Genomic DNA, 57,671 nt, shown 5'->3' on the forward strand with positions numbered 1-57,671 from the left:
TGCAACCACCAACACCCTGCTAGGGCTGCTGGTGCTGAGCCTGCTCGGCTCGGGCTTGTGGTGGGTTGCGCATCGGCCGATGTTCACGCTCAAGACGATTCATGTCGAAGGTGTCGGCGAAACGCAGCTGCGGCACGTTAATGCCTCCACGGTGCGCACCGCCGCGGTGCCGCGCATCAAGGGCAACTTCTTCACCACCGACCTCGATGCGGTGCGGCAGGCGTTCGAAGCGGTGCCCTGGGTGCGAAAGGCGGCGGTCCGCCGCGAATGGCCGAACAAGCTGATCGTGCAGGTGGAGGAGCATCGGCCGCTCGCCACCTGGGGCGATGAAGGCAAGCTGGTCTCGGTCAAGGGCGACATTTTCACCGCCAACCTGGACGAGGCGGAAGAAGACGGCGCGCTGCCCGAGTTCGCCGGACCGGACGGCAGCGAGAAGGAGATCGTCGCGCGCTACCGCGAACTGACCGAATGGTTCAAGCCGGTCAGCCTGGTGCCCGAGAGCCTGAACCTGTCGAGCCGCTATGCATGGACGGTGAAGCTGAACAACGGCATGACGGTCGAGCTCGGCCGCGAACAGAGCAAGGCGACCTTGAAGGAGCGGGTCGACCGGCTGATCGGGGTCTACCCGCAGCTCGTCAGCCGCCTGCAGGACAAGATTGAAAGTGTGGATATGCGGTACCCGAATGGTTTGGCGTTGAAAGCGCCGGGCATCAAGTTCGCGCAGGACAGCAAAAAAGCAAAGCGATAAACATGACAAAAGACGCAAAAAACCTGATCGTCGGCCTCGACATCGGCACCTCGAAAGTGGTGGCGGTGGTGGCCGAGGTAATGCCTAACGGGAGGCATGAGGTCATCGGGCTCGGGCAGCACGAGTCCAAGGGACTGAAAAAGGGAGTGGTGGTCAACATCGAGGCGACGGTCGAGTCGATCCAGCGTGCGCTGGAGGAAGCCGAGCTGATGGCCGATTGCAAGATCAAGAACGTCTACACCGGCATCGCCGGCAGCCATATCCGCAGCTTCAATTCCAGCGGCATGGTCGCCATCAAGGACAAGGAAGTCACCTCCACCGACGTGGCGCGCGTCATCGAGACCGCGAAGGCGGTCAACATCCCGACCGACCAGCAGCTGCTGCACACGGTGCCGCAGGAATTCATCGTCGACAGCCAGGACGACGTGCGCGAGCCGATCGGCATGAGCGGCATCCGCCTCGAAGTGAAGGTGCATATCGTCACCGGCGCGGTGTCGGCGGTGCAGAACATCGTCAAGTGCGTGCGCCGCTGCGGCCTCGAAGTCTCCGACCTGATCCTGCAGCCGATGGCATCGGCCGACGCGGTGCTCACCCCCGACGAGAAGGAACTCGGCGTGGTGCTGATCGACATCGGCGGCGGCACCACAGACGTCGCCATCTTCACCGAAGGCGCGATCCGCCATACCGCCGTGATTCCGATCGCCGGCGACCAGATCACCAACGACATCGCGATGGCGCTGCGCACCCCGACCGCCGAGGCGGAGGAAATCAAGCTGCGCTTCGGCGTGGCCAAGCAGGTGCTGGCCGATCCGGGCGAGTCGCTGGAAGTGCCGGGCCTCGGCGACCGCGGTCCGCGCAGCCTGTCGCGCCAGGCGCTGGCGGCCGTGATCGAGCCGCGCGTCGAAGAATTGTTTGCCCTCGTGCACCAGGTGGTGCGCGAGTCCGGTTACGAAGAAGTTCTGTCGTCAGGCCTGGTCCTGACCGGCGGCTCGGCGATGATGCCGGGCATGGTCGAACTGGCAGAGGATATTTTCCTCAAGCCGGCGCGGCTTGGAGTGCCCGAGTACAGCGGTCAACTGGCGGACGTGGTGCGAAGCCCCCGCTATTCGACCGTGCTCGGTTTGTTGCTGGAAGCGAAGAAGCAGTACCTGCGCGGCCACATCGTTACCAGCCAGGACGGTTCGGTGAAGGCGGTCTGGCAGCGCATGAAAGAATGGTTTTTGGGTAATTTCTAACGTTTATTATTTTTGGAATCAACTGCAGTTTGCAGTGGCTAGTCGCCACACCGCGTGGTGATTATCGACTGAAAACTGCATCATCATCATCTAAGGGAGTCATCATGGAAATCGATATGATCGATAACGCAAACCTGGGCACGGTGATCAAGGTCGTCGGTGTCGGTGGCGCAGGCGGCAATGCAGTACAGCACATGATCAACAAGGGCGTGTCCGGCGTTGAATTCATCGCGGCCAACACCGATGCGCAGGCATTGGCGGAATCGAAGGCACACAACGTCATTCAGATCGGCGAAAGCGGTCTCGGCGCCGGCATGAAGCCGGAAGTCGGCCGCCAGCTGGCTGAAGAGTCCCGCGCGCGCATCCAGGACGCGCTGCGCGGCGCGCACATGGTCTTCATCGCCGCAGGCATGGGCGGCGGCACCGGCACCGGCGCGGCTCCGATCGTGGCCGAAGTCGCCAAGGAACTCGGCGCGCTGACCGTCGCCGTGGTCTCCAAGCCCTTCTCCTACGAAGGCGCCAAGTGCATGGAAATCGCCGACGAAGGCCTGGACGCGCTGTCCCAGCACGTCGACTCGCTGATCGTCATCCTCAACGAGAAGCTCGAGGAGATCTATGAAGACGACAGCATGATCGAGTGGCTGCAGCATGCCGACGACGTGCTCAACAACGCCGTTGCCGGTATCGCCGAGATCATCAATGTCCCGGGTCACATCAACGTCGACTTCAACGACGTCAAGACCATCATGGGCGAGCAGGGCAAGGCGATGATGGGTACCGCCACCGCCTCCGGCGTCGACCGTGCGCGCATCGCCGCCGAGCAGGCAGTCGCTTCGCCGCTGCTTGACGGCATCGACCTGTCCGGCGCGCGCGGCGTGCTGGTCAACGTCACTGCCAGCCGCGGCCTGAAGGGCAAGGAAATCAAGGAAGTCATGGCCACCGTGCGCGCATTCGCGGCGCCGGATGCGTCGATCGCGCAGGGCATCGCCTACGATGACAGCATGGGCGACGATATCCGCGTCACCGTGGTGGCCACCGGCCTGGGCCGCGCACGCAAGAACGTGCAGCTGGTGCAGACACCGGTCCTGCGCACCGGTACGCACAACGAGCCGATCATGCAGGGCGGCCTGATGGGCCAGGGCTCGGCACAGGGCGCCGGCGCGTTCCAGGGCTTGAACAAGCCTGCCGTCTGGCGTCGCGAGTCGGCTTCCGACACCGTGCGCGCTCTGGAGAAGAACGGCATGGAAACCTACGACATACCGGCTTTCCTGCGCAAGCAAGCCGACTAAGCTGTCTTCGGCCCGAACCTGCCTGTCCGGTGTCATGCAGGACAGGCAATAACAGGGCATACTGCGGTCTGGACGCCGCGCCCCTCGTGAAAACGGGCGGCGCGGCGTTTTCATTGGCGCTGCCGGATCACATGCCGGCGCGCCCGGGTAATCAATGCCCAAGCACCACCACAGACGCTATACAACACAAGACACATTACAAGAGGACACATCATGACCATCAAAGTTGGCGACCGCCTGCCTGAAGGCACTCTTTCGGAATTCATCGAAGTGGAATCGGAAGGCTGTTCGCTCGGCCCGAACACCTTCAACGTCGGCGAGCTGGCCAAGGGCAAGAAGATCGCGGTCTTCGGCCTGCCGGGCGCCTTTACCCCGACCTGCTCGGCCAAGCACGTACCGGGCTATATCGCCAATGCCGATCAGCTCAAGGCCAAGGGTGTCAATGAAATCTGGTGCATCTCGGTCAATGATCCCTTCGTGATGGGCGCATGGGGCCGCGAGCAGAAGGCTGTCGGCACCGTGCGCATGATGGCCGACGGCAATGCCGCCTTCACCAAGGCGCTGGGCCTGGATGCGGATTTCGCGAAGTTCGGCATGGGCACGCGCTCGCAGCGCTACTCGATGCTGGTCGAGGATGGCGTGGTCAAGCAGCTGAACCTGGAAGAGCCGGGCAAGTTCGAAGTCTCGAATGCGGAAACCCTGCTGAAGCAGCTGGCTTAAGTCTTCTGAAGTTGTAATTCGACGGGCCGGGGAGTGCAAGCTCTCCGGCCCTTGCTTTTTGCGTTATCAAAACCGCTTGGCTTCAGGCGGTCGGCGCCACCACCACTTTCACCTGCGCCTCCTTCAACACCTTCATCAGGGCTTCCGGCGGCTTCGCATCGGTAAACAGCATGTCCACCTGCGACAGGTGCGCCATCCGCACCAGCGCCTGCCGCCCGAACTTGTCGCGATCGGCGACCAGCCACACCTCGCGCGACTGTTCAATGATGGTCTGCGCCACCTTGACTTCCCGCGCGTCGAAATCGCGCAGCGTGCCGTCGTCCTCGATGCTGGAAATGCCGATGATGCCGATATCAACCCGGAACTGGCGGATGAAGTCGATGGTCGCTTCGCCGACGATGCCGCGGTCGCGCCCGCGCACCACGCCGCCGGCAATGATCACTTCGCATGCCGGGTTGTCGGCGAGGATGGCCGCCACGTTCAGGTTGTTGGTCACCACATGCAGGCCATGGTGATGCGACAGCGCGCGCGCCACTTCCTCGGTGGTGGTGCCGATGTTGATCAGCAGCGAGCAGCCGGGCGGCACCTGCTTGGCCACCGCTTCGGCGATGCGCCGCTTGGCGTCGATGTTCATCACCTGGCGCTGGCTGTAGTCGATGTTCTCCACCGATGAGGGCAGGCCCACGCCGCCGTGATACCGCGCCAGCAGCTTGGCTTCCTCCATCTGCTTGACGTCGCGGCGCACCGTCTGCGGCGTCACGTCCAGTTCCTGCGCCAGGTCTTCCACCGACATCGTTACACGCTGCCGCACCACTTCCAGCAAGCGCCTTTGACGTGGATTAAGCGTCATTCCATTTCTCCAGCTTCCTGTGTATTCCTCATTAAACTACTAAAACGAACAGAAACGAACAAATAAAAACAAAAATTTTGTTGATTTTGGTTCGGATGATGTCGTATCTTACGCGTTGTCATCTTACCGAGAAACCATTTCAAGGGCGAGAACGGATGGAAAACAGTCAGCACACTCTGGAGTGCGACCTGCTGGTGGTCGGCGGCGGCATCAATGGCGCGGGCATCGCGCGCGATGCCGCCGGTCGCGGCCTGTCCGTCATCCTGTGCGAAAAGGACGATCTCGCCGCGCACACCTCGTCCGCCTCGACCAAGCTGATCCACGGCGGCCTGCGCTACCTGGAACACTATGAGTTCAACCTCGTGCGCAAGGCGCTGATCGAACGGGAAGTGCTGCTGCGCTCGGCACCGCACATCATGTGGCCGCTGCGCTTCGTGATGCCGCATGACAAGGGGCAGCGGCCGGGCTGGATGATCCGCGCCGGACTGTTCCTCTACGACCGCCTCGCCCGACGCGAACTGCTGCCGGGGTCGCAAGGCGTCGACCTGCGAACGCATCCGGCGGGTGCGCCGCTCAAGCCCGAGTTCACGCGCGGCTTCGTCTATTCCGACGGCTGGGTCGACGATGCCCGCCTGGTCGTGCTCAATGCCATCGATGCCGCCGAGAGGGGCGCCAGGGTCTTTACCCGAACCGCCTGCGAATCGGCCAGCCGAGAGGACAGGGGCCAGCACTGGAACGCGAGGCTGCGCGCAGCAGGCGGGGCAGCCATCCATGTCAAGGCGCGCAGCCTGGTCAATGCCGCCGGACCCTGGACCGCGCATTTCCTGCAGAGCGCCGCGCAGCGACCGTCGGCCAAATCGCTGCGGCTGATCAAGGGCAGCCATATCGTCGTGCGCCGCCTGTTCGACCATCCCTATGCCTACATCTTTCAGCATCCGGACAGCCGCATCGTTTTCACCATTCCCTACGAGCAGGACTTCACGCTGGTCGGCACCACCGACATCGACTACCAGGGCGACGCCGGCAAGGTGGCGATCGACCGCCAGGAAATCGGCTACCTGTGCGAACTGGCGAACCGCTATTTCCGCAAGTCCATCACGCCGGACGACGTGGTCTGGAGCTATTCCGGCGTGCGGCCCCTGGTCGAGGACGAAGCCGCCAGCGCCTCCGCCGTGACGCGCGACTACCGGTTCGAATTCGACACCGACGGTGCGCCGCTGCTGTCGGTCTTCGGCGGCAAGATCACCACCTTCCGCAAGCTGGCCGAGGAAGCGGTCGACCTGCTGGCCGCGCGGCTCCCTGTACCGCAAGTGCGCAACGGCGCCTGGACCGAGCGGGCCTGCCTGCCGGGCGGCGATCTCTTCGGCGCGGTGCCGAGCAACCGTTCGGTCAGCGAGTTCGGCGGCTTCGTGCAGGACATGCAGCGCAAGTATGCCTGGCTGCCGCCGTCGCTGGTAATGCGCTATGCGCGCGCCTACGGCACCCGCATCCATGCGCTGCTGGAAGGACGCACCCGCATTGCCGACATGGGCGAAGAACTCGCCCCCGGCCTGTTCGCCGCCGAAGTGATTTACCTGATGCAAATCGAATGGGCGACGACCGCCGGCGACATCCTGTGGCGGCGCTCCAAGCTCGGTCTGCATGTGCCGGCCGGCACCGAAGCGAGGCTGGATGTGTGGATGCAGGCAAGCAGGGCGGCGGCATGAAGTAAGCCCGCGCAGGCGGTGCGGACAGCGCAGGCAAACACAAGCAAACACAAGAATCGACAAGAAAACAGCTAGGAGACAGACAGCGTGCACTTGGCATTGGAAAACGTCAGCAAGAAGCAGGGCGCGGAAGATCACATCTATCCGCTGTCGCTTGCGCTGGTACCCGGCACCATCAACGTGCTGCTGGGAACCACGCGCGCGGGCAAGACATCGCTGATGCGGCTCATGGCAGGACTCGACCGGCCGAGCGGCGGCCGCGTGCTGGCCGGCGGCAAGGATGTCACCGGAGTGCCGGTGCGCGAGCGCGACCTGGCCATGGTCTACCAGCAGTTCATCAACTATCCCTCGTTCACCGTGTTCGACAACATTGCCTCGCCGCTGCGCATCAAGCGCGTGCCGGAAGCGGAGGTGAAAAAGCGGGTGCATGACATGGCCGAGCGCCTGCACATCACGCCTTACCTGCAGCGTTCGCCGGCGGAACTGTCCGGCGGCCAGCAGCAGCGCACCGCGCTGGCGCGGGCGCTGATCAAGGAAGCCGGCCTGCTGCTGCTCGACGAGCCGCTGGTCAATCTCGATTACAAGCTGCGCGAGGAACTGCGCCGCGAACTGACCGAACTCTTTTCCGAAGGCAGGACCACGGTCGTCTATGCGACCACCGAGCCGCTGGAAGCGCTGCAGCTCGGCGGCCATGTCGCCGTCCTGCATGAAGGCCGGCTGCTGCAGCACGGCCCGACGGTCGATGTGTTCAACACGCCCAACTCCATCCAGGCGGCGCGCACCTTCAGCGATCCGCCGATCAACCTGATCCCGGCCAGCATCGACGCCGACGGCCGTGCGCGGCTGGGCAACGAATTGACACTACCCCTGAACGCCGCGCAGCTGCAGGCCGCCGCCAGGCATCCGCACCTGGTGGCCGGCATCCGCGCGCACAGCCTGCACCTGCATGCCAGCCATGCCGAAGATGTGGCCATCGAGGCGCAGGTCGAGCTGTCGGAAATCAGCGGCTCGGAAACCTATATTCACGTGCACCGCGGAAGCATCGGCCTGGTCGCGCAATTGCCCGGGGTGCACGACCTGGAAATCGGGTCGCGCTGCAGCCTGTATTGCCGGCCGGAGGACCTGTTCCTGTTCGCTCCCGATGGCACATTGCTGTTCGCACCTGCGCAGACAGGGACGGGAGCATAGCCATGGCCCGCATTGAACTCAGAGAATTGGCCCACGCCTACAAGCCCAATCCGAGCGGGCCGGCCGACTACGCGCTGCGCCCGATGGACATGCAATGGGACGACGGCGGCGCCTATGCGCTGCTCGGCCCGTCCGGCTGCGGCAAGACCACGCTGCTCAACATCATTTCCGGCCTGGTGCGACCCTCGCACGGAAGGGTGCTGTTCGACGGCAAGGATGTGACCGACCTGCCGCCGGAAGCGCGCAATATCGCACAGGTATTCCAGTTCCCGGTCATCTACGACACCATGACCGTATTCGACAACCTCGCCTTCCCGCTGCGCAACCGCGGCTGGAAGACGGCCGACATCAACCGCCGCGTGCAGCAGGTCGCCGAGATGCTGGAACTGACGCCGGACCTGAAGCATCGCGCCAGCGGCCTGTCGGTCGATGCGAAGCAAAAGATTTCCCTCGGGCGCGGACTGGTGCGGCCGGATGTCGCCGCCGTGCTGTTCGACGAACCGCTCACCGTGATCGATCCGCACCTGAAATGGCTGCTGCGCCGCAAGCTCAAGGAAATCCATCATGAGCTCAAGCTGTCGCTGATCTATGTGACGCATGACCAGGTCGAGGCACTGACCTTCGCCGACAAGGTGGTGGTGATGACCCAGGGCGAAGTGGTGCAGCAGGGCAGCGCGCAGGAACTGTTCGAGCAGCCGGCGCATACCTTCGTCGGCTACTTCATCGGCAATCCCGGCATGAACCTGCTGCCGTGCCTGGTGCGCGACGGCGTCGCGCATATCGACGGCGCCAGCATCCCGCTCGGAGCCGCCACCAACGCGGCGCTGCAGGGAGCGCAAGGCAAGATCACGCTCGGCATCCGGCCGGAGTTCATCGAATGCGAAGCGCTGCCGCAGCCCGGCACGATCGCCGCCACCGCCACCGCGGTACGCAACCTGGGCACGCATGTGCTCGCCGAGTTCCGGCTTGGGGATCATGTGATCGCCGCCAAGCTGCGGCGTCTCGACGCCAGGGCGGGCGACGCAGTGCATCTGCGCCTGCCGGCGGAACGCACACTGTATTACGTCAACGACAAGCGGGTGGCCTGACATGAAAACCCATAATAACCGCGCCTGGTTCCTCATTCTCCCGGTGATCCTCTGCGTCGCCTTCTCGGCCATCGTGCCGCTGATGACCATCGTCAACTATTCGGTGCAGGACATCCTCGGCCCGACCCAGCAGGTGTTCGTCGGCACCGAATGGTTCAAGATGGTGATGCGCGACAGCGAACTGCATGGCGCGCTGTACCGGCAGCTGCTGTTCTCGCTGTCGGTGCTCGCGATCCAGATCCCGCTCGGCATCCTGATCGCGCTGACCATGCCGGCGCAGGGCTGGAAAGCCTCTCTGTCGCTGGTGCTGATCGCCTTGCCGCTGCTCATCCCCTGGAACGTGGTCGGCACCATCTGGCAAATCTTCGGCCGCGGCGATATCGGCCTGCTCGGCTACGGCCTGAACAGCGTCGGCATGGACTACAACTACACCGGCGATTCGCTCGATGCCTGGATCACCGTGCTGGTGATGGATATCTGGCACTGGACGCCCCTCGTCGTGCTGCTCTGCTACGCCGGCCTGCGCGCCATTCCCGATGCCTATTACCAGGCGGCGCGCATCGACGGCGCCTCGCGCTGGGCGGTGTTCCGCTTCATCCAGCTGCCCAAGCTGCGCAATGTATTGATGATCGCGGTGCTGCTGCGTTTCATGGACAGTTTCATGATCTATACCGAACCTTTCGTATTGACCGGCGGCGGCCCCGGCAATGCCACCACCTTCCTGTCGCAATACCTGACGCAGAAGGCGGTCGGCCAGTTCGACCTGGGACCGGCGGCAGCCTTCTCGCTGATCTACTTCCTGATCATTCTGCTGTTCTGCTTTGTGCTCTACAACTGGATGCAGCGCGTCGGCACGGGAGACCAGAAATGATGACCAAACGCCTGACCTCGCCTATCCTGATCGTCTACCTGCTGCTGTCGCTGCTGCCGATCTACTGGATGCTCAACATGTCCCTCAAGACCAATGAGGAGATCACGGGCGCCCTGACGATGTGGCCTAGCAACCTGACCTTCGACAACTTCAAGACCATCTTCACCGATCCGTCCTGGTATGACGGCTACATCAATTCCATCATCTATGTCGCCATCAACATGGTGCTGTCGGTGGCAGTGGCCCTGCCGGCGGCCTATGCGTTCTCGCGCTACTCCTTCCTCGGCGACAAGCACCTGTTCTTCTGGCTGCTGACCAACCGCATGACGCCGCCTGCGGTGTTCCTGCTGCCGTTCTTCCAGCTGTATTCGACCGTCGGCCTGATGGACACCCACCTGGCGGTGGCGCTGGCGCACATGGTGTTCAACGTGCCGCTCGCGGTATGGATACTCGAAGGCTTCATGTCCGGCATTCCGAAGGAAATCGACGAAACCGCCTACATCGACGGCTACAGCTTCCCGAAATTCTTCATCCGCATTTTCCTGCCGATGATCAAGTCGGGGGTCGGCGTGACGATGTTCTTCTGCTTCATGTTCAGCTGGGTGGAATTGCTGCTGGCGCGCACGCTGACTTCGGTCAATGCCAAGCCGATCGCGGCGACCATGACGCGCACGGTATCGGCGGCCGGCATGGACTGGGGCGTGCTTGCCGCCGCCGGCGTGCTGACCATCGTGCCCGGCGCGCTGGTGATCTGGTTCGTGCGGCATTACATCGCCAAGGGCTTTGCGATGGGGAGGGTGTGACATGGAAAACATGCTTGCCTGGATGGCCTGGACGCCGCCGGTGGCGATCTTCTTCAGCGCGATCGTGCTGATGCTGATCGGCATGACGATCTGGGAACTGCGCGCGCCGAGCGTGGAGCGCAAGGGCTTTTTGCCGATCAGCACCACGCGCGGCGACCGCCTGTTCATCGGCCTGCTCACTGCCGCCTACGTCAACCTGGTGTGGGCCGGCATGACCGAGCTGCACCAGGCCATCGGTGCTGCAATCGGATTCGTGGTGTTGCTGGTTGTGATGCGCTGGGGTTGACCCGCGCCGCGGCACGGGCGGAAAACTTTCCCGCCGCCCCGTGTTTTCTGTCTACGGGAAGGTCACAAAAAGAGGTGGAGATATGAGAGTGAAACTGACAGCAATAGCGGCTGCGGCGATGCTGGCATCGGGCGCAAGCTGGGCCGACATGAAGGCTGCCGAGAAATGGGTGGACCAGGAATTCCAGCCGTCCACATTGAACAAGCAGCAGCAGCTTGAAGAGATGAAGTGGTTCATCGCCGCCGCGGAGAAACTCAAGGCAAAGGGCGTCAAGGAAATCAACGTGGTGTCGGAAACCATCGATACCCACGTCTATGAATCGAAGACGCTGGCCAAGGCCTTCACCGAAATCACCGGCATCACCGTCCGGCATGACCTAATCCAGGAAGGCGACGTCGTCGAGAAGCTGCAGACCTCGATGCAGTCGGGCAAGAGCATCTACGACGGCTGGATTTCCGACTCCGACCTGATCGGCACCCATTACCGCTACGGCGCCATCGAGCCGCTGTCCGACTACATGAGCGGCAAGGGCAAGGAATTCACCAATCCCGGCCTCGACCTCAAGGATTTCATCGGCACCAGCTTCACCACCGCGCCCGACGGCAAGCTGTACCAGCTGCCCGACCAGCAGTTCGCCAATCTCTACTGGTTCCGCGCCGACTGGTTCGAGCGCCAGGACCTGAAGGACAAGTTCAAGGCCAAGTATGGCTACGACCTCGGCGTGCCGGTCAACTGGTCGGCCTATGAAGACATCGCCAACTTCTTCACCAACGACATCAAGGAAATCGACGGCAAGAAGGTCTACGGCCACATGGACTACGGCAAGAAGGATCCGTCGCTGGGCTGGCGCTTCACCGATGCCTGGCTGTCGATGGCCGGCACCGCCGACAAGGGCATTCCGAATGGCCAGCCTGTCGACGAGTGGGGCATCCGCGTCGCCGACGACAAGTGCACCCCTGTCGGCGCTTCGGTCGCGCGTGGCGGCGCCACCAATTCGCCGGCGGCGGTGTATGCGCTGACCAAGTATGTCGACTGGATGAAGAAGTACGCGCCGCCGCAGGCCAATGGCATGACCTTCTCCGAAGCCGGCCCGGTGCCGGGGCAGGGCGAGATCGCGCAGCAGATCTTCTGGTACACCGCGTTCACAGCCCCGATGACCAAGGCCGCCGCCGTCATCAACCAGGACGGCACGCCGAAATGGCGCATGGCGCCCGGCCCGCACGGCCCGTACTGGAAGGAGGGCATGCAGAACGGCTACCAGGACGTCGGCTCCTGGACCTTCTTCAAGTCGACGCCGGATGACCGCAAGGCCGCCGCCTGGCTGTATGCGCAGTTCGTCAATGCCAAGACCACGTCGCTGAAGAAATCGATCGTCGGCGTCACCTTCGTGCGCGACTCCGACATCCGCCACGAGTACTTCACCAAGAACGCGGCCAAGTACGGCGGCCTGATCGAGTTCTACCGCAGCCCGGCGCGCGTGGCATGGACGCCGACCGGCACCAACGTGCCCGACTATCCGAAACTGGCCCAGCTGTGGTGGAAGAATGTCGCCACCGCGGTCACCGGCGAGAGGACTCCGCAGGCGGCGATGGATACCCTGGCCGAGGAAATGGACCAGGTGATGGCGCGGCTGCAGCGCGCTGGCATGAAGAACTGCGCGCCGAAGCTGAATGCGAAAGGCGATCCGAACAAATACCTGTCCGATACCGGCGCGCCGTGGAAGAAGCTGGCCAACGAAAAGCCGAAGGGCGAGACGATCGCCTACGACAAGCTGCTGCAGGCCTGGAAGGAAGGCCGCGTGAAGTAATATCATGCTGGCTTGAGTTCATGGAGGAAAGCGCGGCGCAAGCCGCGCTTTTCCATGGCGGAGTCGCAGGTGGCCGTTCTCAGTTTTAATATCAACTCGCGTCGGTTCGCTTTACATTTTAAATTTTGAAGTCGGCATCATCATGGAGTGTGTCCGGTGACTCAATACATCCTTGCCCTCGACCAGGGCACGACCAGTTCGCGCGCCATCCTGTTCGACCATGCCGGCCTTCCGCGCGGCGTCGCGCAGCGGGAGTTCCGCCAGATCTTTCCGCATTCCGGCTGGGTGGAGCACGATGCCGGCGAAATCTGGCAGAGCCAGCTGGCGGTGGCCCAGCAGGTGCTGAAGGAAAACGGCGTCAGTGCGAAGGACATCGCCGCCATCGGCATCACCAATCAGCGCGAGACCGTCGTGCTGTGGGACCGCAGCAGCGGCGAGCCGGTCGCCAATGCAATCGTCTGGCAAGACCACAGGACCGCCGGCCTGTGCGACGACTTGCGCGAGCAGGGCAAGGGCGAGATCTTCCAGAAGAAAACGGGGCTGGTGGTCGATGCCTATTTTTCAGGCACCAAGCTGAAATGGCTTCTCGACAATGTGCCTGGAGCCCGCGCGCGCGCAGAGCGCGGCGAACTCGCCTTCGGCACCGTCGATTCCTGGCTGATCTACAAGCTGTGCGGACGGCATGTCGCCGACACCAGCAATGCCTCGCGCACCCTGCTGTTCAATATCCACACCATGCAATGGGATGAAGAGTTGCTGGCACTGCTCGACGTGCCGGCCAGCCTGCTGCCGGAAGTGGTGCCCAGCAGCGGCATCGTCGGCAATTGCACTGCCGAGCTGTTCGGCGCCCCGATCCCGATTGCCGGCATCGCCGGAGACCAGCAGGCCGCGACTTTCGGCCAAGCCTGCCACCAGCCCGGCATGGCCAAGAATACTTACGGCACCGGCTGCTTCATGCTGCTCAACACCGGCAGGCAGGCCATCGCCTCTCGCAACAACCTGCTGACCACGGTGGGGTGGACGCTCAACGGCCAGTCGGATTACATGCTCGAGGGCAGCGTCTTCAATGCCGGCGCGGCGGTGCAATGGCTGCGCGACGGCCTCGGCATCATCAACACCTCGGCCGAGGTGGAAGCGCTCGCGCAGAGCGTGCCCGATACCGGCGGGGTTTTCTTCGTGCCCGCATTCGCCGGCCTCGGCGCGCCGTACTGGGATGCCTATGCGCGAGGCACCATCGTCGGGATCAGCCGCGGCACCACCAAGGCCCATATCGCGCGCGCCACGCTGGCGGGAATCGCGTACCAGAGCGCCGATGTGCTGGAGGCAATGCAGCGCGATGCGGCCATCGCCCTGACCGAACTGCGCGTCGACGGCGGCGCAGCGCGCAACGACCTGCTGATGCAGTTCCAAGCCGACGTGCTCGGCGTGCCGGTGGTTCGCCCCACGGTCACCGAAACCACCTCCCTCGGGGCGGCCTATCTCGCCGGGCTTGCAGTCGGCTACTGGCAGTCCCAGGAGGAAATCGCTGCGCAGTGGCAGGTGGAAAAACGCTTCGAACCGGTGATGTCGGGCGACGAAAGGAATGAAAGGCTTGCCCAGTGGAGACGGGCGGTGCAGCGCTCGCAGCAATGGCTTGAATGATGGCCAGATGAGCAATGGCAATGCTTTCCGTGTTCACCCGATAATACGCGCCAGGAAGTACTTAAGCGTGGTGTAAGCCCAACAAGGCTTACATCCCTTAACAACTGACCCATGGGTAAGTTGTTATACTTGCGCGATGCTCACACAAAGAACCGTCAAACAACTGGTCAAGACCACCGGCGTCGGACTGCATTCCGGCACCAAGGTCGAACTCACCCTGCGCCCAGCGGCGCCCGATACCGGCATCGTCTTCCGCCGTGTCGATCTGAATCCGCCCGTTGACCTGCCCGCGAGCGCCACCGGCGTCGGCGATACCCGCATGGCTTCGGTGCTGGACCGCGACGGTGCCAGGGTGTCGACGGTCGAGCATCTGATGTCTGCCTGCGCCGGGCTCGGCATCGACAACCTGTATGTCGATGTCACCGCCGAGGAAATTCCCATCATGGACGGATCGGCAGCGTCCTTCGTCTTCCTGTTGCAGCAGGCCGGATTGCAGGAACAGACCGTTCCCAAGAAATTCATCCGGGTGAAAAAGCCGGTGGAAGTTCGCGAAGGCAAGGGAGCTCAGGAAAAATGGGCGCGTCTCGAACCGTATGACGGTTTCCGCCTGAAGTTCTTCATCGAATTCAATCATCCGGCGGTCGACGTGACCGGCCAGTATGCGGAAGTCGATTTCGAAGCGGAATCCTATGTGAAGGAAATCGCCCGCGCCCGCACATTCGGCTTCATGCAGGATGTGGAAACCCTGCGTGGCATGGGACTCGCGCGCGGCGGCTCCCTGGAGAACGCGATCGTGATGGATGAATACCGCATCCTCAATGCCGACGGCCTGCGCTATGAGAATGAATTCGTGCGGCACAAGATTCTCGACGCCATCGGCGACCTGTACCTGATCGGCCATCCGCTGCTGGCCAGCTACACCGCGCACAAGTCGGGCCACACCCTCAACAATCTCTTGCTGCGCGAGCTGCTGGCGCATCCCGATGCCTACGAAATCGTGACCTTCTCCACGACTGAAGGCGCTCCCCGCGCCTATGCGCAGCAGACGGGCCAGGAATGGGCTTTCAATTGAATTGATGCGATAGCCGAGTAATCGGTAACTGAGCAGCGGGTTGCATGCGAAGCACTGTTTTTAAAACTTCGACGTGGACTCGTGCATGTGAGGCGCCTTCTCGATTGGTATTTTGCTCGATTCCAAGCAGATGAGGTAGATTCTGACCGACAGGCTCAGAACAAAGGGCGCGGTTCGAATACTTGCTCAATGCCTTGCCTACAATTAAGGCAGACCTTGGCGACTGCATATCCCTTTCTATTCTTAGTACGTTCCCGTATGCGGTTTGGTCCGTTCCACATCTATTACGTTTATAGATCCGGCCCGAGGATACGTTGGGCCGGATTTCTTCATCCCGGCCCTCTCCCAGAAGTAGAGAGTGAAGACCAGCAACGCGAAAAATGAACCATTTTTCGGGCCGAATCAATATTAAAGGTAATGCAATAATTGCAAATCATTCAATTTTATTTATTGCATGTGTTACTATTAATGCAACTTTATAGCTATTAATTTATTTAACTCCTCGACAGATTAATTTGGTTTCACGTTGCAGGAGCACAATACCGGCGGAGAATCCATGTCGCTCAAGCCATTCGATGACCCGCAACAGGACCCGCTCAACGAACTCGCGCCGTCCGCCTTGCCCGCATCGTCCCTGTCCTCGCTGACTGCACTTACCGTGAGCATCGGCAAGCTCAAGCCTAGTGTCGCCAAAGCCGCCAAGGCTGCCAGTCTCGCGCAGCAAGCCGCCGAAGTGCTGCACATCGCCAGCCATCCGCTGCACGGCCACGCCATCCGCGACTTCGCGACACCCGCCACGCCGTTCTTCCCCACCTTCGCCTCCACCGAACAGGCCGACGCCGCCGAGCAAAGCCTAGCAGCACTGGCCAACATCCCCCAGTTCGCCGACACCAACCGCCTGCTGCGCTTCTACTCCCCGCTGCCGCCCGACAAGACGCTCCTCATCGACACGCTCCATGCCCATGCGGCGCTGTCCGAAGCCTTCCACATCCGCCTGCAGCTGCTCTCCACCCATGCCGGCATCGAACTCAAGGAACTCATCGGCAAGAACGTCACCATCGGCATCGAGCAGGACGACGGCAGCGAACACTACCTCAACGGCTACATCCACCACTTCGCCTTCTCCCATGCCGACGGCGGCTTCGCCTGCTACCACGCCGAAGTCCTGCCCTGGATGTCGTTTCTCTCGCACCGCGTCAACTGCCGCATCTTCCAGGACCAGACCGTCGAGCAAGTGATCGACCGCATCCTGCGCGAGGACTACCAGGGCATCGCCGATGTCCAGTTCCGCCTCGGCGGAAAGTACGAGCCCGAGAACTACATCGTCCAGTACCACGAGTCCGACGCCCAGTTCCTCGCCCGCCTGCTGGAGCGGTACGGCCTGTTTTATTTCTACGAGCACCGCGCCGATGGTCATACCCTCGTCATTTGCGACGACTCCTGCAACGCCGCCTTCTGCCCGCCGCACGAGCACTATGCCAGCGTCGAGTTCAACGGCGGCCACCGCACCCACCAGCGCGGCGGCATCACCCACCTGTCGGCCCAGCGCAGCCTGCAGCCGGCCCGCGTGGCGCTCAACACCTTCGACTTCAAGGCGCCATCCGCGCCGCAGTATGTGGAGCAGCCGACGCTGGCCAGACAAGGCGACGTGCCGCGACTGGAAATCTTCGACGGCAACCCGGCCTTTGCCTACCGCAATGCGGGCGAAGGTGCGCGCGAAGCGAAGCAGCGGCTGGAAGTGCTGGAATGGCAGGCCAAGCTGTTCGGCGGCGCCTCGGACTGCCGCAGCTTGAGCCCGGGACGCAGCTTCAAGCTGAGCGAACATCACTGGTTCGATGCCCACGACGACACCGATGCCGACTTCCTGGTCGTGTCGGTGAGCATCGACGCCAGGAACAACTTCGCCGACCGCGGCAGCGCGCCGGTATATGCCAACAGCTTCAGCTGCATCCGCCGCAAGATCCCGTACCGCCCCCGGCGCCAGCAAAGGAAGCCGCGCATGCCGGGCCCGCAGACGGCCACGGTGGTCGGTCCGAAGGGGCAGGAAATCCATACCGATGCGTATGGCCGCATCAAGGTGCAGTTCCCCTGGGACAGGTATGGCCGGCATGACGAGCGCAGTTCGTGCTGGATCCGGGTGTCACAGCCATGGGCCGGTGCCGGCTGGGGGACGGTTGCGATACCACGCATCGGCCAGGAAGTGATCATCGATTACCTGGAAGGGGACCCGGACCGGCCGATCTGCACCGGACGGTTGTACAACAGCGCGCAGCCGCTGCCGTATGCATTGCCGGGCGCAGCGCACGTAATGGGCTTCAAGAGCCGCTCGACGCCTGGCGGAGGTGGCTATTGCGAGATGGTGATCCATGACAAAAAGGGTCAGGAGCTGATCAACATCCATTCGCAGAAGGACATGGTCACGACCGTGCAGCACACGCAGGCCACAGTGGTGAACGGGCCGCACCAGACCAATACGGTGACGAACGGCTTCCAGGTGACGAAGGTGAAGAAGCGCGTGGAGCTGGAGTCGCAGACGGAGTTCATCCAGTTGAAGGCGGCGACGGAGATCGTGCTGGAGGCGGGGGCGAGCCGGATACGGATGGAAGCGAACGGGAAGATCACGATACAGGGTTTGCATGTGGATGTGATCGGGGCCAGTCGGATTGATTTGAATACGAATGAGGCCACTCAGGAGCAAGGCGGTGCAGCACCAAGTCCTGCTCGTGCCGCAGGTTTCGTACTGCCCGAATCGACATCGGGGATGGCTGGCCTGATGCAAGGTTTGCGAGGCGAGACGTCGGTGATGGAGAAGTCGTCTGCTGCGCAGACGCTGGGCAAGCATATCCGTACAGGCGGTCAGACTCTTAACGAAATGTTCAATCCGAAGGAAGTGGCACGAAGCGCATGGGAGGCCATCGACAGCGGCAATCCGGGAGAGATCGTCATGGCGGCGACTGGGTTCTTGCCGATGGGTGCGGTGGGAAAAGTGCCTAAGGCAGCAGGAAGGGTATTGGCCGGCAATGGGACTAAACTCGCAAAAGGGTCAAATGCAGCAGAACTATTCCTCAATCAATTGCCGGATCGTTTATCCGCGGAGATGGCCACTGCTAGATCGCTAGGGGTCAGCCCTGTAAAGATTGGAAGCAAGGCCTTTGATGATGTTATCAATCAAGGGACCGTGAAGTTTGTAATCACAGAGTCAGGTGAAGTCTTGGTTGTACCAAAATATGCAGCTAATGGAACGGAGATTTCTCATGCTGTGCTGTCTGATGGGAGGCCGGTTTTATCTGCAGGCGAAGCGGAAATTTTTGGGGATGCGGCAAATGGTTATCTGGGTGGATTTATCGAACCCCATAGTGGACATTTCTTGAATGGTGCTACCGCAGCGCAAAGCGCATCGGCAGAAAAAATTGCCAGAGAAGCTTTCTCAAGATCTGGCATCAACTTTTGATATAGATTAGCAATGGATATGTTCAAACAAAATTGGTCAGACATCTCGAATGAACCGATTTCTGTAGAAGCTATTCGGGCTTTGTATGTGCCGTCAGAAGCATATAGGGTCTCCCCGAATAAATATGAAGCTGGAGTGCGCTGCACGTCGAGAGCAGGTCTACCGCATCTGGTGTATGTCTTGGATGGATGCTGTAAATATCAGTTAGGCGATCGCGAGCTAACACTGTGTGCTTCGGAGTTTACTTCTTTGGTAAAGGGAGAGTACTGGTTCGAGGTGATGGGCGACACCGAAGTGAAACTAGTTAGAGTCTTCCAGATACCGCGCATCATTCCAATAAGGTAGGACTAACAAGCGCTGGCGAGATGCTGAATAAATTGATGAGGTTGCTTTGCTGCCAGACATAGCACTGCTTTAACACTGGACTTGGACTTTTCAGTATTTCTATGTGCGAAGTTAGCTACATGCAATGGCGTTTCACGGCGCGACAAGCCGATCAGCGTTCGCCGCGGTGCCTTTTCACCATGGCTTCCAGCGCCGCCTTCAGCGCCTCGTTCTGTGGTGAGTCCTCCAGCGATTCCCTGAGGCTGGCCAGCGCCGACAGCGCTTGCGAAGGTAGCTTCAGCTGCTTCACCGGCCTTGGTCTTTCGACAAGCTTTCTTAGTTGCACTTTCAACCGTATTGCGCTAACCTGCCAGCCCCGCTGCAGCAGAGCTTCTTGCAACTTCGGCAATTGTTGCTTGAGCCTTGCGGCAAGCGCCGCATTCGGTATTGAAAAAACAAGTTGTCCGGCGTCGAACTGCACCACCGAACAGACGTCAAATACCGCGGGAAGTACTGCCCTGCAATCCTGTTGCAAGGCAGCCATCCGTTTCACCGCAGGCAACAGCGCCGCCATCTTGTCGTCGGCGCGCAAATAATCAGTTACGCCTTGAGCGGTCCGTTTAGCTGAACCGCGCGTCGTTCTTGTGCCTGGCTGAAAAGAGAGAAATGAGGGCGGGCGAGTCATGCCCGGAACCTTATCACACCTCATCCATGATGGACGAATCGCAGGAGTCGTAATGCAAATTATCCTGTTGCACCCACGCTTTAACGCCAAGTCTGTCACGCTTACCCATTGGCATCTGCTGTTCGCAGCACTGGCTTTCATCATTGCCGTGATCGCCTCCGCATCTCTTCTCTACTATTTCACCTTTCGCCACGCCACCGAACTCGATATCCCTCTCGTCAAGGAAGCCCTGGCATCGGCTACCCAGGATGACACCGACAAGAAGGACAGGTACGTCAGGGAAAACCTGACGGCCATGGCCATGAAGCTCGGCGAAATGCAGGCGCAGCTGATGCGCCTCGATGCATTGGGCGAGCGGGTGCAGGGACTGGCCGGCGTAAAGCCGCAGGAATTCAATTTCAAGGAATTGCCTGGACGCGGCGGCGCCGCACCCTCGGGCATCAAGGAAAAACCCCTGAGCATGAACGAATTCCAGCAGTTGCTGGAAACCACCGCAAAGGATGTAGAACACCGGGCCGATTACATGAACGTGGTGGAAACCACGCTGATGAGCCAGAAGATCCGGTCCAAGCTGCTGCCCACCACCCAACCGGTCAATGTCAGCTACAACGCATCCGGCTTCGGCTGGCGCCTTGATCCTTTCAACGGACGCAGCGCCTTTCATGAAGGCATCGATTTTGCCGCCGCGCCGGGCACGCCCATCGTGGCGGCCGCAGGCGGCGTGGTGATTGCCGCGGAATACCATCATCAGTTCGGCAACATGCTCGAGATCGACCATGGCAACGACATGGTTACGCGCTATGCTCATGCATCCCGCCTGCATGCGAAGCTCGGCGACATCGTCAAGCGCGGCCAGCATGTCGCCGACATCGGTTCGACCGGACGCTCGACCGGTGCCCACCTGCATTTCGAGGTGCTGGTCAAGGGTGTGCAGCAGGACCCTCACAAGTTTCTCGCCGCAGGCGCGGACCAGGCCAAGCTGGCCGCGCTTGCATCGAAGGATTGATGCAAGGAGCGGCGTCATGACAGATCCTTATCTGGAATAATGCCCATCGGGTATTGTTTCCTGTTCAGCAATCCCCATGTTTTCTCTTGTACATGCAGCTACCAGGTTTCCACCGGGAGCTGATTCCGGATCAAGCAGTGCTTGGCGGGCTGCATGATAGAATCCGCAATTTAGCCAAGGTTCGGACACTGCGGGCGTAATCCCGGGACCCGCGGGCCATTATCAGAATTCAAGCATGTCATTACTGACCCAGATTTTCGGCAGTCGCAACCAGCGACTGGTCAAGCAATACCAAAAGATCGTCCGCGAGATCAACGCGCTCGAGCCGGCCATGGAAAAGCTGTCGGATGCCGAGCTGCAGGCGAAGACGCCGGAGTTCAAGGATCGCATCGCCAAGGGCACATCCCTCGACGCCATCCTGCCGGAAGCCTTTGCGGTGTGCCGCGAGGCCAGCAAGCGCGTGCTCAAGATGCGCCATTTCGACGTGCAGCTGATCGGCGGCATGGTGCTCCATTACGGCAAGATCGCCGAGATGGGGACCGGCGAGGGCAAGACCCTGATGGCGACGCTGGCGGCCTATCTCAATGCACTGTCCGGCAAGGGCGTGCACGTGGTCACGGTCAACGACTACCTCGCCCAGCGCGATGCCGAATGGATGGGCAGGCTGTACGGCTGGCTCGGCCTGACCACCGGCATCAACCTGTCGCAGATGGCGCATGACGTCAAGCAGGCAGCCTATGCCGCCGACATCACCTACGGCACCAACAACGAATTCGGGTTCGACTACCTGCGCGACAACATGGTGTACGACACCGGCGATCGCGTTCAGCGCACTCTCAATTTCGCCATCGTCGATGAAGTCGATTCCATCCTGATCGATGAGGCGCGGACGCCGCTGATTATTTCCGGCCAGGCGGAAGACCATACCGACATGTACGTCAAGATGAATGACGTGCCGCCGCAGCTGACCCTGCAGGTCGGCGAGGAAACGCCGGACGGCAAGGGCAAGGTCGAAGTGCCCGGCGACTATACCAAGGACGAGAAATCCCACCAGGTGCTGCTGACCGAGGCCGGCCACGAGAAGGCCGAGCAGATCCTGACCCGCATGGGCCTGCTGCCGGAAGGCGCATCGCTGTATGATCCGGCCAACATCACCCTGATCCATCACCTGTATGCCGCGCTGCGCGCCCATACGCTGTACCACAAGGACCAGCATTACGTGGTGCAGAACGGCGAAGTCGTGATCGTCGACGAATTCACCGGCCGCCTGATGACGGGCCGCCGCTGGTCGGAAGGCCTGCACCAGGCGGTCGAGGCGAAGGAACGCGTCAAGATCCAGAACGAGAACCAGACGCTGGCCTCGATCACCTTCCAGAATTACTTCCGCATGTACGGCAAGCTGGCCGGCATGACCGGTACCGCCGACACCGAAGCCTACGAGTTCCAGGAAATCTACGGCCTCGAGACCGTGGTGATTCCGCCCAACCGTCCGAGCCAGCGCAAGGACCGCCAGGACCAGGTGTACAAAAGCTCGCAGGAAAAGTACAACGCGATGCTCGCCGACATCCAGGATTGCTATGAGCGCGGCCAGCCGGTACTGGTGGGCACCACCTCGATCGAGAACTCCGAGCTGCTGTCGGGCATCCTGACCAAGGCGAATCTGCCGCACAACGTGCTCAATGCGAAGCAGCATGCGCGCGAAGCGGAAATCGTCGCCCAGGCCGGACGTCCGAAGATGATCACCATCGCCACCAACATGGCGGGCCGCGGCACCGACATCGTCCTGGGCGGCAATGTCGAGAAGCAGATCCAGATCATCGAGAGCGATCCCAACCTGAGCGATGCCGACAAGGCCGCGCAGGCGCAGAAGCTGCGCGATGAATGGCAGTCGCTGCACGACCATGTCGTATCGGCCGGCGGCCTGCACATCATCGGCACCGAGCGCCATGAATCGCGGCGCGTCGACAACCAGCTGCGCGGCCGTTCCGGCCGCCAGGGCGATCCGGGCTCTTCCCGCTTCTACCTGTCGCTCGACGATCCGCTGCTGCGCATCTTCGCCGGCGACCGCGTGCGCGCCATCATGGATCGCCTGAAGATGCCGGAAGGCGAGCCGATCGAGGCCGGCATCGTGAGCCGCTCGATCGAATCCGCGCAGCGCAAGGTCGAGGCACGCAACTTCGATATCCGCAAGCAGCTGCTCGAATACGACGATGTCGCCAACGATCAGCGCAAGGTGATCTACCAGCAACGCAATGAACTGCTGGAAGCCAAGGAAGTCTCCGAGCTCATCGCGGCGCTGCGCCAGGGCATGTTCACCGATCTGTTCCGGGAACACGTCCCGGCCGACTCGATGGAAGAGCAATGGGACATCAAGGGCCTGGAAACCGCGCTGGCCGGCGAGTGGCAGCTCGAGGTGCCGCTGTCGACGATGCTGGAAACCGAACCCAACCTGACCGACGAGGACTTGCTGGAGCGTGTGCTGAAGGCGGCAGACGATGCCTACAACGCCAAGGTCGAGGTGATCGGCAAGGAAGCCTTCGGCGGCTTCGAGCGCAGCGTCATGCTGCAGAGCATCGATAGCCACTGGCGCGAGCACCTGGCGGCGCTGGATCACCTGCGCCAGGGCATCCACCTGCGCGGCTATGCACAAAAGAATCCGAAGCAGGAGTACAAGCGCGAAGCCTTCGAATTGTTCGGCCAGATGCTGGACCTGATCAAGAACGAAGTGGTGCGCATCGTGATGACGGTGCGCATCCAGTCGCGCGAGGAAATCGACGCCGTCGAACAGCAGCTGTCGCATTCGCAGGTGGAAAACATGCACTTCCAGCATGCGGACTTCAATCCGAATGCCGCGCCGGAGGAATTGCTGGCCCCCGTGGCGACCGCCGATGACGCGCAGCGGCAGGCGGAGGCCGCCAATCTGCCGAAGGTCGGGCGCAATGATCCCTGCCCCTGCGGAAGCGGCAAGAAGTACAAGCAGTGCCATGGCCGGCTGAGCTGATCGTCGATCGCTGCAGGCGTGCACCGGAAGAAGGGCAGGGGCGACCTGCACTTTTTCATTGCAGGGGCCGGCGCATCAGATGCATCTGACTCAATCAGCCTCATCAAGGCGGGCGCATCAAGCGCCCGATGCGTTTACAATAACGCTCTTGTCCAATTGCCCCACGAGCAACTCCGCCATGGCCGTCAACCTCCCGCTTCCCGTTCCTGCCAATCTGAAACCCGTCGCCGGCATCGAGCTCGGCCATGCCGAGGCCGGTGTCCGCAAGGCCAACCGCAAGGACCTGCTGGTGATGCGCCTGGCGCCGACCGCGACCGTTGCCGGGGTGTTCACCAAGAACCGTTTCAGCGCCGCACCGGTGCAGATCTGCAAGACCCACCTGGAAAAGCTGGCTTCGTCCTCGGCGCCCATCCGCGCGCTGCTGATCAATACCGGCAATGCCAACGCCGGCACCGGCGAGACCGGCCTGGCCAATGCCAATGCCACCTGCGCCGCGCTGGCGGAACTGCTCGGCTGCGATGCGTCGCAGATCCTGCCGTTCTCCACCGGCGTGATCCTGGAGCCGCTGCCGGTGGACCGCATCAAGGCCGGCATGCCGCAGGCGATCGCCAACCTCAAGACCGACAACTGGTACAACGCCGCCGAGTCCATCATGACCACCGACACGCAGCCGAAGGCGGCATCGCGCACGGTGACCATCGCCGGCAAGAGCGTGACCATGACCGGTATCAGCAAGGGCGCCGGCATGATCAAGCCCAATATGGCGACCATGCTCGGCTACCTCGCGATGGATGCGAAGGTGCCGCAGCCGCTGCTGGAACGCATGGTGAAGGAGGCGGCCGACCAGTCGTTCAACTGCATCACCATCGACGGCGACACCTCGACCAACGATTCCTTCATGCTGATCGCCACCGGCGCCGGCGAACTGGAAGTCAGCGATGCCGCATCGTCCGAATATGCCGAGCTGTCGGCCGCGGTCACCTCGATTTCGCAGGAACTGGCGCAGATGATCGTGCGCGACGGCGAGGGCGCGACCAAGTTCATGACCATCACGGTGGAAGAGGGCGCCAGCGCCGATGAATGCCGCCAGATCGCCTATTCGATCGGCCATTCGCCGCTGGTCAAGACGGCTTTCTACGCATCCGACCCCAACCTCGGCCGCATCCTCGCGGCAATCGGCTATGCCGGCATCGGCGATCTGGACGTCAGCAAGATCAACCTCTATCTCGACGATGTGTGGGTCGCCAAGAACGGCGGCCGCAATCCCGATTACAAGGAAGAAGACGGCCAGCGCGTAATGAAGCAGAGCGAGATCACGATCCGCGTGCGGCTCGCGCGCGGCAGCGCCGCGGCGACCATCTGGACCTGCGACCTGTCGCATGACTATGTCAGCATCAACGCCGACTACCGCTCCTGACCGCAGCGACCCCTTTCGATTGAACCCATGACGCAACTCGACCAGTTCCTGGCGCGCGCCGAAGCGCTGCTCGCCCGCATCGAAGCCTACCTTCCGCCGGCCACACCCGCGCCCGACTGGAATGCGGGCACCGCATTCCGCTGGCGCAAGCAGGGCGGCAAGGATGGACGCGGCTACCTGCAGCCGGTCGCGCATCCGGCCCGCATCGCACTGTCCGACCTGCACAACATCGAAGCGCAGAAGCAGCAGATCGAGCAGAACACCCGGCAATTCGTCGACGGTCGGCCGGCCAACAACGTGCTGCTGACCGGTGCGCGCGGCACCGGCAAATCCTCGCTGATCAAGGCTTGCCTGAACCAGTTCGCCGACCGCGGCCTGCGCCTGATCGAAGTCGACAAGGACGACCTCGGCGATCTGCCTGACATCGTCGACCTGGTAGCGGCTCGCCCGGAGCGCTTCGTCATCTTCTGCGACGACCTGTCCTTCGAGGAAGGCGAGAGCGGCTACAAGGCATTGAAGGTGGCGCTCGACGGCAGTATCGCCGCGCAGTCGGACAACGTGCTGATCTATGCCACCTCGAACCGCCGCCACCTGCTGCCGGAGCGCATGTCGGACAATGCAAGCTATACCCATACCGAGGATGGCGACCTGCATCCCGGCGAAACGGTCGAGGAAAAGATTTCGCTGTCCGAGCGTTTTGGCCTGTGGGTGTCGTTCTATCCGTTCAAGCAGGACGATTACCTGGATATCGTGGCCCACTGGCTGCGCCATTTCGGCTGCAATGCGCAGCAGATCGAAGAGTCCCGCGGCGACGCATTGCGCTGGGCGCTCCAGCGCGGTTCCCGTTCCGGCCGGGTAGCCTTTCAATTCGCCCGCGATCATGCAGGCAAGACTGCGGGCTGAACCTCTTATACCCTCATGACTGCCAATCCCGCCGCCCCCATCGATGTCGCTGTCGGCATCCTGATGAAACCCAACGGCGACGTGCTGCTCGGCCAGCGGCCGGAGGGCAAGCCTTACGCCGGCTATTGGGAATTCCCGGGCGGCAAGGTGGAGCGCGATGAATCGATTCTTGATGCTCTCAAAAGGGAGTTCGTCGAGGAACTCGGCATCGAGGTCGTCTCCGCCGAGCCTTGGTGCGGCGTCGAGCATGTCTATCCGCACGCTCATGTGCGCCTGCATTTCTACATCAGCCGCGATTGGAAGGGCGAGCCGCAAAGCCTGGAGGGACAGGCTTTCGCATGGCAAGGCACGCTCGGCGTCGAGCCGCTGCTTCCAGCAACAATCCCCCTGATCGAATGGCTGGACCGGGTGCGCTATTCCTAAATCCTGGCGTCCAGCGCCATCTGTATTGATTTCAATACGCTGTATGTAATTATGTACATCTTCGCAAGCGATTGATTTTATTGCGAAAATTTCTTGCAAGTTCTGCGCTGTATTGGATCGTGTACACCTCTCCCATCAGCTTTTTCTCAATGATTTGCTAAGTCCCTGAATCGGCGGGTGTTTTTGCATTGGCACACATGTTGCTGAAATACCTCCGACCGGCACGGTTTCGATCCGCCATGGCCGGCAAATCAAGGAGGCAGACACATGTCAGAGCGGGAAGCGCAAGCCGGCGCGGTCTTGACGATCGATCTCGGCGCGATCGCGGACAACTACCGGCGGCTGCAACGGCATGCGCCCAAGGCTGTGTGCGGTGCGGCGGTCAAGGCAGACGCCTACGGACTTGGCGCGGAGCAGGTTGCCGCGGCGCTGGCGAACGCAGGTTGCCGGCATTTCTTTGTCGCGCATCTTGAGGAGGGCATCAGGCTCCGGCCCCGGCTTCCCTCGGATGCCGAAATCTACATTCTGCACGGCCAGCCTCACCACATCGGCGCCGACATGGAATGCGTCCGCCACCGCCTGGTACCGGTCCTCAACAGCGCCGTCCAGATCGCAGGCTGGCGCGCACTGGCGCGCCGCCTGAACATCGCCTTGCCGGCCATCGTGCAGGTCGACAGCGGCATGTCCCGACTGGGCCTGTCCGCTTGCGAAACGACCGCGGTTCTCGACGATCCGGACGGGCTGCGCGGACTTGAACTGCGCTACCTGATGAGCCATCTCGCCTGCGCCGACCAGCAGGACCATCCGATGAACGAAGCGCAGCTCGCGGCGTTCGAAGCGATGCGCGCGCGCTTCCCTGCCTGCAAGGCCAGCCTTGCCAATTCTTCCGGCATCTTTCTTGGTCCCCGCTATCACTTCGACTTGCTGCGGCCCGGCGCCGCCTTGTATGGCATCGCGCCGGTCGCCGGCGCCGCCAATCCGATGAAGCCGGTGGTGAGCCTGCAAGCCCGCATCATCCAGACACGCTCGATCGAAGCCGGCGACGCGGTCGGCTATGGTGCGGCCTACCAGGCCGGATCGGCCCGGCGGCTCGCCACGCTCTCGGTAGGCTATGCGGACGGCTGGCTGCGTTCGCTTGGCAAACGCGGCGCGGTCATGGTGGGTAGGGTGCGCGCACCCATCGTCGGCAGGATTTCCATGGATACCTGCACCATCGACGTCACCGATGCCGACCCGGCGCATGTGCGGCCGGGTGCCCTGGTCGACCTGGTTTCACCCGCGCAGACCGTCGACGACGTTGCCGACGCCGCCGGCACGATCGCCTATGAAATCCTGACCAGCCTCGGCCAGCGCTATCACCGCCGCTATCTCGCCGCCGAGCCGCTACACACCAGGCGGCCTGCCGAGGCATCGCACGCCATCGAATTCAACGCATAACTCATCGGGAACAGCATCATGAAAATCATCGTACTCGGCAGCGGCGTGATCGGTACCGCCACCGCCTATTACCTGGCCCAGGCCGGGCATGAAGTCACCGTCGTCGACCGCCAGCCGGCGGCCGCGCTGGAGACCAGCTACGCCAATGCGGGCGAAGTCTCGCCCGGCTATTCCGCGCCATGGGCGGCGCCCGGCATTCCGGTCAAGGCACTGAAGTGGCTGCTGATGCGCCACAGCCCGCTGGTGATCCGTCCTGCGCTGGACCGCGACATGTGGCGCTGGGTGTTCCAGATGCTGCTCAACTGCACTACCGCCCGCTATGAAACCAACAAGGGCCGCATGGTGCGCCTAGCCGAGTACAGCCGCGACTGCCTGATCGAGCTGCGCGCCGCGACCGGCATCAGCTACGACGAACGCACCCAGGGCACGCTGCAGCTGTTCCGCACCCGGAACCAGCTCGACGCATCCGCCCAGGACATCGCCGTGCTGGAGCGCTACGGCGTGCCGTACGAGGTGCTCGATCCGCGCGGCTGCATCGCGGTCGAGCCGGCGCTGGCGCATGTGCAGGAAAAATTTGTCGGCGCATTGCGCCTGCCGAATGACGAGACCGGCGACTGCTTCAAGTTCACCCAGCGCCTAGCAGCGCTTGCCGAAGCGGCCGGCGTGAGCTTCCGCTACGGTGTCGCGATCGAGGGGCTGGTCGCGGATGGAGCGCGGATCACCGGAGTCAGGACTTCGCACGGCGAGCTGAAGGCAGACAGCTACGTAGTGGCGCTCGGCAGCTATTCCCCGCTGCTGCTGCGCGACATCGGCATCCGCATCCCGGTCTATCCGATCAAGGGCTATTCGATCACGGTGCCGATCCACGACGCCGCGCATGCCCCCGAATCCACCATCATGGATGAAACCTACAAGGTGGCGATCACCCGCCTCGGCAACCGCATCCGGGTCGGAGGCACCGCCGAAATCGCGGGCTACGACCTCAGCCTGCACAACTCGCGGCGCGAAACGCTGGAACATTCGGTGGTCGACCTGTTCCCGCTGGGCGGCGATGTGGCGCGGGCAGAATTCTGGTCCGGACTGCGGCCGATGACGCCGGACGGCACGCCGGTGGTCGGACCGACCCCTTACCGCAATCTGTTCCTCAATACCGGCCATGGCACGCTGGGCTGGACCATGGCCTGCGGATCGGGACGGCTGGTGGCCGACCTGGTCTCCGGCAGGCGGCCGGAAATCGATACCCAGGGCCTGTTCATGGACCGCTACGGTTCTTCCGGCGCCGCTGTTTCGCAACCCCAAGAGGCGCATGCATGAACGCCCGCGCCATGGAGCCCGCCATGCAGGAATTCATCCTTGGTGATCTGTTGTTGCATACCCGGTTTTCCATGGCGATCGAACTGCTCGCCAGGCTGGTGCTGGCAAGTCCGCGCACGCTGACCGCGGCGCAGCTGGCCGAAGCCTCGGGCCACTCGCCCCGCACCGTGCGCGCCTTGCTGGTCTCGCTGCGCGAAGCGGGCCTGGTCTTCACCGACACCAGGCACAAGGATGCCTGGAGCTGTCCCTGCGCGCCGGGCACCTTCACGCTGGCCGATGTCTTCCTGTGCGTGTCGACGGCGAAGTCCGAGCTGACAGCGTCAAAAAAACGTACTGATGCAGACGGCGCGTCTCCATCGGCGGCGCAGGCCGGCGTCGAACTGCTGCTGATGCAGGCCACCATGGCCGTCAATCAGCTGGTGTTGCAGCATCTGCAGTCGTTCGACCTGTCCCGCCTGAAAGCCATGTCGCCTGCCTCCGGCTGGCACGCAGGCCTGTCGGCGGCACGAGGCTACGAGGCGGAACCGGTGTAGCGCGGCCCGGACGCGCCGCTCCAGCAACGCGCGGCAGCTGAAAATGCGCTGAACTTGCCCTATGATGGCGGACACATGGCGGCGCCCTCAGGGCTACCGCTTACGAAGTCTCACAGCGCCAACCATCGGACACCATGCGGATAGATGTTCAGTTTGCCGACCGCGTCGGCATCGCCCACGAAATCTTGGCCGTGCTCGCCCGCCGCAACATGAACGTGGTGGCGGTCGAGGTCGATTCTTCCGATGTCTTCATCGACATTCCGCAGCTGACGCCGGAACTGCTTCCCTCACTGCGCCAGGATTTCCTCGGCATTTCGGGCGTGCTCAACGTGGTGGTGGTCGACGTTCTGCCGGGAGCGCGGCGGCGCCTCCATCTCGATACGCTGATGACCGTGATGGCCGACCCGGTCATGGCGGTCGACGCGGCGGGCCGCATCGTCGCGGCCAATGCCGCGGCCGCGGCCGTCACGCATCTGCGCGAAAGCGAGCTGGAGGGAAAAACGCTGGAGGAGCTGTTCGGCGAAGCGCCGCTGCAGGCAGAGCTGCTGGCTGGCAGATTTCTAGCCCCCGCGCGCGAAGTCCGTCTTCACGGCGAGCCCTTCCTGCTGGAAGTGACGCCGGTATCCGAAGCGCCCGATTCCGCGCTTGGCCAGACCATCGGCGGCGTTATCACGCTGCACGCGCCGCGCCGTCTCGGCGGCCGGCTGCATGCGCTGCAGCACGGCGGCGGCGGCTTCGATGCCATCATCGGCGACGCCGAGCCGATCCGGGCGCTCAAGGCCCGCGCCACGCGGGTGGCGGTGGTCGATGCGCCCCTGCTGATCGTCGGCGAAACCGGAACCGGCAAGGAGCTGGTGGCCCAGGCCTGCCATGCCGCCAGCCAGCGCGCCAATGCGCCTTTCCTGGCATTGAACTGCGCAGCCCTGCCGGAAAGTCTGGCGGAAAGCGAATTGTTCGGCTACATGCCGGGTTCCTTCAGCGGCGCCCAGCGCGGCGGCAAGCCGGGGCTGATCGAAATGGCCGACGGCGGCACTGTCTTTCTCGACGAGATCGGCGAGATGTCGCTCAACCTGCAGGCCAAGCTGCTGCGCTTCCTGAACGATGGAAAATTCCGCCGCATCGGCAGCGACCGGGAAATCAAGGTCAATGTCCGCATCATCAGCGCTACCCACCGCAACCTGCGCAAGATGGTGGCCGAGGGCGCATTCCGCGAAGACCTGTATTACCGGCTCAACGTGCTGCAGCTTGAAGTGCCGGCCCTGCGCGAACGGCCGGACGACATCCTGCCGCTCGCCCGCCACTTCATCGAGCGCGCCTGCGCCCAGGCGCAGAAGCCGATCTGCAGGCTCGGTCCGCAGGCCTGCGCGGCGCTGGTCGCCAATCACTGGCCCGGCAATGTGCGGCAGTTGCAGAACGTGGTGTTTCGCGCCATCACGATGACCGACAAGCGTCTGCTCGACGAAACCGATCTGGATCTGGCGGAAGGAGCGGCGCGCACGGTTGCCGGCATCGGGTCGGCAACGGCGGTGCAGTCGTCGGACGACTGGGACAACTCGGTGGCAAATTTCGAGCGCGCCCTGCTGGAGACGCTGTATCCGCAATATCCGTCAAGCCGCAAGCTGGCGCTGCGCCTGAAGACCTCGCATTCGATGATTGCCAACAAGCTGCGCAAGTATGGCATCCCGAAGGGTTCGGGAAACTAAGTCGAACCGAAACCGAACTGCACGAAGTATCAGCGTATCAGCGCGGCGTGCCGTCTTCGTCGGCATCCTGGGGCGGGGTCACGGCGGGAATGGAATATTTTTCCTCGGCCCAGGCGCCGAGATCGATCTGCTTGCAGCGATCGGAGCAGAAGGGGCGGTACTTGTTCGCTTCGGTCCATTCGACCTTTTTGCCGCATGTCGGGCAATCCACTACGGTCGGCATTGCACACCTCAAAAATTGCAAAGAGTCAGCTCGAAAGGAATATCGCTTTCGAACGGTTTTGGTTTCATGTCGCCATCCTGCAGGGTAAAGCGTACCCACAGCATGTACTTGTTGGCCGACATCTCGGGAATCGCGCCGAGCGATTCATCGATGGTCAGGCGCAGCATCTGGTAGACCTTGCCCTGCAACATCTGCTGGAAGCTGCCGGCCTGGGCGATCGTGGTGGTCGTCTTGCCGGACTCGCGCAGCAGGCGCAGCACCATGCCGATCGCATCGAACAGCGGCGCCAGCGGCGCGAACCAGCCGGAGATGTCGTCATAGCGCTGCTGCGGGCTGCGATGCTGCCAGGCGTAATAGGAAGGCAGGTCGAACTCGCATGCGCCGCCCGGGATGATGGTGCGCCCGCGTATGCTCATCAGCCATTCGTTGTCGCGCACGTTTTGTCCGGTCTTGCCCTGCGAGGCCATCAGCGCGGCGCTGCTGCGGTCGATTTCGGCCAGCACTTCATCGAGGCGCTCGGACAGCACGTTGGGGTTGGCCTTGAATCCGAGCAGCATCTGCTTCTGGCGTTCGAGTTCCTGCAGAAGATCGGATTTCAGGTCGGCGCGGCCGGCCACTTCCAGCATCTCGAAAATCGTCGACAGTGCGACATGGTGGTGCTGCGGATGTTCCTGGTGCAGGAAAAAAACGAACTTTTCGTACAGGTCTTCCAGCCGCAACAGTGTGCGAATACGCTCATTGAAAGGGTATTCGTAGGTGATCAAAATGGCTTCCCTTTGGGCAAGAGGTGGGCTGGAAATAATTACGTGATTCTGAACGAAGCCATGAAAAAATACAAATAGAGCGGATGCCGAAATTAGTAACGAAACATGTCCCCGGCGAGCGGCATGCCGCGTCATGCGCCCAAGGCTTACTGTTGGGTTGCCAGCTTACTATAGATGGCGTGCAGACGGTCGACCTGGGGCGCGAGCGCGGAGGAGTCGCCATCATTGTCGATGACATCGTCGGCCGCGGCGAGGCGCTGCGCGCGCGTCGCCTGCGCTGCCATGATGGCGCGCACCTGGGTTTCCGGCAGGCCGTTGCGGCTGATGACGCGCCGTACCTGGGTGTCTTCCGAGCAGTCGACCACCAGTACGCGCGAGACGCGCTGCTTCCAGCCTGCCGATTCCACCAGCAGGGGGACCACGAAGATCAGGTAGGCAGCTTGCTTTGCGCTGGCAGCGTCCGCGGCGCGTTCGGTCTCGATGCGGATCAGCGGATGAAGAATGGATTCCAGCCTGGACTTGGCCTGAGGATCGGAGAATACGTGCTGGCGCATGCGGCCGCGGTCCAGCGCCCCCTCGGCGGTCAGAAACGCGGCGCCGAACTGCGCATGGATGTCGGGGATGGCCCGGCCGCCGGGAGCGGTCAGCTGGTGGGCGATGAGGTCGGTGTCGATCAATGCGGCACCGCGCTCGGCGAACATGTCGGCCACGGTTGTCTTGCCGCTGCCGATGCCGCCGGTCAGGCCGATTGAAAACCTGCGTTTACCTTGTTCCATGGCCGCCATCTTAAACCGTTTGGCGGTTACACCGGGAAGCCGAGATAGGCTTGCGCCAGCGGTTTGCCGTAAAGCAGCGCGATCATGCCGGCAACGGCAAGATAGGGGCCGAAAGGAATCGGATTGTTGCGGCCGTGCTTTGCAAAGACGATCAGCGCGATCCCGACCGCCGCGCCGACCAGCGAGGACAGCAGGATGATGATCGGCAGCATTTTCCAGCCGAGCCAGGCGCCCAGCGCGGCGAGCAGCTTGAAATCGCCGTATCCCATGCCTTCCTTGCCGGTGGCAAGCTTGAACAGCCAATACACCGCCCAGAGCACGAGGTAACCGGCGGCGGCGCCGATCACGGCGTCGGACAGCGGCACGAAGGTGCCGTTGAGGTTGACCAGCAGCCCGCACCACAGCAGTGGCAGCGTCAGGTCGTCCGGCAGCAGCTGGGTATCGGCATCGATGAAGGTCATCGCGATCAGGAGGTACGCGAACAGCAGCGTGGCCAAGCCCGCGAGACCGCTGCCAAAGCGCCAGGCGAGAAACGCGGACAGCACACCGGTCAGCAATTCGACGGCAGGGTAGCGCGCCGAGATCGGCGCCTTGCATTCGACGCATTTGCCGCGCAGGGCCAGGTAGCTCAACACCGGTATGTTTTCCAGCGCCGTGATGCGGTGGCCGCAATGGGGGCATGCGGAGCGCGGCACCATCAGGTTGTAGCGGTCGGTATGCGGCAGCGGCTTGCCGCTTTCGTGGGCGACATAATTGTCCGACTCCCGTTGCATCATCTTCGGCACGCGATGGATCACCACGTTCAGGAAACTGCCGATCAGCAGGCCGAACACGCCGGCGAACACGGTGGGGATGAGGCTGGCCGGCGGGGCGAACAAGACCAGATCGAACATCAGACCACGGCTCCCAGTTTGAAGATGGGCAGGTACATCGCGATCACAAGACCGCCGATCAGCACGCCGAGAATCGCCATGATCAGCGGCTCCATGAGGCTCGACAGCGATTCGACGGCTTCATCGACTTCCGCTTCATAGAAGTCGGCCACCTTGCCCAGCATCTGGTCGAGCGCACCGGATTCCTCGCCGATGGCCACCATCTGCGTGACCATGTTGGGAAAGACATTGGCATTCTGCATCGCCGCGGTCAGGCTGGTACCGGTGCTGACTTCAGTCTGGATCTTCTTGGTCGCATCCATGTAGATGGCGTTGCCAGACGCGCCGCCGACCGAATCCAGCGATTCCACCAGCGGCACGCCGGCCGCGAACATGGTGGACAGCGTCCTGGTCCAGCGGGCGATGGTCGCCTTGCGGATCACCGCGCCGAAGATCGGCGCCTGCAACAGCACCTTGTCCATAAAACGCTGCACCTTGGGCGAGCGCTTCCATGACTGGAAGAACAGGTAGAGTCCGGCAAACAGGCCGCCGAAAATGATGTACCAGTTGGCGACGAAGAAATCCGAAATCGCCATCACGAACAATGTCGGCGCGGGCAGGTCGGCGCCGAAGCTTGCAAAGACATCCTTGAACGCCGGCACCACCCAGATCATGATCACCGACGTGACGACGAAGGCGACGACCAGGATGGAGATGGGATAGAACAGCGCCGACTTGATCTTGCCCTTGATGGCCTGGGTCTTTTCCTTGTAGACGGCGAGGCGGGTCAGCAGTTCTTCCAGGATGCCGGCCTGTTCGCCGGCGGCGACCAGGTTGCAGAACAGGCTGTCGAAATAGAGGGGAAATTTGCGAAACGCCTGGTTCAGGCTGCTGCCGGTCTCGATATCGGTGCGGATGTCGTGAATCAGCTTGGCGACCGAAGGATTGGCATGTCCCTTGGCCACGATGTCGAAGGATTGCAGCAGCGGCACGCCCGCCTTCATCATCGTTGCCAGCTGGCGGGTGAAGAGGGTGATGTCCTTGTCGGTGATTTTTTTGCCGCTCGAGAAGGTTTTCTTCTTGACCTTGGTGACCAGGATACCCTGGCGGCGCAGCGTCACGTTGACGATGGTTTCGCTGTTGGCGCGCAGTTCGCCCTTGACGATCTTGCCGGACTTGTCCTTGCCTTCCCAAAGATAGACCTGTTCCTTGACGCCGGGAGCGCCGGCGCTTCTGCTGGCCGTGATTGCCATGGTTTTCCCCTTGCTATTCGTTGGTGCAGCCGAGCACTTCTTCCAGGCTCGTCAATCCCTGTTTGACCTTGACCAGTCCGGATTCGCGCAGGGTTCTCACCCCGTCGCGCCGCGATTGCTCTTCGATTTCCATTGCGGTGCCATGCGCGAGAATGATGCGCTCGATATCTTCAGAGATCGGCATGATCTGGTAGATGCCGACGCGCCCCTTGTAGCCGCTGCCGCTGCAGCGTTCACAGCCCACCGGCTTGTAGGGCGTCCATGTGCCGTCCAGTTCGTCTTCCCTGTAACCCGCTTCCAGCAATGCCTCGTCGGGTATCACGACCGGCTGCTTGCAGGTGCACAGGCGGCGGGCAAGCCGCTGCGCGGTGATCATGATGACCGACGACGCGATGTTGAACGGGGCCACGCCCATGTTCATCAGGCGCGTCAGCGTCGACGGTGCGTCATTCGTATGCAGCGTGGAGAACACCATGTGACCCGTCTGGGCGGCCTTGATCGCGATATCCGCCGTTTCCAGATCGCGGATCTCGCCCACCATGATGATGTCCGGATCCTGCCGCAGGAATGCTTTGAGCGCGGCGGAGAAGGTGAGGCCGGCGCGATCGTTGACATTGACCTGGTTGACGCCGGGCAGGTTGATCTCTGCAGGATCTTCGGCCGTCGAGATATTGATGCCCGGCTTGTTCAGGATGTTCAGGCAGGTGTAGAGCGATACCGTCTTGCCCGAACCGGTGGGGCCGGTCACCAGCACCATCCCATAGGGGCGCTCGATCGCCTTGAGCAGCAATTCCTTCTGGTCCGGGTCGTAGCCCAGCGCATCGATGCCCAGCTGCGCCTGGCTCGGGTCCAGGATACGCATCACGATCTTTTCGCCGAATAGCGTCGGCAGCGTGCTCACCCGGAAATCGATTGCCTTGTTCTTGGACACCACCAGCTTCATGCGGCCGTCCTGGGGCACGCGCTTTTCGGAGATGTCCAGCTTGGAAATGACCTTGATGCGGGAAGCCAGCTTTTCCTTGATCGCCAGCGGAGGCTGGGCAATCTCGCGCAGGACGCCGTCGACCCGGAAGCGGATGCGATAGAACTTTTCGAAAGGCTCGAAGTGCAAGTCGGATGCGCCCATGTTGATCGCATCCAGCAGTATTTTTTGCAGAAACCGGACGACTGGGGCATCGTCGATATCGGCATTCAGCACCTCGGCCGCCGCGGGCGCGGCAGCTTCCATTTCGCTGAGATCGATATCGAGGTCGTCCCCGATCATTTCGTCGAGGTTTTCTTCGGCGGTCTTTCCCAGCTTTTCCAGCAGCTGTACCAGTACCGGATGCTCGACGATGATGGGTTCCACCATCAGTTCGGTCTGGAACTTGATCTGGTCGAGGATGTGGGTATTGGTCGGATCCGAAATGGCGACCGCCACCTTGTTGCCGCGCTTGGAAAGGGCGATGACGCGCTGCTTCTGCGCCAGCTTGATGTCGAGGATGTTCTGCGGCAGGTGGCCCACGTTGAAAGCGGTGAAATCCGCGATCGGATAGCCAAAAGTCTCGGAGCAGAACACCGCCAAGCCGCGGGCATCGATGCTGCCGCTTTGAAGAAGGACATCGATGAACGGCTGCTTTTCTGCAGCGGCCTGCTTGCCAAGCGCATCGGCTTGCTGCGCAGTTAGCTTGCCGGCTTGCACAAGCGCGCGCGCCAGGCCGGACATCACTGCATTTGCTGCCTGATTGGGGAGTACCGCCGCCATGTAGATAAGTGAGCCGGAATGAGGTCAGAGTCGTCCAAATTGCATTAGATAATGCCTATAGGCATCTGATTTGTAAAGTAATTGGACAAGCAGGCATCAATATCGCTCGTCATCTGTGACATTCGGGGAACGGATTGTTCTTGTGGTAATCGGCAAATGTCGCATCCGGTGCCGCGGCGTCTAGGTAGACGGTGGCAATAAGAAGGAGGGGGGAGGCCTGGTAACAGGTCTGCGAGCGGCAAACATCGGGCGGTTTTCCCGAAGAGCACTGCATTAAGATCGTGTGAGAAAAATCCCAGAACAGGGATTCAAGAGCCAAGGCATCATCGGGATGCTTCTTGTGAATTTTTTAAAACTTCATGCCAATCCAGGACAATGCAAGATTGGTCGGGGTGAGAGGATTCGAACCTCCGGCCTCTACGTCCCGAACGTAGCGCTCTACCAGGCTAAGCTACACCCCGCTTGCAGTCCACCAGATCACCGCATGTTTGCCAGTTCAAAAAACTGGCTAGTGATTTCGGTCGACTGCGAAAGCGCACAATTGTAGCAAAGAATCCTTGAATTGGCTATTTGCGAATGAGGCGATCGCATCCGCGGCGCGAGCGGCGGATTTCTCGGCTTCCTGCTTCGTATAGTCGAGCGCGCCGGACGTGGTGATGGCAGAAAGAATTTCATCGAAATGCTGTTCGTCACCGCTGGTAATGCAGGCGCGCACCAGTTCCCGCTGCTGCTCCGTGCCGTGCCGCATCAGGTAAATGAGCGGCAGGGTGGGCTTGCCTTCGCGCAGGTCGTCGCCGATGTTCTTGCCGATGTCGCTGGAGTTGCCTGAATAATCCAGGACATCGTCAATGAGCTGAAAGGCGGTGCCGAGCGAGCGGCCATATTCCGCAGCGGAGGCGATATCCGTTTCGGACGCGCCGGCGATCAATGCGCCCAGTTCGGCGGCGGCTTCGAACAGCTTGGCTGTCTTCGAGCGAATGACCTGCAGGTAGCGTTCCTCGGTAACATCCGGATCATGCATGTTGAGAAGCTGGAGCACCTCTCCTTCGGCGATCACATTCGTTGCATCCGCAAGAATCTGCATCACCCGCATATTCTGCACCGCCACCATGATCTGGAATGCGCGGGAATATACGAAGTCGCCCACCAGTACCGAAGCGGCGTTTCCAAACATCGCGTTCGCGGTTTCCCGCCCCCTGCGCATCGACGACTCGTCCACGACATCGTCATGCAGCAGCGTGGCCGTGTGAATGAACTCCACGACGGCCGCCAAGTCATGGTGGTGTGCGCCGCGATAGCCGAAGGCGTTGGCAGTGAGCAGTACAAGTATCGGGCGGATGCGTTTTCCGCCGGCGCCGATGATGTAATCCGCAATCTGGTTGACCAGCGGCACCGTCGAGTGGAGCTGCTGGCGAATGACAGTGTTGACGGCCTCCATGTCGGAGGCAATCGGCTGGATGACGCTGTTCTGGAAAGATGGCTGGGAGGGGGCAGACAAGATGAAACCTGCAAATTCATGAATTCCGGGAATTATACGACGACAAGCATGGCTCTCTGCCAACGCTTCCTTCGGAAGGGCCGGCGGTCGCCAGGCGGGCGGGCATCGGCAGTTAAAGCCTTTTGACGCTCATTCTAAGTCCATGTATAATCAGGGGTTTTCCCGATTGCGAATGTGCAATTTTCGCGCAGGTTTTCGAGGTCGGGGAAAAAGTTATTTAAACTATCTGATGAGGTTTCACATGTACGCGGTCATAAAAACCGGCGGCAAGCAATACAAAGTTGCTGCTGGCGAAAAACTTAAAGTAGAACAGATACCGGCAGACATTGGTTCCGAAATCACCCTTGATCAAGTGCTCGCAGTGGGCGCTGGTGACACCATCAAATTTGGTGTGCCGCTGGTTGAAGGTGCCAAGGTCCAGGCTACGGTTGTGGCGCACGGTCGCCACGATAAGGTGAAAATTTTCAAGATGCGCCGCCGCAAGCACTACCAGAAGCGCCAGGGCCATCGTCAAAACTACACCGAATTGCAAATCGTCTCGATCAACGCGTAATCGTTGTCGAGCTAACCGGATACCAAGGAGTCTGAAATGGCACACAAAAAAGGCGGCGGCACCACGCGCAACGGCCGCGATTCCGAGTCGAAACGACTGGGCGTCAAGGTCTACGGCGGTCAAGCGATCAACGCTGGCGGCATCATCATTCGTCAGCGCGGCACACGCGTGCACGCAGGCGAGAACGTCGGCATGGGCAAGGATCACACCCTGTTCGCGCTCATCGACGGCAAGGTGAAATTTACCACCAAGGGCGCGGCGCAGCGTCACACTGTCATTGTAGAGCCGGCATAAGCCTGACTTGACGATGCAGTAAGAGGCGAAAGCCTTCCATGAAAAAGGCTCTGCCGGCGGTAGGGCCTTTTTAGTTTTTACAGCAATTTTTGGCGGCAAATCATGAAATTCATCGACGAAGCAAAAATTGAAGTCATTGCTGGAGACGGCGGTAACGGCGTCGCGTCGTTTTGCCGCGAAAAATTCCGACCGTTTGGCGGCCCGGACGGCGGTGACGGCGGCAAGGGCGGCAGCATCTGGGCCGTGGCCGACCGCAACATCAACACGCTGGTCGACTTTCGCTATTCCAAGCTGCACAGGGCAAAGAACGGCGAGAACGGCCGCGGCTCCGACTGCTACGGCAAGGGCGCGGACGATGTGACCCTGCGCATGCCGGTCGGCACGCTTATCAGCGACTACAACACCGGCGAAATGATTGCCGATCTGACCGATCACGGCCAGGTGGTGCTGCTTGCCAAGGGCGGCGAAGGTGGCTGGGGCAACATCCATTTCAAGTCATCGACCAACCGCGCTCCGCGTCAGAAGACCGACGGCAAGGAAGGCGAGCATCGCGAACTCAAGCTGGAATTGAAAGTGATCGCCGACGTCGGCCTGCTCGGCATGCCGAACGCGGGCAAGTCCACCTTCATTACCGCCGTTTCCAATGCGCGGCCGAAGATCGCGGATTATCCATTCACCACGCTGCATCCCAACCTAGGCGTGGTGCGCGTCAGCCACGAAAAGAGCTTCGTCATTGCCGACATTCCCGGATTGATCGAAGGCGCGGCGGAAGGCGCCGGTCTCGGGCACCAGTTCCTGCGCCATCTGCAGCGTACCCGCCTGCTCCTGCATATCGTCGATCTCGCCCCGTTCGAAGAAACGGTGGATCCGGTCAAGGAAGCCAAGGCGATCGTCAAGGAGCTGAAGAAATACGACGAATCGCTCCATGACAAGCCGCGCTGGCTGGTGCTGAACAAGCTCGACGTGGTGCCGGAAGACGAGCGCAAGAAGCGGGTCAAGGACTTCATCAAGCGCTTCGGCTGGAAAGGGCCGGTGTTTGAGATTTCGGCGCTGACGCGAGAGGGTTGCGAAGACCTGGTCATGGCCATCTACGAGTATCTTGCGGAGCAGCGGCAGCAGGAATTCAGGTCCGAGGAAACTCAGATCACGGAGCCGGCACGAGCGATCAGCTCCATCGATCCGGATGACCCACGCTTCAAAGTCATGGAATAATATTCCGGCGGGCTGACCACTGTTCACCAATTGCCTATGCAGGCATGCAGGGGCGGGCGACACGCGGTGGGCGCCGCCCCAAGGCCGTTGTTGCAAGGCCCTTGCCGTACTCTTCGCGTAACCCGATCCCAATTCATATGAATTCTGTCATTCAGAAGGCTAAACGTCTCATCATCAAGGTCGGCTCATCGCTGGTGACCAACGATGGCAAGGGTCTCGATGCCGCGGCCATTGCAAAATGGGCGGAGCAGATCGCGCAGCTGCGCGCGCTTGGCAAGGAAGTGGTGCTGGTCAGTTCGGGAGCGATTGCCGAAGGCATGCAGCGTCTCGGCTTTGATCGCCGGCCTACTTCCATTCATGAATTGCAGGCCTGTGCGGCAGTCGGACAGATGGGCCTTGCGCAGATCTATGAAACCAGTTTCCGGCATCACGGGCTGCGCACCGCACAGGTCCTGCTGACCCATGCCGACCTGGCGGACAGGGAGCGCTATCTGAATGCGCGTTCTACGCTGTTTACCCTGCTGCATCTCGGCGTCATTCCCATCATCAACGAGAACGACACGGTGGTCACCGATGAGATCAAGTTCGGCGACAACGACACGCTCGGCGCACTGGTTGCCAACCTGATTGAAGGCGACGCGCTGGTGATCCTGACGGACCAGAAAGGCCTTTATACCGCCGACCCGCGCAAGGACCCGGCTGCGCAGTTCGTGCATGAGGCCAAGGCCGGCGATCCCGCGCTCGAAGCGATGGCAGGCGGCGCCGGCACCGGCATCGGCCGTGGCGGCATGCTCACCAAAATTCTGGCCGCCAAGCGTGCCGCGACATCCGGAGCGCATACCGTCATCGCCTGGGGCAGGGAAGAGCATGTGCTGACCCGCCTGGCGAGCGGCGAGGCCATCGGTACCCAGCTTGCCGCCCAGACGGCGCAACTGACGGCGCGCAAGCAATGGATGGCAGATCACCTGCAGACCGCGGGCAAGGTCGTACTGGATGGCGGCGCGGTGCAGAAGCTGACCGGGGAGGGCAAGTCGCTGCTGCCGATCGGCGTCATCGAAGTGGCGGGCGATTTCGGCCGCGGCGACGTCATTACCTGCATCGATGAACACGGACGCGCGGTGGCGCGCGGCATGAGCAATTACTCCAGTTCGGAAGCGCGCCGCATCATGCGCCGCCCCTCGACGGAAATCTTGTCCATACTCGGCTTTATGGAAGATCCGGAGCTGATCCACCGGGACAACATGGTGCTGCTCTGACCCGGAACATCACATAATCGAAGCATGAGCAAGCACACAAGCCGGACCGCCGGCTTGTTTCATTTGCACATTTACATAGCTGCCAGGCTTATTTGTAGAGCTGCGAAGTCATCGGACGATTGCTCCGGATTCTTGCCACCATCTGCTCGGGAGTCCCTGCAACGGTAAGCTGTTGGCAGAAATAATCCTTGGCCAGCACGGCGTGATGCCGGTGCAGCGTATGGGTGGCAATCTTCTCCCATTGGTCGCGCCGGGAGCGCGACCAAGAGCCGTCGGCCTGCCCGAATGCATAGAGCTTGCGCTCGTAATTCTCGCAGCGGATACCCTCATAGCTGACATTGCGCGCTCCGCCGTCGCTGGTGGCGACTAGCGTATAGCGCACCACGTTGTCGGCCCCGCGCGTGACGGAAGCAGCGTCGATGGCAAATGACTGGGTCCCAGCCGAATTGGCGTAGAACGGCAGCAGGTTTTCAGGTTTCGGGGGAGCCGGAAGCTGTATGGCGATTTCCTGCCACGGCTTGTCCTTGTCGTCGAACTCTTCTTCGAATCGGGATTGACCTTGTGCGCTCAAGGCAAGAAGCATCACGCTTCCCACCAGCGCCGCACGGAAGCATCCTGCAGTCATTGAAATTCCTCTCTCGGCATGCGGCGCAGGCCGTCTCTGCACGGCCTGGCTGCGTCTTACTCTGTTTTCGGCTTGGCCGCCGGCTGCATGTCGGTCACGCTGCGGCCGCCATGATTCTGGCGAAGATAGCGCGCTCCGCCATGGCGCTGGCCATGCGGAGGCCTGCTCAGGAAACGCGACAATTCCTGCAATGCCTTCTGGTAGACCTCGCGCTTGAACTCGATCACGACGTCCAGCGGCACCCAGTAGTCGTGCCAGCGCCATGCATCGAATTCCGGATGATCGGTGCCTCTCAGGTTGATGTCGCAGTCGCGCCCGACCATGCGCAGCAGGAACCAGATCTGTTTCTGACCCTTGTAGTGACCGCGTATCTCGCGCTTGATGAAGCGATCCGGAACCTCATAGCGCAGCCAGTCGCGCGTGCGGCCGATGATCTTCACATGTTCGGCCTTCAGGCCAACCTCTTCCTCCAGTTCGCGATACATCGCCTGTTCGGGAGTCTCCCCGAACTTGATGCCGCCTTGCGGAAATTGCCACGAATGTTCGCGCACCCTTTTACCCCACCACACCTCGTTATGGGTGTTGAGCAGGATAATGCCGACGTTCGGGCGGAAGCCTTCCCGGTCCAGCATGTTGCACCTCAAAACTTTCTGCGGCTAGACGATCCTCATCGTTACAAATTTTGCATGCGCCGGGACGCTGCGATCCTGCACCGGCAGGACGGAAGCGCAAGCGCGAATCAAATGTGTCGGGAATGGATGCATCAGCCAGCTAATCCTTTAAAATTGAGTCGATTATAACCCTCTCTTTTTAAAAAGAATTCACCGCCATGCGTGCATCACGATTTTTTATTTCCACCCTAAAAGAAGCTCCCTCCGACGCCGAAATCATCAGCCACAAGCTGATGATGCGCGCAGGGATGATCAAACGTCTCGGCTCCGGCATCTATACCTACATGCCGATGGGCCTGCGCGTGATCCGCAAGGTGGAAAATATCGTGCGCGAGGAAATGAACCGAGCGGGCGCGGTCGAATTGCTGATGCCGGTGGTCCAGCCCGCGGAGCTGTGGCAGGAAACCGGCCGCTGGGACAAGATGGGGCCCGAACTGATGCGCGTCAAGGACCGCCACGGCCGTGATTACGCCATCCAGCCGACCTCCGAAGAGGTGATCACCGACGTCGTTCGCACCGAGATCAAGTCCTACCGCCAGCTGCCGATCAACTTCTACCATATCCAGACCAAGTTCCGCGACGAGCGCCGTCCCCGCTTCGGTCTGATGCGCGGCCGGGAATTCACGATGAAGGATGCTTATTCCTTCGACCGCGACGTGGCGGGAATGCAAGCCTCCTACAAGGCGATGTACGACGCCTATGTGCGCATCTTCGACCGTTTCGGCCTGCAATTCCGCGCGGTGGCTGCAGATAACGGCGCCATCGGCGGCTCCGGCTCGCATGAATTCCACGTCATTGCCGATACCGGCGAGGATGCGCTGGTGTATTGCCCGGAGTCCGACTACGCTGCCAACATCGAGGCTGCCGAAGCCCTGGCTCCCGCGGGCGAACGCGCGGCGGCGGCGCAGCCGCTTGCCAAGACGCCCACGCCGGGCAAGGCGAAATGCGAGCATGTGGCCGAACTCTTGAGCCTGCCGCTGTCGCAGACCGTCAAATCCATCGTCCTTGCAGTCGAAAAGGAAGATGCGGACAAGGAAATCTGGCTGCTGCTGTTGCGCGGCGACCATGAATTGAACGAGATCAAGGCAAGCAAGGTGGCCGGACTGGCCAATTACCGTTTCGCCAGCGAGGGGGAAATCCTGGAATGGTTCGGCACCAAGCCAGGCTACCTCGGCCCGATCGGTACCAAGAAGCCGGTCAGGATTGTGGCCGACCGCACCGTCGCCATGATGGCCGACTTCGTGTGCGGTGCCAACGAGGAAGACTTCCACTATACCGGCGTCAATTGGGGCCGCGATCTTCCCGAGCCGGTGGTGGCAGACTTGCGCAACGTGGTCGCCGGCGATGCTTCTCCGGACGGCAAGGGCAAGCTCGCCATCCAGCGCGGCATCGAAGTGGGTCATGTATTCCAGCTCGGCACCCGCTATTCCGAGGATATGAAGGCCACCTATCTCGACGAGACCGGAAAGCCGCAGCTGATACAGATGGGATGCTACGGCATCGGCGTCACCCGCATTCTGGGCGCTGCAATCGAACAGAACTTCGACGACCGGGGCATCATCTGGCCGGCGTCCATCGCGCCGTTCGAGGTGGTCCTGTGCCCCATGGGCTACGACCGCAGCGAAGCCGTCAAGGCGGAAACGGAGCGTCTGTATGAAAGCCTGCTGGCCGCCGGGGTGGATGTCATCGTGGATGACCGCGGCGAACGTCCGGGCGTCATGTTTGCCGACTGGGAACTGATCGGCGTACCGCACCGCGTTGTCATCGGCGACCGCGGCCTCAAGGATGGCAAGCTCGAGTACCAGGGACGGCGCGACGCCGAGGCGACACCGGTACCGGTGGCGGAAATGCTCGGCTTCGTCAAGGCCAGACTCGCATCCTGAGCAACAGCGTGAAATGCCTGTCCTTGCGCCGCCTGGTCATACCCCTGGCCCTGGCGGCTACAGTCTGCGCCCATGCCGGCAACCAGAAGGAAGAGGCGCTGGGCGATGGGGTGCGCCTGGCCCTCGCGCGGTCAATCAGCGATACGCGTCCGCCGAAACCGGAATTTGCCGATATCGAAGAGCGGATCAAGTACCTGCGCTGGCTTGGTGAAATGTCGGAGCGGCTCAAGAAGCGGCTGCCCGACATGCAGGTCAGACGGGAATTCCTGCAAACCGCCTGGTACGAAGCCAAGCGGGCCGGGCTCGAGCCTTCTCTCGTGCTCGGTCTGATCCAGGTCGAATCCGGCTTTCGCAAGTATGCGGTGTCGCCGGTGGGTGCCCATGGCTACATGCAGGTGATGCCTTTCTGGACCCGTGTCATCGGCGACGGAGACCGGCGCAAGCTGTTCAACATGCAGACCAATCTGCGCTATGGCTGCTCAATCCTGCGCCACTATCTCGACATGGAGAAGGGCAATCTGTATCTGGCCCTCGGCCGCTATAACGGCAGCCGGGGCAGGTCCGAGTATCCGAATGCGGTGCTGGCGGCATGGAAGCGCTGGGAATTCAGTCCTTGAGGCGCGGTGTCCGGCCCCTGGCATGGGGAGACACTGGAATCCTGCCCGCTGCCGTCTGCCCCGCACAAACAAAAACGCCCGCGCGATGCGGGCGTGTTTTTTTGGCTTCCGGAAAGACAAATTATTGCAGGTGGCTGGAAATGAGTTTGGTCATTTCAAACATCGACACTTGCTTCTTTCCGCCAAACACGGCTTTCAACTTGTCGTCTGCATTGATCATGCGCTTGTTCGCATCGTCCTGCAGCTTGTTCTTCTTGATGTAGTCCCAGACCTTCTTGGTGACTTCAGTGCGCGGCAGCGGATTCGCGCCGATCACCGCGCCCAGCGTTTCGGACGGAGTCAGCGGTTTCATGAATGCTGCATTCGGCTTGCGGGGTACTTTCGCAACCTTTTTTGCCGGAGCTGCCTTCTTTGCAGGTGCCGCGGCCTTCTTCGCCGGAGCCGCCGCCTTCTTCGCTACGGGCTTTGCAGCGGCTTTCTTTGCTGCCGGCTTTGCTGCCGCCTTCTTTGCAGGTGCTGCGGCCTTCTTCGCCGGAGCAGCTTTCTTTGCTGCGGGTTTTGCCGCGGCCTTCTTCGCTGCGGGCTTCTTGGCGGCCGTCTTGGCCGCGGGTTTCTTGGCTGTTGCCATCTTCAAGCCTCCTTCACAAATTGTGTGGGAAATTGCGTCATATCACGCAACGCTAATAGTGGTGCGGTTTTGCGAGGTATGCAAGTGTTTTTTGATCGGTTTGTTATGAATTCTCTAGAAGGCGTCAAGGCCTTTCTTCATAGAGGAAAACACGTGGATCGAGGTCCGTTGACGGTGCCTGGGCTGGGTTCATCGAACCGCGACGCCTGAAAGTGTGCGCGCAGCCGGTGCCGATTTGCGAGGAGGGGCAGGAGGAGGGAAAAGAGAAGGGAAGAAAAGAAGGGCGCGGTGACGGTGGTGCCACCGCGCGGGCAGAGGGGGGCGGCAGGAGTTATCGGGCGCCCGGCATCATGCCCTTCATGTTGCGCATCATTTTCATCATGCCGCCGCCCTTGAGCTTCTTCATCATGGATTGCATCTGCTCGAACTGGGCCAGCATGCGGTTGACTTCCTGGACCTGCACGCCGGCTCCCGTGGCGATGCGCCGCTTGCGCGATGCCTTGATCAGTTCGGGCTTGGCGCGTTCCTGCGGCGTCATGGAATTGATGATGCCTTCCATGCGGCGCACCTGCTTTTCCGCCTGATCCATGTCGGCGTTGCCTGCCGCCTGCTGGAATTGCGCCGGAAGCTTGTCGATGAGGCCGGACAGCCCGCCCATCTTCTTCATCTGGCTTAGCTGCGACTTGAAGTCGTTGAGGTCGAACTTGCCGCCGCCCTTGATCTTCTCGGCCAGGTCCTTGGCGGCTTCGACGTCGACCCCCTTCCGGGCTTCCTCGACCAGCGCAAGGATGTCGCCCATGCCCAGGATGCGGTTGGCCATGCGGTTCGGGTCGAAGGGCTCAAGGCCGTCCAGTTTCTCGGCCACGCCGGCGAATTTGACAGGCTTGCCGGTGATGTGGCGCACCGAGAGCGCCGCGCCGCCGCGGGCATCGCCGTCGAGCTTGGTCAGCACAATGCCGGTCAGCGGCAGCGCTTCGTTGAATGCCTTGGCGGTATTGATGGCGTCCTGGCCGAGCATCGCATCGACCACGAACAGGGTTTCAATCGGCTTGAGCGCGCCGTGCAGGGCGGCGATTTCCTGCATCATCGCCTCGTCGATGCCCAGTCGGCCGGCGGTGTCGACGATCAGCACGTCGTGATAATGCTTCTTTGCATAGTCGAGCGCCGCCAGCGCGATGTCGACCGGCTTGTCCGTGGGCTGGGACGGAAAGAAATCGGCGCCGACCTGGGCCGTCACCGTCTGCAACTGGCCGATGGCGGCCGGACGATAGACGTCGGCGGAGACGGTGAGCACCTTTTTCTTCTTCTGTTCCTTGAGGAATTTGGCAAGCTTGCCGACGGTGGTGGTCTTGCCGGCGCCCTGCAGGCCGGCCATCAGGATGATCGCCGGCGGCTGGGTTGCAAAATTGAGCTGGGATGCGTCCGGTCCGAGGTCGCCTCCCATGATCGAGGCCAGCTCGCGCTGCACCACGCCCACCAGCGCCTGTCCCGGCGTCAGCGAGCCGATGACTTCCTCGCCCATTGCCTTTTCCTTGACGCGGGCAATGAATTCGCGCACCGCGGGCAGCGCGACGTCGGCCTCGAGCAGCGCCAGGCGCACCTCGCGCAACATCTCTGCGGTGTTGGATTCGGTCAGACGCGCTTCACCGCGCATCGTTTTGACAACTTTGGCAAGCCGTTGGGTAAGATTGTCGAGCATGGGAGGACGGTATCTCTGGAAGTGAACAGACGCTGCGCGCGGAGGGCAGCGGAAAGCGTTCATTCTACCCGATGCCGGCTTTGTTCCCGGCGCCCGCAGCGCCCGCGAGCGTACGGGCATGCCAGGATGCAAAGCTTTCCGCGGCGGGAAATCGGGGATTTTCATCGGGTATCCGCTCCCGCATCCGCGGCCGCCGACAAGCTGGCTCGCCGCCGAGCCATCCAAGTCCGACCCGCTGCATATCTGCCGTGTATCGACCATGCATCCACCGCACCGGAAACACGCGGTGTAGTAAACTCGGATTTCCAACCAACCCTGCCCAGCCCTACCTGCATAAATGCATACCTATTTTTTCGTATTGGCAGCCGTGTTGTATGCGGTCGGCGCCGCCCTGCCATCGAAGCGACGCACGGCCATTTCCGTGGCGACTGCGATCGGCTGGGCGCTGCATGGCGGAGCCTTGTGGGCGGACATGCTCAGTCCGGGCACGCTGCGGATCGGCTTTGCCATCGTGCTGTCGGCCACCTTATGGATTTCGGTTGGTGCATACTGGCTTGAGAACCGCAATTTCTCGCTTGACGGACTGCGCGTGCTGGTCCTGCCGACGGCAGCGCTGGCGGTCATTCTTCCGGTGATTTTCCCGGGCAGCCTGATTCCGCTGGAGGGGCGTTCCGCGCTGTTTCCGTGGCATGTCGCCATTGCCATCCTGGCCTACAGCTCGTTGACGATCGCTGCCTTCCATGCGGTACTCATGGCGTTGCAGGAGTCGCAGCTGCATGCATCGCCGGGGGAGGCGCGCGGCCGCTGGCTTGCTGTGGCGATCGAGCGCCTGCCGGCGTTGCTGACGATGGAAAAGCTGCTGTTCCGCATGATCAGCTTCGGCTTCGCACTGCTGACGCTGACGGTGTTGTCGGGCGTGTTCTTCTCCGAAGAATTGTTCGGCACGGCTTTCCGCTGGGATCACAAGACACTGTTCACTCTGCTGTCTTGGGCACTTTTCGGGCTGTTGCTGGCAGGGCGGGTCTGGCGCGGCTGGCGCGGCAAGACCGCGCTGCGCTTCACGCTTACCGGCTTTGGCACGCTGCTGCTGGCCTATGTCGGCAGCCGCTTCGTGCTGGAAGTGGTGCTTCACCGGAGCCTCGCATGAAACTGCTGGTCTGGGTACTGGTCGCGGCGCTGATCGTTTTCTGGATCTTCCTCAGCAGGAAAAAGCAGAAGGCGGCCCGAAAGCCGCCCTCGGCATCTGCATCTGCATCCGCTTCGGCCAGGCGCCACGGTCCGGGCGATGCGGAAGCCATCATTCCCTGTACCCGATGCGGCGTCCATCTTCCCTATTCCGAAGCCGTGATCGGCGCCACGGGTGCACCCTTCTGCAGCGAAGATCACCGCCTCCAGCATGAGCGGCGCTAGTTACATCCTCTGCTCGATGCGCATGGCGGCCGGACGATAATCCATGGTCATCACGCCCGCCTCGTTCCCGGAAAGCCGCGACACTTTCTGGCGCACGCTCCAGACCTTCTGCATCACCCGCATCCTGATCACGGTGGTGCTGCTGGCCTATTTCAGCATCAACGCCATCAAGGGAGAACAGTTGGTCGATCGGTTTGCCGACTGGCAAACCTGTTTCCTGTACCTGCTGGTCGCTATCGGTTTCGGGCTGCTGGCAACCTACGCGCGGCGGCGCTTCATGCTGCAGCTGCTGACCCAGCTGGCCATCGATATCGGGGCAATTTCATTGCTGTACGTGTTCGCCGGCGGCGCCCGCAGTGGGCTTGCGATCCTTTACCTGTTCCCGCTGTCCGGTGTCGCCATTCTCGCGCCCCTGGTCATGGCCCTGTTTTTCGTATCGATCGTCACGCTGATCCTGCTGACCGAAAGCGTTGTCCAGACGCTCAGCTCGACGGCCGACGTATCGCCTTCGCAGGCCGGCCTGGTGGGAGCGGCCTTTTTCGCCGCCATCTTCCTCGTCAACCGGCTGGCGGCCAGGCTGATCAAGCAGGAGGCGCTGGCCGCGCAGCGGGGCAGGGATCTGCAGCTGCAGGAAGCCATCAACCGCCTGGTGATTGCCGACATGGGGGACGGCATTCTCGTGGTCGGCGACGATACCGAAGTATTCGCAGGCAATCCCTCGGCCGAACGCATGCTGGGCATGTCGGTCGCCTACGGCCAGCCGCGCTACCGGCTGGCCGACCTGCCCGCGCTGGGACCGATTGCCGATGCCTTCACCGCATGGCGCAAGGGCGATTCCCTGCGCATGACGCATGACGGCTCATCCTCGGTCTACGTCAAGGTCAAGCCAGTGGGCGGCAATACGAGAGGCGGCGCGCGCGACGCCCGGCGCGATCTGGCCGCGCATCTCAAGCTGCGCTTCGCGATGGTGGAGGGGGCCGGCCTGACCAATGACCGGACCGTGATCTTTCTGCAGGATGTCAGCGAGATCGAGAACCAGGCACAGCAGCTCAAGCTGGCTTCCATGGGGCGCCTGACTGCCAGCATCGCACACGAAGTGCGCAATCCGCTGTCGGCGATTTCCCATGCGGCGTCGTTGCTGGGCGAAGACGTCCTCGAACCGACCCAGAAGCGCCTGCTCAATATCGTCAGCGACAATGTGGTGCGACTCAACCGCATGATCGAAGATATCCTGAAACTGTCGCGCAAGGCCCATGCGCAGGCCGATCCGGTGCGGCTTGCACCCTTCCTGTCGGAGCTGGTGGGGGATATCAGAACTACCCATTCGACTCACGCAATGACGCCGGACCTGATCCGCCTGGCGGACATGGCGCAACTCCAGGTCCGATTCGATGCGCTTCATCTGCGCGAGGTCGTCGTCAACCTGCTGTCGAACGCGCTTCGCTATGCCAGCGGCCGGCCGGCCAGCATTTGCATTCATGCAGTGTTACCGGCAGCCAATCGACTGGAACTTCACATACAGGACGACGGTCCAGCTATTACGCCGGAGGTGCGGGCGCATCTGTTCGAGCCGTTCTACACTACGTCCAGCAAGGGCACCGGCCTCGGTCTCTATGTCGCGCGCGAGTTGTGCTTGAATAATGGCGCCATGCTGGATTACGAATACCGGGCGGAGTTGCCCGACGGCGGATCGGGTGAACCGAGCGGGCGCTTCGTGATCACCTTCGCCGTCTAGTCCGCTTCAATATTCCATTCACTCTTGAAGCCCGCAGCGCTCCCGGCGCAACCCTACTATATATATAGACATGACCGCACCTCGTATCCTGGTAGTCGATGACGAAGCCGACCTGCGCGAATTGCTCGAGATCACGCTGGTCAAGATGGGGCTCGACGTCGACAGCGCCGATTGCCTCGCGGCTGCCCGCAGCCGGCTGGCGCAGCATGAATACGGCCTGGTCCTGACCGACATGCGCTTGCCCGACGGCCTGGGCATCGAGCTGGTGCGCGAGGTCAGCGCCCAGTACAGGAACACGCCGATCGCGGTCATCACCGCTTACGGCAGCACCGACAATGCGGTGTCGGCGCTGAAGGCGGGCGCCTTCGACTATCTCAGCAAGCCGGTGGCGCTTGACCAGCTGCGCCTGATGGTGCAGTCGGCATTGCGCATCCGCAAGGCCGATTCTCCGGCGGGTGCAACCGCGGCGCCGGCGCCGGCGAGTGCATCGCCGCTGGTCGGGCAATCCGCCGTGATGCAGGATCTGCGAGCGCAAATCATCCGGCTCGCGCGCAGCATGGCTCCGGTCGCCATCACCGGCGAATCGGGAAGCGGCAAGGAACTGGCTGCGCGCGACATCCATGCGCACAGCGCCCGGGCGGACAAGCCTTTCATCGCCGTCAATTGCGGAGCGATTCCGGAAGCGCTGATGGAGGCCGAGTTCTTCGGCTACCGCAAGGGGGCATTCACCGGCGCGAACGACGACCGCGAAGGCTTTTTCCAGGCTGCCAACGGCGGCACGCTGATGCTCGATGAGGTGGCCGACCTTCCGCTGCCGATGCAGGTCAAGCTGTTGCGCGCCATCCAGGAACGGCGCGTGCGCAAGGTCGGCGCGACCAGCGAGGAAGCGGTCGACGTGCGTCTGGTCAGTGCAACGCACCAGAATTTGGCCGAATGCGTCGAACAGGGAAAGTTCCGCCAGGATCTCTATTACCGGCTCAATGTGATCGAGCTGCGACTGCCGCCGCTGCGCGAACGCCTGGACGACATTGCACTGCTGTCCGATGCTATTCTCGCCCGACTATCCGGCGCCGGCACGCCGACCGTCTTGTCGCCGACCGCGCTGGAAGCACTTCGCGGCTACTCCTTTCCCGGAAATGTGCGCGAACTCGAGAACGTGCTTGAGCGCGCTATGGCCTTCGCCAATGACGGCGTGATCGAAGTGGCGGACCTCGCGCTGAAGCGCGGCGCGTCGATGCCGCCCGACCGCGTGCAGATTCCGCCCCGGCCGCCGGCCGCGGCCCCCGCACCGGCGTCGACTCAGTCCTCACCGTCATCTTCGCCTTCGCCATCCCTTCTCCAGGCGGAGGCTGCTGGCGCGGTAGGGGACGCTTCAGGGTCCGCTTCGCTGGTCGAGCAGCTGGACAAGGTCGAGCGGCAGGTCATCAGGCGCACGCTGGAAAGCGTTCGCTTCGACCAGGCGCAAGCAGCGGAAAAGCTCGGCCTGAGCCAACGGCAGCTGAAGTACCGCATGCAGCGGCTGTCCATTCCACAGTCAGAACAATGAATCGCTACTTCATCAATGAGGATGGCTGGGCGGACGATGTCGAACGCCAGCCGTCGCCGAACTTCGACGCGCGCCATCCCGACACGGTGACCGACCTGCTCGTCATCCACAACATCAGCCTGCCGCCCGACCAGTTCGGCGGTCCCTATATCGCCGACCTGTTCGGCAACCGCCTCGACTGCGATGCGCATCCCTACTTCGATCAGCTTCGGACACTGAAGGTCTCGGCGCATTTCCTGGTGCGCCGAGACGGCCATGTGATTCAATTCGTGTCGGCGAACGACAGGGCATGGCATGCCGGCCTGTCTACATTCTGCGGCCGCGAGCGCTGCAACGACTTCTCGATCGGGATCGAGCTCGAGGGCAGCGACTTCCAGCCGTTCGAGCCCGCACAATATGAAGCGCTGGCCGCCTTGACCATGTCGCTCACCCAGCGCTATCGGCTGTCGGCGGTGATGGGACATGAACACATCGCGCCAGGCCGCAAGACCGACCCCGGTCCCTTCTTCGACTGGGATCGTTATCGCAAGTCCTTGATTCATCAAGCAGTCGAAAATCCAGCCCTGAATGCGCTTAAATTTCCTGAGTGAATCGTATAAAAGTCAAGGGTCGAAGCGGCCTATTTTTATTGCGTATCAAATAAAAAGGGTTGCATACCTAAACACCCGGCACTAGAATTAGTATCAATCGAGGCATGCACCACTATATCTAGTAGTCACCCCCGATAACTCCCAAAACGGGCTGTTCAAGTAGTTCCTCAGTGTAAACATGCAGTAGCGGGTGGGCATTGAACAGCTCTCCCATATGAATGCAATCCGAACGGCACGATGCCAGACCCCGGGCAGGGCGTCGCTCGCGCCGCTGGGACCGGTTTGCATTGAGCACGCGAACGTTGCCTGCAAGGGGCGTTCTAATTGATAACCATCGCAGCTGCATAGCTGTCGCGATACGTCTGGAGGCGAGATGCACTCAACGCAAGAAGTTTCACACAAGTCTGGCACCGAATTCGGCCTGGTCCCTCCTCATGCCCCCACCTCAGCTTCCACCGCCAACATGAACGTCAATCTCGGCGATTACAAGATCATCCGCCGCAACGGCGCGGTCGTCGGCTTCGAGCCGTCGAAGATATCCATCGCGATGACGAAGGCTTTCCTCGCCGTGAACGGCGGGCAGGGCGCCGCTTCGGCGCGCGTGCGCGAGCTGGTCGAGCAGCTGACCGCCGGCGTGGTCTCGGCGCTGGTGCGCCGCCAGCCGGCGGGCGGGACCTTCCATATCGAGGATATCCAGGACCAGGTGGAACTGGCGTTGATGCGTTCGGGCGAGCATGATGTCGCCCGCGCCTACGTGCTGTATCGCGCCAAGCGCATGGAAGAGCGCGCGCAGCAGCACGCCGCCAGGCCGGCCGCTGACGAGCCGCAGCTGCATGTGATGGAAGACGGCCAGCGCCGTCCGCTCGATCTCAACCAGGTGCGCGCGCTGATCACGGCCGCCTGCGTCGGCCTGGAAAAGCATGTCGATGCCGAAGCCATCCTGGCCGAGACCGTCAAGAACCTGTACGACGGCGTGCCCGTGGAAGAGCTGCACAAGTCCGCCATCCTGGCTGCCCGCGCGCTGATGGAAAAAGACCCTGCCTACAGCAAGGTAACCGCTCGCCTGCTGATGCACACCATCCGCAAGGAAGTCTTCGGCCAGGAAGTCGCGCAGGCTGATGCCGCCGCGCACTACATCGATTACTTCCCCAGATACATCAAGAAGGGCATCGAGGCAGAACTGCTCGACACCAAGCTGGCCCAGTTCGACCTCGCCAAGCTGGCCGAGGCGCTGCAGCCCGACCGCGACCTGCAGTTCGGCTACCTTGGCCTGCAGACGCTGTACGACCGCTACTTCCTGCACATCGAAGGCACCCGCATCGAAATGCCGCAGGCGTTCTACATGCGCGTGGCGATGGGCCTGGCGCTCAACGAGATCAACCGCGAAGCGCGCGCCATCGAGTTCTACAACCTGCTGTCCTCGTTCGACTTCATGAGCTCGACGCCGACGCTGTTCAATTCCGGCACACAACGTTCGCAGCTCTCGTCCTGCTACCTGACCACCGTGGCCGACGACCTCGACGGCATCTACGAGGCGATCAAGGAAAACGCATTGCTGGCAAAGTTCGCCGGCGGCCTGGGCAATGACTGGACCCCGGTGCGCGCGCTCGGCGCCCACATCAAGGGCACCAACGGCAAGTCGCAGGGCGTGGTCCCGTTCCTGAAGGTGGTCAACGACACCGCCGTCGCGGTCAACCAGGGCGGCAAGCGCAAGGGCGCGGTCTGTGCCTACCTGGAAACCTGGCACATGGACATCGAGGAATTCCTCGACCTGCGCAAGAACACCGGCGACGACCGCCGCCGCACGCACGACATGAACACCGCGAACTGGATTCCCGACCTGTTCATGAAGCGCGTGATGGAAAAGGGCGAATGGACGCTGTTCTCGCCGTCCGACGTTCCCGACCTGCATGAAAAATACGGCAAGGCCTTCGAGGAAGCCTACACCGGCTACGAAGCCAAGGCGGCGCGCGGCGACCTGAAGCTGTTCAAGAAGGTGCAGGCGCTCGACCTGTGGCGCAAGATGCTGTCGATGCTGTTCGAGACCGGCCATCCCTGGATCACGTTCAAGGATCCTTGCAATATCCGTTCCCCGCAGCAGCATGTCGGCGTCGTCCACAGCTCGAACCTGTGCACCGAGATCACGCTCAACACCAACGAGTCCGAAATTGCGGTCTGCAACCTCGGCTCGGTCAACCTGCCGGCCCACATGAAGGACGGCAAGCTCGATCACGCCAAGCTCGAGCGGACCATCCGCACCGCGATGCGCATGCTCGACAACGTGATCGACATCAACTATTACGCGGTGAAGAAGGCGCGCGATTCCAATCTGCGCCATCGTCCGGTCGGTATGGGCATCATGGGATTCCAGGACTGCCTGCACATGATGCGTGTTCCGTATGCATCGATGGACGCGGTGGAATTCGCCGACCGCTCGATGGAAGCCGTCTGCTATTACGCTTACTGGGCATCGACCGAACTGGCGGAAGAGCGCGGCCGCTACAGCTCCTACCGCGGCTCGCTGTGGGACCGTGGCATCCTGCCGCAGGACTCCCTCAAGCTGCTGGCAGAGGAACGCGGCGGCTATCTGGAGGTCGATACTACTGAGACGATGGACTGGTCGGCGCTGCGCTCCCGCATCAAGCAGTTCGGCATGCGTAACTCGAACTGCGTGGCGATCGCGCCGACGGCGACCATTTCCAACATCATCGACGTGTCCGCCTGCATCGAGCCGACTTACCAGAACCTGTATGTGAAGTCGAACCTGTCCGGCGAATTTACCGAGATCAACGAGCACCTGGTACGCGACCTGAAGGCGCGCGGCCTGTGGGATGAAGTGATGATTGCCGATCTCAAGTACTTCGACGGCAGCCTCGCCAAGATCGACCGCATCCCGGAAGACCTGCGCGAAATCTACGCGACCGCATTCGAAGTCGAGCCGAAGTGGCTGGTGGAAGCAGCATCTCGTCGCCAGAAATGGATTGACCAGGCGCAATCGTTGAACATCTACATGGCCGGTGCATCGGGCAAGAAGCTCGACGAGACCTACAAGCTTGCATGGCTGCGCGGCCTGAAGACGACTTACTACCTGCGCACGATCGGCGCCACTCATGCGGAGAAGTCGACCAGCAAGACGGGCGCACTGAATGCGGTGTCGGTAACTTCCGGCGTCGGCAGCGGCATGGGCGCCTCGGCACCCGTCGCGGCAGCTCCGGCGGCATCTGCGGGGCCGGTAGCCTCTGCGGCCGCCGCGGATGTCGAGCTCGCCGGACCGGCATGCATGATGCGTCCGGGCGACCCCGGCTTCGATGAATGCGAAGCCTGCCAGTAATATTCGGCATGAAGCCGGCGCGCAAAGTTTGCGGCGCCGGCTTGAACATCACGCTAGTACCACTACAATAATCGTAAGGAAGAACAACCATGCTCAGTTGGGATGACGAAGTAACTCCTGCCGCCAAACCTGCTCAGGCACCGCAACCAATTCCGGCGCCGGCCACTCCGTCCGCGCTCAATGCCCAGTTCGCCAGCACCGCACTCAATCCGGCCCTGGTCGCCAAAGCGCCGGCCGAGGATGCCTCGCGCCGCGTCAATGCCGCCGACAAGCGCATCATCAACGGCCAGACCGACGTCAACCAGCTCGTGCCCTTCAAGTACAAGTGGGCCTGGGACAAGTACTTGGCCGGCTGCGCCAATCACTGGATGCCGCAGGAAATCAACATGCAGCGCGATATCGAGCTGTGGAAGAATCCGAACGGCCTGACCGAAGACGAGCGCCGCCTCGTCAAGCGCAACCTCGGCTTCTTCGTCACTGCCGATTCGCTGGCCGCCAACAATATCGTGCTGGGCACCTACCGCCACATCACCGCGCCCGAGTGCCGCCAGTACCTGCTGCGCCAGGCATTTGAGGAAGCAATCCACACGCATGCCTACCAGTACATCGTTGAGTCGCTCGGCCTTGATGAGGGCGAGATCTTCAATGCGTACCATGAAGTCGCGTCGATCCGCGACAAGGATGAATTCCTGATCCCGTTCATCGACGTGCTGACCAATCCGGAATTCAAGACCGGAACCGTCGAAGCCGACCAGACACTGCTTCGTTCGCTGATCGTGTTCGCCTGCCTGATGGAGGGCCTGTTCTTCTATGTCGGCTTCACGCAGATCCTCGCGCTCGGCCGTCAGAACAAGATGATGGGTGCAGCTGAGCAGTATCAATACATCCTGCGCGATGAGTCGATGCACTGCAACTTCGGGATCGATCTCATCAATACAATCAAGCTCGAGAATCCGCATCTGTGGACTGTCGAATTCCGCGAAGAGATTA

General features: G+C 61.6%; 49 protein-coding genes and 1 tRNA gene (2 of these 50 only partly in view). 36 read left to right on the plus strand and 14 right to left on the minus strand.

What is annotated here, in order from left to right:
• The 4 genes from RY831_RS08505 to RY831_RS08520 form a co-directional block, all read left to right on the plus strand.
• A protein-coding gene (locus tag RY831_RS08505; protein WP_326505896.1) for a cell division protein FtsQ/DivIB crosses the window boundary here: on the plus strand, positions 1 to 748 show its 3' portion. Its footprint begins 26 nt before the window's first position; the window shows 748 of its 774 coding nt (coding positions 27-774); its start codon lies beyond the left edge, outside the window; the stop codon is at positions 746 to 748.
• Positions 749 to 750: 2 nt separating this feature from the next.
• Positions 751 to 1,983 carry a cell division protein FtsA gene (ftsA, locus tag RY831_RS08510; RefSeq protein ID WP_326505897.1) on the plus strand — a complete coding sequence of 411 codons (1,233 nt, stop codon included), beginning with the start codon at positions 751 to 753 and terminating at the stop codon, positions 1,981 to 1,983.
• A gap of 104 nt (positions 1,984 to 2,087) precedes the next feature.
• Positions 2,088 to 3,272, plus strand: a complete 1,185-nt coding sequence (gene ftsZ, locus RY831_RS08515) for a cell division protein FtsZ (protein WP_326505898.1) — start codon at positions 2,088 to 2,090, stop codon at positions 3,270 to 3,272.
• A 213-nt stretch (positions 3,273 to 3,485) separates the two neighbouring features.
• Positions 3,486 to 3,992 carry a peroxiredoxin gene (locus RY831_RS08520; protein WP_326505899.1) on the plus strand — a complete coding sequence of 169 codons (507 nt, stop codon included), beginning with the start codon at positions 3,486 to 3,488 and terminating at the stop codon, positions 3,990 to 3,992.
• A gap of 82 nt (positions 3,993 to 4,074) precedes the next feature.
• Here RY831_RS08520 and RY831_RS08525 read toward each other — a convergent pair whose 3' ends face one another.
• Positions 4,075 to 4,842 (minus strand): DeoR/GlpR family DNA-binding transcription regulator, encoded by a 768-nt coding sequence (locus RY831_RS08525; protein ID WP_326505900.1) that lies wholly within the window; start codon positions 4,840 to 4,842, stop codon positions 4,075 to 4,077.
• 155 nt (positions 4,843 to 4,997) lie between these two features.
• On the opposite strand from RY831_RS08525, the gene glpD reads away from it, so the two are divergent.
• The 10 genes from glpD to RY831_RS08575 all read left to right on the plus strand — a co-directional run bounded on the left by glpD (position 4,998) and on the right by RY831_RS08575 (position 18,755).
• Positions 4,998 to 6,548: a glycerol-3-phosphate dehydrogenase gene (gene glpD, locus RY831_RS08530; protein WP_326505901.1), complete on the plus strand. Its 1,551-nt coding sequence runs from the start codon at positions 4,998 to 5,000 to the stop codon at positions 6,546 to 6,548.
• Positions 6,549 to 6,635: 87 nt separating this feature from the next.
• Positions 6,636 to 7,736: an ABC transporter ATP-binding protein gene (locus RY831_RS08535; protein ID WP_326505902.1), complete on the plus strand. Its 1,101-nt coding sequence runs from the start codon at positions 6,636 to 6,638 to the stop codon at positions 7,734 to 7,736.
• Positions 7,737 to 7,738: 2 nt separating this feature from the next.
• The gene (locus tag RY831_RS08540; RefSeq protein WP_326505903.1) at positions 7,739 to 8,824 is read left to right on the plus strand and encodes an ABC transporter ATP-binding protein; all 1,086 of its coding nucleotides are present in this window, start codon (positions 7,739 to 7,741) and stop codon (positions 8,822 to 8,824) included.
• 1 nt (position 8,825) lies between these two features.
• The gene (locus tag RY831_RS08545; RefSeq protein ID WP_326505904.1) at positions 8,826 to 9,695 is read left to right on the plus strand and encodes a carbohydrate ABC transporter permease; all 870 of its coding nucleotides are present in this window, start codon (positions 8,826 to 8,828) and stop codon (positions 9,693 to 9,695) included.
• Positions 9,695 to 10,498 (plus strand): carbohydrate ABC transporter permease, encoded by an 804-nt coding sequence (locus tag RY831_RS08550; RefSeq protein WP_326505996.1) that lies wholly within the window; start codon positions 9,695 to 9,697, stop codon positions 10,496 to 10,498. The genes RY831_RS08545 and RY831_RS08550 overlap by 1 nt, the downstream gene beginning before the upstream one ends.
• A gap of 1 nt (position 10,499) precedes the next feature.
• Positions 10,500 to 10,784, plus strand: a complete 285-nt coding sequence (locus tag RY831_RS08555; protein ID WP_326505905.1) for a DUF2160 domain-containing protein — start codon at positions 10,500 to 10,502, stop codon at positions 10,782 to 10,784.
• Between the two features lie 82 nt (positions 10,785 to 10,866).
• On the plus strand, positions 10,867 to 12,591 hold the full coding sequence (locus tag RY831_RS08560) for an ABC transporter substrate-binding protein (protein ID WP_326505906.1): 1,725 nt from the start codon (positions 10,867 to 10,869) through the stop codon (positions 12,589 to 12,591).
• Positions 12,592 to 12,747: 156 nt separating this feature from the next.
• On the plus strand, positions 12,748 to 14,232 hold the full coding sequence (glpK, locus tag RY831_RS08565) for a glycerol kinase GlpK (protein WP_326505907.1): 1,485 nt from the start codon (positions 12,748 to 12,750) through the stop codon (positions 14,230 to 14,232).
• A 136-nt stretch (positions 14,233 to 14,368) separates the two neighbouring features.
• Positions 14,369 to 15,304 carry a UDP-3-O-acyl-N-acetylglucosamine deacetylase gene (gene lpxC / locus RY831_RS08570; RefSeq protein WP_326505908.1) on the plus strand — a complete coding sequence of 312 codons (936 nt, stop codon included), beginning with the start codon at positions 14,369 to 14,371 and terminating at the stop codon, positions 15,302 to 15,304.
• Positions 15,305 to 15,860: 556 nt separating this feature from the next.
• Positions 15,861 to 18,755, plus strand: a complete 2,895-nt coding sequence (locus RY831_RS08575) for a type VI secretion system Vgr family protein (RefSeq protein ID WP_326505909.1) — start codon at positions 15,861 to 15,863, stop codon at positions 18,753 to 18,755.
• 496 nt (positions 18,756 to 19,251) lie between these two features.
• Here RY831_RS08575 and RY831_RS08580 read toward each other — a convergent pair whose 3' ends face one another.
• Positions 19,252 to 19,764: a DciA family protein gene (locus RY831_RS08580; RefSeq protein ID WP_326505910.1), complete on the minus strand. Its 513-nt coding sequence runs from the start codon at positions 19,762 to 19,764 to the stop codon at positions 19,252 to 19,254.
• A 52-nt stretch (positions 19,765 to 19,816) separates the two neighbouring features.
• Here RY831_RS08580 and RY831_RS08585 point away from each other — a divergent pair, with 52 nt between their 5' ends.
• The 9 genes from RY831_RS08585 (at position 19,817) to RY831_RS08625 (ending at position 31,501) form a co-directional block, all read left to right on the plus strand.
• Positions 19,817 to 20,770: a peptidoglycan DD-metalloendopeptidase family protein gene (locus RY831_RS08585; protein ID WP_326505911.1), complete on the plus strand. Its 954-nt coding sequence runs from the start codon at positions 19,817 to 19,819 to the stop codon at positions 20,768 to 20,770.
• Positions 20,771 to 21,005: 235 nt separating this feature from the next.
• Complete coding sequence (secA, locus tag RY831_RS08590) at positions 21,006 to 23,771, plus strand: preprotein translocase subunit SecA (protein WP_326505912.1); 2,766 nt, start codon at positions 21,006 to 21,008, stop codon at positions 23,769 to 23,771.
• Positions 23,772 to 23,949: 178 nt separating this feature from the next.
• Positions 23,950 to 25,188, plus strand: a complete 1,239-nt coding sequence (argJ, locus tag RY831_RS08595; RefSeq protein WP_326505913.1) for a bifunctional glutamate N-acetyltransferase/amino-acid acetyltransferase ArgJ — start codon at positions 23,950 to 23,952, stop codon at positions 25,186 to 25,188.
• 27 nt (positions 25,189 to 25,215) lie between these two features.
• Positions 25,216 to 26,091: an ATP-binding protein gene (locus RY831_RS08600; protein ID WP_326505914.1), complete on the plus strand. Its 876-nt coding sequence runs from the start codon at positions 25,216 to 25,218 to the stop codon at positions 26,089 to 26,091.
• A 15-nt stretch (positions 26,092 to 26,106) separates the two neighbouring features.
• Positions 26,107 to 26,514 carry an NUDIX domain-containing protein gene (locus RY831_RS08605; RefSeq protein WP_326505915.1) on the plus strand — a complete coding sequence of 136 codons (408 nt, stop codon included), beginning with the start codon at positions 26,107 to 26,109 and terminating at the stop codon, positions 26,512 to 26,514.
• Between the two features lie 267 nt (positions 26,515 to 26,781).
• Entirely contained in the window at positions 26,782 to 27,951 is a 1,170-nt protein-coding gene (gene alr / locus RY831_RS08610) for an alanine racemase (protein WP_326505916.1), read from the plus strand.
• Positions 27,952 to 27,969: 18 nt separating this feature from the next.
• Positions 27,970 to 29,265: a D-amino acid dehydrogenase gene (locus RY831_RS08615; protein ID WP_326505917.1), complete on the plus strand. Its 1,296-nt coding sequence runs from the start codon at positions 27,970 to 27,972 to the stop codon at positions 29,263 to 29,265.
• Positions 29,262 to 29,798: an Rrf2 family transcriptional regulator gene (locus tag RY831_RS08620; protein WP_326505918.1), complete on the plus strand. Its 537-nt coding sequence runs from the start codon at positions 29,262 to 29,264 to the stop codon at positions 29,796 to 29,798. The genes RY831_RS08615 and RY831_RS08620 overlap by 4 nt, the downstream gene beginning before the upstream one ends.
• A gap of 134 nt (positions 29,799 to 29,932) precedes the next feature.
• The gene (locus RY831_RS08625) at positions 29,933 to 31,501 is read left to right on the plus strand and encodes a sigma 54-interacting transcriptional regulator (RefSeq protein WP_326505919.1); all 1,569 of its coding nucleotides are present in this window, start codon (positions 29,933 to 29,935) and stop codon (positions 31,499 to 31,501) included.
• A gap of 37 nt (positions 31,502 to 31,538) precedes the next feature.
• Here RY831_RS08625 and yacG read toward each other — a convergent pair whose 3' ends face one another.
• The 8 genes from yacG to ispB form a co-directional block, all read right to left on the minus strand.
• A complete protein-coding gene (gene yacG, locus RY831_RS08630; protein WP_326505920.1) occupies positions 31,539 to 31,724 on the minus strand; it encodes a DNA gyrase inhibitor YacG in 186 nt (61 codons plus the stop codon).
• A gap of 8 nt (positions 31,725 to 31,732) precedes the next feature.
• Positions 31,733 to 32,488 (minus strand): cell division protein ZapD, encoded by a 756-nt coding sequence (zapD, locus tag RY831_RS08635; protein WP_326505921.1) that lies wholly within the window; start codon positions 32,486 to 32,488, stop codon positions 31,733 to 31,735.
• Between the two features lie 146 nt (positions 32,489 to 32,634).
• On the minus strand, positions 32,635 to 33,264 hold the full coding sequence (coaE, locus tag RY831_RS08640) for a dephospho-CoA kinase (RefSeq protein ID WP_326505922.1): 630 nt from the start codon (positions 33,262 to 33,264) through the stop codon (positions 32,635 to 32,637).
• A gap of 26 nt (positions 33,265 to 33,290) precedes the next feature.
• A complete protein-coding gene (locus tag RY831_RS08645; protein WP_326505923.1) occupies positions 33,291 to 34,157 on the minus strand; it encodes a prepilin peptidase in 867 nt (288 codons plus the stop codon).
• Positions 34,157 to 35,389, minus strand: coding sequence for a type II secretion system F family protein (locus RY831_RS08650; RefSeq protein WP_326505924.1), 1,233 nt, complete (start codon positions 35,387 to 35,389; stop codon positions 34,157 to 34,159). The genes RY831_RS08645 and RY831_RS08650 overlap by 1 nt, the downstream gene beginning before the upstream one ends.
• 13 nt (positions 35,390 to 35,402) lie before the next feature.
• Positions 35,403 to 37,094, minus strand: a complete 1,692-nt coding sequence (gene pilB, locus RY831_RS08655; RefSeq protein WP_326505997.1) for a type IV-A pilus assembly ATPase PilB — start codon at positions 37,092 to 37,094, stop codon at positions 35,403 to 35,405.
• 423 nt (positions 37,095 to 37,517) lie between these two features.
• Positions 37,518 to 37,594: transfer RNA gene (locus RY831_RS08660), tRNA-Pro, on the minus strand.
• Positions 37,595 to 37,641: 47 nt separating this feature from the next.
• Positions 37,642 to 38,592, minus strand: a complete 951-nt coding sequence (gene ispB, locus RY831_RS08665; protein WP_437126239.1) for an octaprenyl diphosphate synthase — start codon at positions 38,590 to 38,592, stop codon at positions 37,642 to 37,644.
• A gap of 280 nt (positions 38,593 to 38,872) precedes the next feature.
• Between ispB and rplU the strand changes: the two genes are divergently transcribed.
• The 4 genes from rplU to proB all read left to right on the plus strand — a co-directional run bounded on the left by rplU (position 38,873) and on the right by proB (position 41,946).
• Entirely contained in the window at positions 38,873 to 39,184 is a 312-nt protein-coding gene (gene rplU, locus RY831_RS08670) for a 50S ribosomal protein L21 (protein ID WP_326505926.1), read from the plus strand.
• 36 nt (positions 39,185 to 39,220) lie between these two features.
• Positions 39,221 to 39,478 carry a 50S ribosomal protein L27 gene (rpmA, locus tag RY831_RS08675; protein WP_326505927.1) on the plus strand — a complete coding sequence of 86 codons (258 nt, stop codon included), beginning with the start codon at positions 39,221 to 39,223 and terminating at the stop codon, positions 39,476 to 39,478.
• Between the two features lie 102 nt (positions 39,479 to 39,580).
• The gene (gene obgE / locus RY831_RS08680; RefSeq protein ID WP_326505928.1) at positions 39,581 to 40,690 is read left to right on the plus strand and encodes a GTPase ObgE; all 1,110 of its coding nucleotides are present in this window, start codon (positions 39,581 to 39,583) and stop codon (positions 40,688 to 40,690) included.
• Between the two features lie 137 nt (positions 40,691 to 40,827).
• Positions 40,828 to 41,946 (plus strand): glutamate 5-kinase, encoded by a 1,119-nt coding sequence (gene proB / locus RY831_RS08685; RefSeq protein ID WP_326505929.1) that lies wholly within the window; start codon positions 40,828 to 40,830, stop codon positions 41,944 to 41,946.
• 88 nt (positions 41,947 to 42,034) lie between these two features.
• Here the strand turns inward: proB and RY831_RS08690 are convergent, their stop codons facing one another.
• Together RY831_RS08690 and RY831_RS08695 are read right to left on the minus strand one after the other, a co-directional pair.
• Positions 42,035 to 42,571, minus strand: a complete 537-nt coding sequence (locus tag RY831_RS08690) for a CNP1-like family protein (protein ID WP_326505930.1) — start codon at positions 42,569 to 42,571, stop codon at positions 42,035 to 42,037.
• 56 nt (positions 42,572 to 42,627) lie between these two features.
• Complete coding sequence (locus RY831_RS08695; protein ID WP_326505931.1) at positions 42,628 to 43,203, minus strand: RNA pyrophosphohydrolase; 576 nt, start codon at positions 43,201 to 43,203, stop codon at positions 42,628 to 42,630.
• Positions 43,204 to 43,400: 197 nt separating this feature from the next.
• Between RY831_RS08695 and RY831_RS08700 the strand changes: the two genes are divergently transcribed.
• A complete protein-coding gene (locus tag RY831_RS08700; protein WP_326505932.1) occupies positions 43,401 to 45,125 on the plus strand; it encodes a proline--tRNA ligase in 1,725 nt (574 codons plus the stop codon).
• Positions 45,126 to 45,142: 17 nt separating this feature from the next.
• The gene (locus tag RY831_RS08705) at positions 45,143 to 45,742 is read left to right on the plus strand and encodes a lytic transglycosylase domain-containing protein (protein ID WP_437126240.1); all 600 of its coding nucleotides are present in this window, start codon (positions 45,143 to 45,145) and stop codon (positions 45,740 to 45,742) included.
• A 121-nt stretch (positions 45,743 to 45,863) separates the two neighbouring features.
• On the opposite strand, the gene RY831_RS08710 is transcribed toward RY831_RS08705, so the two are convergent.
• Positions 45,864 to 46,370, minus strand: a complete 507-nt coding sequence (locus tag RY831_RS08710) for an SWIB/MDM2 domain-containing protein (RefSeq protein WP_326505934.1) — start codon at positions 46,368 to 46,370, stop codon at positions 45,864 to 45,866.
• A gap of 331 nt (positions 46,371 to 46,701) precedes the next feature.
• Positions 46,702 to 48,069: a signal recognition particle protein gene (gene ffh / locus RY831_RS08715; RefSeq protein WP_326505935.1), complete on the minus strand. Its 1,368-nt coding sequence runs from the start codon at positions 48,067 to 48,069 to the stop codon at positions 46,702 to 46,704.
• A gap of 337 nt (positions 48,070 to 48,406) precedes the next feature.
• Between ffh and RY831_RS08720 the strand changes: the two genes are divergently transcribed.
• The 7 genes from RY831_RS08720 to RY831_RS08750 all read left to right on the plus strand — a co-directional run.
• A complete protein-coding gene (locus RY831_RS08720) occupies positions 48,407 to 49,216 on the plus strand; it encodes a cytochrome C assembly family protein (protein ID WP_326505936.1) in 810 nt (269 codons plus the stop codon).
• Positions 49,213 to 49,479, plus strand: coding sequence for a PP0621 family protein (locus tag RY831_RS08725; RefSeq protein ID WP_326505937.1), 267 nt, complete (start codon positions 49,213 to 49,215; stop codon positions 49,477 to 49,479). Before RY831_RS08720 ends, RY831_RS08725 begins: the two co-directional genes overlap by 4 nt.
• Before the next feature lie 43 nt (positions 49,480 to 49,522).
• A complete protein-coding gene (locus RY831_RS08730; RefSeq protein WP_326505938.1) occupies positions 49,523 to 51,214 on the plus strand; it encodes a sensor histidine kinase in 1,692 nt (563 codons plus the stop codon).
• 70 nt (positions 51,215 to 51,284) lie between these two features.
• Complete coding sequence (locus RY831_RS08735) at positions 51,285 to 52,760, plus strand: sigma-54-dependent transcriptional regulator (protein WP_326505939.1); 1,476 nt, start codon at positions 51,285 to 51,287, stop codon at positions 52,758 to 52,760.
• Complete coding sequence (gene ampD / locus RY831_RS08740; protein WP_326505940.1) at positions 52,757 to 53,350, plus strand: 1,6-anhydro-N-acetylmuramyl-L-alanine amidase AmpD; 594 nt, start codon at positions 52,757 to 52,759, stop codon at positions 53,348 to 53,350. The genes RY831_RS08735 and ampD overlap by 4 nt, the downstream gene beginning before the upstream one ends.
• Positions 53,351 to 53,723: 373 nt before the next feature.
• Positions 53,724 to 56,681: a ribonucleoside-diphosphate reductase subunit alpha gene (locus RY831_RS08745; RefSeq protein WP_326505941.1), complete on the plus strand. Its 2,958-nt coding sequence runs from the start codon at positions 53,724 to 53,726 to the stop codon at positions 56,679 to 56,681.
• An 89-nt stretch (positions 56,682 to 56,770) separates the two neighbouring features.
• On the plus strand, positions 56,771 to 57,671 hold the 5' portion of the coding sequence (locus RY831_RS08750) for a ribonucleotide-diphosphate reductase subunit beta (protein ID WP_326505942.1). The gene runs 275 nt beyond the window's last position; 901 of the gene's 1,176 nt are visible here — the first part of the coding sequence; it begins with the start codon at positions 56,771 to 56,773; its stop codon lies beyond the right edge, outside the window.

Origin of the sequence: Noviherbaspirillum album, assembly GCF_035916955.1 — a bacterium.
GTDB lineage: Bacteria > Pseudomonadota > Gammaproteobacteria > Burkholderiales > Burkholderiaceae_D > Noviherbaspirillum > Noviherbaspirillum album.

Bases quoted from the DNA above. Each gene is read 5' to 3' on its own strand.
- RY831_RS08695 (WP_326505931.1), bottom strand. From the start codon at position 43,203: ATGCTGGACCGGGAAGGCTTCCGCCCGAACGTCGGCATTATCCTGCTC.
- RY831_RS08600 (WP_326505914.1), top strand. From the start codon at position 25,216: ATGACGCAACTCGACCAGTTCCTGGCGCGCGCCGAAGCGCTGCTCGCC.
- proB (WP_326505929.1), top strand. From the start codon at position 40,828: ATGAATTCTGTCATTCAGAAGGCTAAACGTCTCATCATCAAGGTCGGC.
- RY831_RS08645 (WP_326505923.1), bottom strand. From the start codon at position 34,157: ATGTTCGATCTGGTCTTGTTCGCCCCGCCGGCCAGCCTCATCCCCACC.
- obgE (WP_326505928.1), top strand. From the start codon at position 39,581: ATGAAATTCATCGACGAAGCAAAAATTGAAGTCATTGCTGGAGACGGC.
- RY831_RS08745 (WP_326505941.1), top strand. From the start codon at position 53,724: ATGCACTCAACGCAAGAAGTTTCACACAAGTCTGGCACCGAATTCGGC.
- coaE (WP_326505922.1), bottom strand. From the start codon at position 33,264: ATGGAACAAGGTAAACGCAGGTTTTCAATCGGCCTGACCGGCGGCATC.
- RY831_RS08700 (WP_326505932.1), top strand. From the start codon at position 43,401: ATGCGTGCATCACGATTTTTTATTTCCACCCTAAAAGAAGCTCCCTCC.
- argJ (WP_326505913.1), top strand. From the start codon at position 23,950: ATGGCCGTCAACCTCCCGCTTCCCGTTCCTGCCAATCTGAAACCCGTC.
- RY831_RS08520 (WP_326505899.1), top strand. From the start codon at position 3,486: ATGACCATCAAAGTTGGCGACCGCCTGCCTGAAGGCACTCTTTCGGAA.
- RY831_RS08720 (WP_326505936.1), top strand. From the start codon at position 48,407: ATGCATACCTATTTTTTCGTATTGGCAGCCGTGTTGTATGCGGTCGGC.
- RY831_RS08625 (WP_326505919.1), top strand. From the start codon at position 29,933: ATGCGGATAGATGTTCAGTTTGCCGACCGCGTCGGCATCGCCCACGAA.
- ffh (WP_326505935.1), bottom strand. From the start codon at position 48,069: ATGCTCGACAATCTTACCCAACGGCTTGCCAAAGTTGTCAAAACGATG.
- alr (WP_326505916.1), top strand. From the start codon at position 26,782: ATGTCAGAGCGGGAAGCGCAAGCCGGCGCGGTCTTGACGATCGATCTC.
- yacG (WP_326505920.1), bottom strand. From the start codon at position 31,724: ATGCCGACCGTAGTGGATTGCCCGACATGCGGCAAAAAGGTCGAATGG.
- RY831_RS08540 (WP_326505903.1), top strand. From the start codon at position 7,739: ATGGCCCGCATTGAACTCAGAGAATTGGCCCACGCCTACAAGCCCAAT.
- RY831_RS08620 (WP_326505918.1), top strand. From the start codon at position 29,262: ATGAACGCCCGCGCCATGGAGCCCGCCATGCAGGAATTCATCCTTGGT.
- ampD (WP_326505940.1), top strand. From the start codon at position 52,757: ATGAATCGCTACTTCATCAATGAGGATGGCTGGGCGGACGATGTCGAA.
- RY831_RS08575 (WP_326505909.1), top strand. From the start codon at position 15,861: ATGTCGCTCAAGCCATTCGATGACCCGCAACAGGACCCGCTCAACGAA.
- RY831_RS08580 (WP_326505910.1), bottom strand. From the start codon at position 19,764: ATGACTCGCCCGCCCTCATTTCTCTCTTTTCAGCCAGGCACAAGAACG.
- RY831_RS08690 (WP_326505930.1), bottom strand. From the start codon at position 42,571: ATGACTGCAGGATGCTTCCGTGCGGCGCTGGTGGGAAGCGTGATGCTT.
- ftsZ (WP_326505898.1), top strand. From the start codon at position 2,088: ATGGAAATCGATATGATCGATAACGCAAACCTGGGCACGGTGATCAAG.
- RY831_RS08730 (WP_326505938.1), top strand. From the start codon at position 49,523: ATGGTCATCACGCCCGCCTCGTTCCCGGAAAGCCGCGACACTTTCTGG.
- lpxC (WP_326505908.1), top strand. From the start codon at position 14,369: ATGCTCACACAAAGAACCGTCAAACAACTGGTCAAGACCACCGGCGTC.
- rpmA (WP_326505927.1), top strand. From the start codon at position 39,221: ATGGCACACAAAAAAGGCGGCGGCACCACGCGCAACGGCCGCGATTCC.
- RY831_RS08550 (WP_326505996.1), top strand. From the start codon at position 9,695: ATGACCAAACGCCTGACCTCGCCTATCCTGATCGTCTACCTGCTGCTG.
- pilB (WP_326505997.1), bottom strand. From the start codon at position 37,094: ATGTCCGGCCTGGCGCGCGCGCTTGTGCAAGCCGGCAAGCTAACTGCG.
- RY831_RS08585 (WP_326505911.1), top strand. From the start codon at position 19,817: ATGCAAATTATCCTGTTGCACCCACGCTTTAACGCCAAGTCTGTCACG.
- RY831_RS08560 (WP_326505906.1), top strand. From the start codon at position 10,867: ATGAGAGTGAAACTGACAGCAATAGCGGCTGCGGCGATGCTGGCATCG.
- RY831_RS08735 (WP_326505939.1), top strand. From the start codon at position 51,285: ATGACCGCACCTCGTATCCTGGTAGTCGATGACGAAGCCGACCTGCGC.
- RY831_RS08650 (WP_326505924.1), bottom strand. From the start codon at position 35,389: ATGGCAATCACGGCCAGCAGAAGCGCCGGCGCTCCCGGCGTCAAGGAA.
- RY831_RS08525 (WP_326505900.1), bottom strand. From the start codon at position 4,842: ATGACGCTTAATCCACGTCAAAGGCGCTTGCTGGAAGTGGTGCGGCAG.
- RY831_RS08555 (WP_326505905.1), top strand. From the start codon at position 10,500: ATGGAAAACATGCTTGCCTGGATGGCCTGGACGCCGCCGGTGGCGATC.
- secA (WP_326505912.1), top strand. From the start codon at position 21,006: ATGTCATTACTGACCCAGATTTTCGGCAGTCGCAACCAGCGACTGGTC.
- RY831_RS08605 (WP_326505915.1), top strand. From the start codon at position 26,107: ATGACTGCCAATCCCGCCGCCCCCATCGATGTCGCTGTCGGCATCCTG.
- rplU (WP_326505926.1), top strand. From the start codon at position 38,873: ATGTACGCGGTCATAAAAACCGGCGGCAAGCAATACAAAGTTGCTGCT.
- RY831_RS08615 (WP_326505917.1), top strand. From the start codon at position 27,970: ATGAAAATCATCGTACTCGGCAGCGGCGTGATCGGTACCGCCACCGCC.
- ftsA (WP_326505897.1), top strand. From the start codon at position 751: ATGACAAAAGACGCAAAAAACCTGATCGTCGGCCTCGACATCGGCACC.
- RY831_RS08725 (WP_326505937.1), top strand. From the start codon at position 49,213: ATGAAACTGCTGGTCTGGGTACTGGTCGCGGCGCTGATCGTTTTCTGG.
- RY831_RS08545 (WP_326505904.1), top strand. From the start codon at position 8,826: ATGAAAACCCATAATAACCGCGCCTGGTTCCTCATTCTCCCGGTGATC.
- glpD (WP_326505901.1), top strand. From the start codon at position 4,998: ATGGAAAACAGTCAGCACACTCTGGAGTGCGACCTGCTGGTGGTCGGC.
- RY831_RS08710 (WP_326505934.1), bottom strand. From the start codon at position 46,370: ATGGCAACAGCCAAGAAACCCGCGGCCAAGACGGCCGCCAAGAAGCCC.